Raw genomic sequence first — 42,775 nt, forward strand, 5'->3', positions numbered from 1 at the left:
AGATGTGTATAAGAGACAGGGAGATAAGGGGGGGAAGGGAGATAGGGAAAATAACCTGATCTCCTCACCTTCCCCATCCTCCTCATCTTCCTCACCTTCCTCACCTTCCCCATCCTCCCTACCTTCCCCACCCCCCCAACTAGGTTTAAACCGCCAACTCCTCCGCCTTCAGCCCCTGGCACTACAGCGTCGAGTCCTGCGGATAGCGCTACAGACTGTCCTACCTGTTGCACCGCAGTTTGAGCAGATTGAAAAGTTAGTGGCATTGCTCACTGCCCCGAACCGATCGCAGACAGATCCTTTCCCTGGAGGAACGATCGCCTGCGTGGTCGGTGATTGGATTTGGTTACAGTCCCTAGCTCGCGGCTAGTTCTGGGGTACTGGTAATGCTAACAATAATCTGCCGCATTTCCGCGATCGCTTGCAGTTGGTAATCGCTGGACTCTTGTGCTTGAGTCAGAGTGCCAGCAATGGTTTCCAGTTTTTGGCGCAAACCATCCACCCCATCTTGAATCGGTTGCAAAATTTCCTGGTAGGAGTTGACTTTACCCATCATTTCTGCCGTACTCACCCGCCGCGCTTGCAAGGTTTGTTCCTGAAGCTTGAGGTCGTTCTGCCGATTTTCTTGATCGACTGACTGGGTGGTGATCATGCCCTGAGCTTGCTGAATCGCGGATTGCATTTGTTCAAGCTGACTTTCCAGTTTTTGCAATTCTTCGGCTTGTTGTTGCCGCAGGGCATCAACCTGTCCCAAAATTGGTCCGAGATCAATCTCAACTTCCTGCCCTTCTTCTATCCCATGTCCCTGTCGCCGCCGCAGTACGGCTTGATGCTGATTTAAAACACCTTTACGCTCTTGCAGATTACGACGCTGCCCGACTAACGTTTCATTCAGCATCTGGTAGCCATCTTGAGCATCAGCCAAATCATTTTCCAGACTCAGGCGATCGAACTCGCTGACTGTCTGAATTTTGGCTTGTAACTCGTCGATTTCCTCTTGCTTAGAGGTGAGTTCCTCTTCCTGAATCTCGACAAACTGGGACAGCTTCTCTAAATCTCGCTCCAAGTCCTGCACGACACGTTGTAGTTCGTCGATCGGCATTTTTTCCAATGCTTCTAAATCGACTTGCTGCCCGCCAATCCTGACCTTGTCTGAGGTTTCTGCCAGTCGATAAATCTGCTGATGCAAGTCTTCATTATTTTGCAGTTGCACACTCAACATTCGGGCATATTCTTGTTTGGTGTTGAGGGCACTTTGTTGCGCTTTCAGTTCCGCCCGAGCTTGTTCTAGCGACTCCTGCGCCTGATGCCACTCCCGCCAGCGATTGTGAATTTCGTCGGCTTGCCGTTCCAGTTCATCCTGCTGTTGTTGAGCTTGCGATCGCTGCTGTTCCAGAGTTTGCCAATGTTGAGTCAGGATATTCTGCTGCTGCGTCAACACTTCAAAGGACCAATCTAACTGTTCCCGCACCGAGTTTGTGGGTGGCATAGAACCAGCTAACCGATTCAGCAGTTCTTGGATGGTGCGAGCTTGTTCTTCATCTAAACCGCTGGCCTGTTGAAACTCCGCCTGTCGCTCTTCCAGTTTCTGCATTTCGCCGCGCAGATGATCCCAGGCTCCTTCCAATTCCTGGCGTTTCCGCTCAAACTCGTCCCGCTGACGGTTCGCTTCCTCTTGCTGCATTTCAATCTCTTGGCGCTGTCGTTCCAGTTGCTCAAAATCCTCTTCCATTTGCTGCAACTGTTCGCGTCGAGATTCCATTTCCATTTCTCGACGATTAAGCTCTTGGCTCTGGTAGGTCAGAGATTGTTTCCACTGCTCAATCTCTTCTTCCTGAGTTTTGAATTTTTCTTGCAGACGAGAAAAATTTTGCAGAATACTGACCAAGGGACGACCTGCTTCCTGAATGCGCTGTACTTGGCGGCTGTTGGTCAAATCAACCAGGACTAATGCCCCCGGTACATAGTTCGCATCATCAAACGGGATCACCTCGTCACCCGTTACCGCCGTCCAGCTTTGCTCAGACCGTTGGCAGGCGAGTAATTTCAACTCTGCCTTACCGCCACCGAAGACCCCACCGCCTTTCTTTTGTACTTCCGCTAGATACAGCACGCCAATCGTCCCCTTCTATATCTGTGCCCAATGTAGAACAATTTGCTTAGTCGTGTTTTAGTACAGCCAACTCACCCTCAGTATATTTAAACCATCCCCACCACCGATCGCCGTTATAAATTCATTTCACGCCAACCAGTTCCAACTTAACCGTTGTTCTGCCATAACCTGAATCTTGGCTAGTGCTGCTATCCTAAGCATTGCCATGATTGTTTGCAAGATTTAACCCAAATTTGCCAGGTTATCTGTCGGCCGAGATCCGTTATCTCACGGTGGCAACCGGCAACGCCTCATGAGACTAGATTGCCCCCTCGGCGACTGAAGCTATCAGGATTCAGCAAATCCTGGCGAGTCCTAGCGATCGCCTCACCGTGAAGTCCCTTTTTCCAGAGGCAAAGACGAATTTTCCCCGATCGAGGAAAGATTTTTCTAGACAAGCTGGAACGATCTCATAGAGACTATGATGAAATCACTTGGAACACTGATTGAATTATATCCATATCCTTTATAGAAGCAGGCTTTGTCAAACCCAGGACTCCTCATGTTTTTCAACATGTTGTTACAAAACCTGCCTGTACACAGGCAAACTCAGGGGCTGACCTCCGTACTCCTGCTCTATCAGGTAGTCTACTTAACATTTTTTGAGCAGAACTACGTTCCGTCCGGGATGAATCTGAATTGAAATGACATCAGCGTGAGAATAAAGGGGTATTATCTACTGGCTTCAAGTGTTTAAGAGAGTTAAGCGTTTAGTGGGGATATTGTCAGCGCAGGAGATAGCTAAAGTGACATGCAGGGTAAGTTAAGCGAAATTGACATCCGTAGCATCTTACAACTCATTGAGTTAGGGCAGCGAACCGGGGAACTGTTCGTGGAAGCTTACCCGTTTCAGTCCACAGCGATGGGCGAGTTAAGTGCTATGCATCTGCCAGAGGCTCGGACTTCTAAGCTGTTGGCAGGTAAGTTTTGGTTCGTCTTTTTTGTCAATGGTCAAATTATCTATGCTGCTGATACCGATGCCAGTCTGTATCGTCTTTCTGATTACCTGCGGCGCTACAAGGTAGAGAAGACCCTGAGTAGCTTAACTGTGCCATCGATCTCTTCGATTAATGCCCCAGAATATGGCTACCTGTGGGCACTTTTGGAAAACCATATCCTGACTCCGGCGCAGGGACGAAGCATTATTCAAGGCATGGTGCATGAAACATTATTCGATCTTTTAAGTTTGCACCAGGGAGCATTTATTTTTGAGGTTAGTCCCCCCCTATCGCCCCAACTCACCACGCTAGAAATTGCTCCGTTGCTGGCAAAAATCATGAAGCAGGTGCAGGAGTGGAAACAACTCAATCCCTATCTGCAATCTCCTGACCAATGCCCAGTGTTAGCCGATATTGCAGCACTGCAAACCTCCCTTTCGCCCAAAACTCTGGTAGCACTAGAACACTACGCGGATGGCAAAACCTCGATTCGGCAAATTGCTCGTTACTTAAATCGCGATATTTTAACGGTCGGTAGGGCGATTTATCCCTATGTGCAACACGGTGCTATTCAACTCAATCATGTGGAAGAAGCGAAGGTTGGGACGAGTAGCCGCTTTCCGCGATCGCGCGAATTAGCCATGGCTCCAGAAGCTCGCAGTCCCCGGATTGTTTGTATCGATGATGGCGTGACGGTACGGGAAACGGTGGAATATATTTTGAATCAACATGGGTATGACGCGACGGGATTGGGCGATCCCTTAGAGGCATTAAGCCAGGTGTTTCGGTTGCAACCCGACTTAATTCTGTGTGATATTGCCATGCCCGAACTGGATGGGTACGAAGTTTGCGCCATGTTGCGAAAGTCAACAGCTTTTCGCCAAATTCCGATCGTCATGTTAACAGGGAAGGATGGATTTATCGATCGGGTGCGTGCCCGTATGGTTGGAGCAACAGATTATCTCACCAAACCGTTTGGAGAAAGCGAATTGTTAATGTTAGTTGAAAAATATGTCGGCTTAGGCTACCCCGAACGCTGTTCATCAGATCGCGGGATGGCAGAAACAGCAAAAGATGGGTTAGAAATTGAGATGTCCGATGTAACTTCTACACCGTCAGCGCCATTTAACTAAGAATTAAGGGTACTTTATTTATTAAGCGGTTCTCAGGTGAACAGCGTTCGGTTCTTCCCGTTACGTGAATCAGCCGACAGACAAATTAGGGTAGAGGGTTATGAGTACAGTTCTAGTCGTGGAAGACAGTGTGACCCAACGGGAAATGATCACAGACCTATTAAAAGGGAGTGGTCTGACCGTCACGATTGCCAGCGATGGGGTGGAAGCCTTAGAGCAAATTCAGGGAAGCTGCCCTGATCTGGTGGTTCTAGACATTGTCATGCCGCGTATGAATGGGTACGAGGTCTGCCGTCGCCTCAAAGCAGATCCCAAAACTCAAAATGTTCCAGTGGTGATGTGCTCTTCTAAGGGCGAAGAATTCGATCGCTATTGGGGGATGAAACAGGGAGCCGATGCCTATATTGCAAAACCGTTTCAACCTACAGAATTGGTCGGAACTGTCAAACAACTACTCCGAGGTTAGGTAATAGTGTCATGGTGGGAAATCCAGATTTTCTAACAGGTCGGGGACAGGATCAGGCACCGGAGTTTCAGGAATTAGAAAGCCCGGAAGGTGAGTTACATCTCCGCTTTTATGTCAGTTCCGGGAGCGAATTTGCCCTGCCTGCCACCGGGATTAAAGAAGTAATTGCCCCACCCCCCGATCGCATTACGCCAATTCCGAATGTTTCACCTCTATTATTGGGTACGCTAAATGTTAGAGGACGGGTGGTTTGGGTGGCTGACTTAGGACAGTTTTTGGGCGATCCCACCCCGCTCAATACCGATCGCTCAGAGATCCATGTCATCGCTGTCGAAGATCAGGATATCATGCTGGGGTTAGCCGTCGATCGCATCGCAGGCATGTACTGGTTTGATATTGAAGAAATTCAGATGCCAACCAATGTTCCAGATAGTGTGGCACCCTTTCTACGCGGGGAGTGGGTATTGGACGAGCAGGCAGGCAAATATTTACGGCTTCTGAATCAGGAGGCTATTCTGCGATCGGCACGATGGGCAGCATAGGGGGAAATGATGACAAGCCTAAGTCGGCATCCGGAAATTCACATGCTGGTTTCGAGGACTGAGGATAGGATAAATGCTATCCACTTGGCATTGAGTCAACCCTCCAGAACACCGAGGCAACCAGACTCAACACTTAACCGGGAGGTGGTCCATGGCATCCAGTACTGAGTACGCACAAGAATATCACCAGGCTCAAAAAGCCTACATGCAAGGCAATTATGAAGATGCTGCCCAGATCATCGATCGCTTGGTGCAACATTTTCCGAGTGACCCCAGTGCTTGTCTGCTGCGAGGGCACATTTATTGCTATGGCTTACAGCAATTTGATGTAGCGAGGGAACAGTATCAAACTGTGATGGGGCTAACCTCTGACCCCGAGTTTACTGGATATGCCAACCAGGGGTTGGAGTATATCGAAAGTTTGGGGGGTGGGGAGGAGAATGGCTTCAATGGTAGTGAAGTCAATGAAGGGAGTGAGGTCGTCGCTGATTTTGATGCCTTCGATGACCAGTTTGACGATTTTAACCAGCAAAACCTGGCAGACTTTTCCGCGTCTACCGTCTGGCAGTCAGAGGAAGAACTAACTCCAGACAGCGATCGCTTTGATGTCGGCAATCTCGATAGCCACGATAACGGCAGATATGGATTGGATGCAGATGATGCCTTCGCCAGTCCCTCCACATTTGATAATCCGTTTGCGGAAGATAACTCGTTTGGCGCGAGTGGTGATGTTGCTAGTCCGTTCTCGGATCCTTTTGCGGACGAGAATGCGGCTGCGTTTGCTGGGTTAGATAGTGAGTATCCGCCCTTTCCTGAAACTCCGGATTTCTCCACCCCTGACTTTGATAGCCCTAATTTTGAAACTCCGGATTTCTCCACGCCCGACTTTTCGACTCCTGATTTCGGCACATCGGTAGATTTCGGCAGTCATGAACCTGCCTTTGGCACACCTCTGGATGAGTTTGATGATGCCTTTGCACCGCTTGAAGAACCGTTGCATCCGGATCTAGGGGCTGAGGAGCCATCCTTGGGACGTTCTAGTAATTTTGGGTCGCCCCGAGGGGGGTTGCATTCGCCGACCGAGGAAGAAACTCTGTTCATGGGAGGAACGAATCTATACGACGAGGGTGAACAAACCTTTGTCAATCCTCCCAGTACCGAGCCGCTTGATTCCTCCTACGGTAGAAGCTCGTCCAGCTATGGTAGCTATGGCAGTTCCCTCTCGGATGGCGACTCGGGTGGGTCTAGTCAGGGGGTGGATTTCTTAGACGAGTTTGATGAGTTTGATGATCTAGGCAACTTGTCAGACTTCGATCTGTCTGAAAATTCGGCAGGTTTTACCAGTCCGGCGATGGGGGCTGATTTCGGTTCCAGTAGTGCCGCCTTAGCTTCAGATCCGATGGACTTCAACGGCTCTGCGGCACTAAGCGATCGCTCGATCATTCGGGACGAAGAAGTTTTTACCCTGTCTGGCACGTCGGATCAAGTTCCGGCGTTTACCCAATTAGATAGCCATGCGGCAGAACCAACTCCCTCGGTCGAGCAAGGGTGGTTATCCTTTTTAGAGAATTCTCCGCTTGCCTTCAAACAGGTGATTTTGGCAGGTGTCACCGGGATTACTTCAGCTATTCTGGTGGCATTAGTCAGCTTCTTTACGGCACAAGGTGCTGCCCAACAGGATGATGCGGCGAGTCGAGGTGTGATCGATCGGCTGAAGACGACTGGCTGGTTGATGGCATTAACGGCGGGTGTTGCCAGTGGCGGAGCAACGTTTGCCCTGGGGCAGATCACGGCCAAGCAGATGAAGCGATCGACCGATGATTTGCAATCCCAATTCAACTCAGTCTGCCAGGGCAACCTGAATGCGCGGGCGACGGTGTATTCCGAAGATGAATTTGGGCAATTGGCAACCAGTTTTAACCAGATGGCGCGGGTGATTTTGACCACCACCAGCGAAGCCCAACGTAAAGCGGAAGAACAAGAGCAAGCCAAAGAAGATCTGCAACGTCAGGTGATTCGGTTACTGGATGATGTAGAAGGTGCTGCCCGAGGCGACCTGACGGTACAGGCGGAAGTAACGGCAGACGTGCTGGGTGCGGTGGCTGACTCCTTTAACCTGACGATCCAAAACCTGCGGGAGATTGTGCAACAGGTGAAGATTGCGGCCCGTCAAGTCACGAAGGGCGCAACGGATAACGAAATGTTTGCCCGTGGCTTGTCTTCTGATGCCTTGCGACAGGCGGAAGAACTGGCGGTCACCCTCAACTCGGTTCAGGTCATGACGGAGTCGATTCAGCGGGTGGCAGAAAGCGCTCGGGAAGCGGAGGAAGTGGCACGATCGGCATCTGAAACCGCGCTGCGGGGGGGGGAAGCGGTAGAACGTACCGTAGCCGGGATTCTCCAAATTCGGGAGACGGTGGCAGAAACGACTCGTAAGGTGAAGCGGTTAGCCGAATCTTCCCAAGAGATTTCTAAGATCGTGGCATTGATTTCGCAAATTGCCTCCCGTACCAACCTGCTGGCATTAAACGCTAGTATTGAAGCCGCCCGAGCCGGGGAAGCAGGACGAGGCTTCGCGATCGTGGCCGATGAAGTGCGACAGTTAGCAGACCGCGCCGCTAAGAACTCGAAGGAAATTGAACAGATCGTACTTCAGATTCAAAGTGAGACGGGGTCTGTGATGACCGCGATGGAGGAAGGGACGCAGCAGGTGATCGAAGGGACACGCTTGGCAGAACAGGCGAAGCGATCGCTGGAAGACATTATTCAAGTGTCGAATCGGATTGATGTGTTGGTGCGATCGATTACCGCCGATACGGTCGAACAAACTGAAACATCCCGAGCGGTGGCGCAGGTGATGCAATCAGTAGAGTTAACCGCGCAAGAAACGTCCCAGGAGGCCCAGCGAGTGTCCGCTTCTCTACAAAATCTGGTGGGAGTTGCCCGTGACTTGTTAACTTCGGTGGAACGGTTCCGGGTAGAAACGGTGGAGCGTCAGTGATTTGCTGCTTGATGTCAATTTCTGACGAATCGGGTACATTAAAGCAATCCAGTGCATGAATGCGATCGTACTGCTTGTGCGAAATTTCTCGATCACTGGAATGCCTGTCTGGACAGAGAGCGAGGGTCTGTCCATCATCCGAGCAGAGCTGTGCTTGGAGTGCTCCCCGATTTCCAACCACGGGGGTGCCTGCATCTCACAGTTTCGGTAGAACCAATACTTTCCAGAGGGATGGAATACTGCCATGCAGTCTGAACACCAGCAGCGAATCATGGGCTACTTCATTGAGGAGGCGAAGGATCACCTCAATACGATCGAGCAGGGATTGCTGAACCTGCAAGAAACCCTGGCAGACCCGGAAATGGTGAATGAAGTGTTCCGGGCGGCTCACTCAGTGAAAGGGGGAGCTGCCATGCTGGGGTTAAATGCAATTCAGCGGGTCGCCCACCGGCTGGAAGACTTCTTCAAAATTCTTAAAGAAACTCCGATCAAAGTTGACGAAGAACTGAAAAGCCTGTTTCTGCGGACTTCGGATGCGTTAGAAGACCTCCTCGGACAACTGCAAGGACCCTTTGGACTGACTGAAGATGTCGCGAACGCTACAGTTGCTGAAGTTGAGCCTGTCTTTGTCCGGCTAGAACAACATTTGAGTAAGTTAGCGGGTAGTCCGATCGTCGCCAGTGAACCGATGACGGCAGGAGTGGGTGTAGCCGCGACTCCAGTGGTCGCAGCCGCATCTAATCAGGCATTGCAACAGGCGTTTAAAGCGGAAGTACCCGGTTGCTTACGGGATATGTTGCAATTGTTTAAGCAATCTGACACCGATCCAGCGACTCGGCAACAGTTGCAGGAATTGTGCCAACGCTTGATTCGGATTGGCGAACAATTTAACCTGTCCGACTGGAATCATTTGGTGGCAATGGCAGAACGGGCGATCGCGCATTCAGAGAATAGTTACCGCGCCCTTGCCCCTGTCATCATCAAAGATATTAAACAAGCCCAGGATCTGGTGCTAGTCGGCTGTGCCAATGAGATTGTGCCCTGTGCCCAATTGCAAGAACTGGCTCCACCTGCCCCCGTCGAGGCGATCGCAGAGGAACTGATTGGTTTTGAGGATGACTTTGCTGACTTGTTGGAAGTCACCGATAGTCAGGCTGAACTGCTCGCAGAATTAGACATGGGGGCAGATGTTGATCTGGGGTTAGTGGAAGAACCCGCGTTAGACTTATCGTTTGATGAATTAGAACCAATCTCGCCCCTGGATGCCCCTCCCTCGATCGCCGCTACTGATCTGGACAGCAGCTTTGTTAGCCTGTCAGCGCTAGATGCAGAACTGGATAGCCAGCATGGCCCCGAAGTTGGGATGGCAGAACTGAATACATTAGCCGATTTGTTTGAGGGAGAGGACTCGGAACTGGGATTAAATTGGCAGGAAGAAGAGGTGCTGGGAGACAATACAGAATTGTTAGCTGTCACCGCTACAGAGATAACAGTGGATGATTCCAGTGACTTTTCGGATTTGTTATTTGACGAACCTGAATCAACCTCCGCGTCATCTCAGAGCCAAGACCAGGATTTGAGTGATCTATTTGGCGATGAGTTTCTTGAGGACGACAGTTCAGATTTACTGGAGATTGAGCCGACCCCCGTTGCCCCGATCGCCGCTGATGACTCAGAGGAGTTAACGGATCTGTTTGATCTGTCGGAATCGGCTGAGAGTTCAGAATCAGAATTGGAGCTAGCCGACCTTGCCAATGGAGCGGAGGCGATCGCCTTTGGGGAGGATCTATTCGGGAATGGTGCCGGATCGGATTCGGTTACTGATTTCACGCCATTAGACGCGCCGTTAGACCTGGATGCCGCTGCTGATCTGGAAACTCCAGGTGAAGGAGCATTAGGCAATCTGGGTGAATTGTTTGCAGGACTCGATGAAGGCGATCTGACTCCCGCCGATGCCCTGCCTGAGTTTGGCTTTGATGACTTTAATCCGGCTGAGATGAGTATGGAGTCGGAGACGATCGCCGACAGCGATTGGTCAGATTTTGGTGATAGTCCGATCGATGCCACAGTACCTGATCTGTGGGGGGCTGGCGATGACTTGGCGTTTACCGAAGCTGCAACAGACCGTAGCGCAGCAGATTCCCCCTTAGACCTGACCGGACTATCGGTTGAGCAAACGGCAGATCTGGATGATTTATTGGCTGAGGACGATTCTGAAGGCGGAGTAGAGTTCAGCCTGGACGAAGATGCTGAACTGAGTGATTTATTTGGCTCTACCGATGATTTAGTCCTGGCAACATCCGATGATCTGGCGGATAGCGCGATCGATACCGATAGCGACTCCTGGCTCACCAATGCGATGGATGATACAGCAGGGGATGCCAGTTTAGACGCAGATTTAGCAGGTTTTGCTGGTCTAGATGTCAGTAGTGAACCACCAGACGAGCCATTCGAGCTATCCCTTGATGTCGATGGTTTGAATTTGAGTAGTACTTCACTAGATGATTTCTCGGAACCATCATTGTCTGAAGTGGCGGCTGAACCCTGGGTAATGGAGGCAACCACCGAGGATCTATCAGCTTTACCAGGGGATGCTTTCACTTCCCCTGAACCGTCAGAACCTGAACTATCAACCCCTGACGTAGAGGCGTTTGACTTCAGTGATCTGGAGCTAGATAGTCATGAGAGCGCTGCACCAGAGTTAACGACTGATGAGTTAGACCTCGATCTCAGTGATTTTGGGTTGGAGCCATCCGTTGAGACGACTGAATTAGCGGATGCACCGGAGCAGGATTTAGATGATCTATTCGGTGACCAGCCGTTAACTGAAGAGACAGCAGCGGAGCAGGACTTAGATGATCTGTTCGGTGACCAGCCGTTAACTGAAGAGACAGCAGCGGAGCAGGACTTAGATGATCTGTTCGGTGACCAGCCGTTAACTGAGGAAATGGCAGCGGAGCAGGACTTAGATGATCTATTCGGTGGCGAAGCTGTACTTGAAGAGACGGCAGCGGAGCAGGACTTAGATGATCTATTCAGTGATCAGCCGTTGACTGAAGGGGCAGATCTGGATGACAACTTCTTTAGTGATGGCGGCTTAGAGGCAGAATTGCCAGAGACAACGGAACCATTGACCCTGGATTTCGCTGACTGGGAGCAAGCTGAGCCAGGGATAGAAGTGGCATCCGCCCAAAACCTGAATGATCTGTTTGGTGAGACAACTGAAGCATCACCCGATCCCTGGTTAGAGCAGGAACCCACGGAACCGCCGATCGATCTAACCAGTGACCTGGTCGATCTGTCGCTGGAACCAACTACCGATGCTGGGGGCAATGACTTATTGGGTGATATCCCCTTCGATGAAGCGGCGACACCGGAATTACGGCTAGAGACAGAAGCAGCTGATCTGGCTCCAGATGCGTTGACATTAGAGCCATTGGATGGGGCGACGATCGGCGATGATTTGTTTGGCGATCTTACTCTGGATGAGGCGACACCGTCTGAGTTGGAGTTAAGTACAGGCGATGTTGACCTTGCTACCGATCTGTTTGCGGGTGACGAATCGGAACTGGGATTAGAGCCAGACAATGGGTTCATCGACTTCGCTGATCTCGAGCTATCGGTGTCTGAGTCTGAGCCATCAATAGCAGAAGCCGTGGACTTTAGGGATGATTTGAGTGGTGACGAGTTCGTAGCCCCCCAGCCCTTTGATCTAGAGCTAAACGCTGATTTAGCTGAGATGGCGGCTGAACCGGCGATCGACCTAGCTGAAGACCTGAGTTTTGCCGACTTAAACCTGGAGCAGGCAGAACTAGACAATATTCCTGCGGTCACGATTGAAGCGACGGATGACTTTCCAGCCGATCTGTTTGCGGATGCTGACGTAGGGGATGATACCGGAGCGATCGCGGATCTCGAACTGGGTGATCTGGCTCTAGATAGCGCTGGCTTGGACAACCTGGGTGATTTACTCGGTGATAGGGCAGAACCGTCATCTGAATTCTCTGCAAATTTAGAGAGTTTATCGACCGATGAGTTCACCCCTGATCTAACCGACACCTCAGCTGACCTGGATGATTTGTTTACCGATGTCACTGCCGAATCACCAGAGTCAACGGCTGAGGACACCTTTGAACAGTTCGCAGAACTAGATAATTTCCTGAGTGAGCCATTTACCAGTGAGCCAACAGATGACCTCTGGGCAACGGACTCCACACCGGAAATCACAGATAATTTTGCCGATCTGGATCACCTGTTGGGAGATGAACCCCTGGAAGCGGCCACGAGCGATCGTCCTGAAGCTATCTTCATACCTGAGGCGACGGATAGCTTTGCCGATCTGGATAATCTGTTAGAGCCAGAAGCGATCGCCGCCACAGCAGATAGTTTCACCGATCTAGACGCACTACTAGACGATGAAACAGCCACTCCTGGCACAGATGAGTTTTCTGAATTAGATCAACTGATAGGGGGTGAGGCACCGCCAGCGATCACGACAGACGAGTTTAGCGAGTTAGACAACTTGTTAGGGGATGATCAGGCAGGGGTAACGAATGAGTTTGCTGAGTTAGATGATTTGCTGGGGGATGATAGCGCCGCGCTACCGAATGAGTTTGCCGAGCTAGAGGACTTATTAGGTGAAGCTGAAGTCAACGTTGCTCCGAGTAGCGGCATGGTGGATGAATTTGCCGATCTAGAAGCCCTACTTGGTCAGGAGGCTGTCTCCCCCATTGCTAGTTCCACGGCCCAACCCAGTAGTGTGGCTCCGGCGATCGAGTCTGAGTTTGATGAGTTAGATAATCTGCTGAAAGATGCCGAAGAAAAAATGGGTGGATCGCCCACTATTAAAGGTCGGCAGAGAGTGGCACCCGTCACCACTCGGCGTTCTACCCGACCGGGGCATGGCTTTGTAGAGCAGACGATGCGGGTTCCGGTGAAGCACCTGGATAACCTCAGTAACCTGGTAGGGGAATTAGTCGTCAACCGCAATAGCTTAGAAGGCGATCAGGAGCGGCTACGCCAGTCGTTGGATAACCTGCTCTATCAGGTGCAGCAGTTGAGCGATGTCGGACAACGGATGCAAGACCTGTATGAACGATCGCTGCTGGAAAGTTCACTGTTAGCCAGTCGTCAGGGCTATCGGGTAGGGGCGCTCAGCCACACGCGAGAAACTCATCCTACCCATAGTTCCACGGGGATGGAATACGATCCCCTGGAAATGGATCGGTTCACGGGCTTCCACTCCCTCTCGCAGGAAATGATCGAATTGATCGTGCGAGTACGGGAATCCTCCTCTGACATTGAGTTCATTGTGGATGAAACAGAGCAAGTGACCCGCATGTTCCGGCAGGTGACGACCCAGTTGCAGGAAGGTCTGACCCGCTCCCGCATGGTGCCCTTTGCCCAAACCGCCGATCGCTTGCCTCGGGCAGTGCGTGACATTTCGTTGAAGGTAGGTAAGCAAGCTGAACTGAATGTGGAAGGGCGGGAAACCTTAATTGACAAAATGATCCTGGAGCAGCTTTATGATCCCATGACCCACCTGGTCAACAATGCCATTACCCACGGGATTGAATCCCCCGAGGTACGACGGGCGGCGGGTAAGCCTCCAGCCGGACGCATTACGATCCGGGCATTCCACCAGGGAAACCAGACCATTATTTCGGTTTCAGATGATGGTGCCGGGATTGATGTGGAACGGGTGAAGAAAAAAGCGATTGAAAAAGGGTTATTGACTCCCAGCGAAGCGAAAGGGCTATCGCGGCTGGATATATATGACATTCTGTTCCATCCCGGCTTTAGTACCAAGGATCAAGCCGATGACTTCTCGGGTCGGGGTGTGGGCATGGATGTGGTGCGCACCAGTTTAAGTGAAATTCGCGGGGTAATTAACACCGACTCGAATCCCGGTAAGGGGACAACGTTCACCATCCGTCTCCCCCTCACCCTGAGTATTTCTAAAGCCCTGTGTTGTGTCAGCGATCGGGCGCGGATTGCCTTCCCGATGGACGGGGTAGAGGACATGCTGGATGTGCCCAGAGAACGGATTCAAACCAATGCGGAAGGGCAACCCTGTATTCCCTGGCGCGATACATTGTTGCCGGTGCGACCCTTAACCGAACTGCTGTCCTACAATCGCCATCTCAGCCGGGGGAACGTCTATGGCGGTAATCAGGAAGACGATATTGTGTCGATCGTCGTGTTACGCAGTGCGGGGAATTTCCTTGCCTTACAAGTCGATCAAGTCCTGGGTGAACAGGAGATTGTAATCAAGCAGTTAGAAGGTCCAGTGCCGAAGCCGGTGGGGGTTGCCGGGGCAACGGTGTTAGGGGATGGGCGAATTATGCCGATCGCCGACGTACTGGAACTGATTGATCTGTCGATGGGTCGGCTGCGGAAGGATGTCAATACCTCCCTGTGGGGCGAACAAACGGGTGGCGATTTGCTGCAAGAAGCGCCTGCTGCCAAGAGCGAACCAATGGTACTGATTGTGGACGACTCCATCACCGTTCGCGAACTATTGTCGATGACCTTCAACAAGGTGGGCTACCGGGTGGAACAGGCTCGCGATGGTCAAGAAGCCTGGGAAAAACTGCGGTCGGGGTTACCCTGCGATATTGTATTCTGCGATATCGAAATGCCGCGGATGGATGGGCTGGAATTGCTCTCCCGGATTCAAAAAGATCCCAACCTGAAGCAACTCCCGATCGCGATGCTGACCTCCCGGGGAGCCGATCGTCACCGCCAGATGGCAGCGTCCCTGGGAGCCAGTGGTTACTTTACCAAGCCTTACCTGGAAGAAGCGCTCTTAGATGCTGCCCAACGGATGTTAAAAGGAGAGGTGTTATTGAGCAGCAGCTAATCTAGCTCGACGATCGTCCTTTCTCCTTCCCTGTTGAATCCAGCCGGATCATCGAGCTTCTGGTGGGTCAACTCAGTGTTGAGGAAGGGGAATTACAGCCCTTCTCAAATGAATGCACCACACCTGTCAATTCGGTCAGCCCCCTAAATCCCCCAATTCTAGGGGACTTTGGCTCCTGTTCCCCCCAGAATTGGGGGGTTAGGGGGGCAAAAACTGCTGTCAATCAGTTCGATATTAGGTAGGGGCGGGTTTTGTCGTCAAATCCATTGCAGAGCGCAGATTGGTCTGCTCAACCCACCCGTACAGTTGGCGGATTGATTTAATCCACCATCCTGAGTTTGGGCAATTGCCCAAAAAGTTGCCGCTGAATGCAACCAATGGGTGAATTTATTCGTATTAAATCTATAACTGGTTCACTCCAATCTTCATTCCCTGTTATGGCGATTGATCTGAAGTGCGAGTTTTCGCATGGCTACAACAAGGAATTCCTTCGATGGCACGTTATCGACCGATTCTTCGGATGCATGATTTGCAATATTACCCCAGTGAAAGTCAGCGGTTAAAGGCGCAAGCCAAACAGGATGAGGCGATCGGGCAATATTCGACCTATTCCAGAGTTTGGACACCGACTACTTATTTGGGGTTGTTCGTGGTCAGGGTGCCGCGATCGGTGACCCGCTTAAGTGAAGAGGTGTACTTTGTCCTGATGCAACAGCGAGTTAACTGGATGATTCAGCGCTGGATGGAGGATGTCAATGACAGCCGGGAGAAAACGCAAGCCCTGCTGGTGAGCTACTACCAACGGCTGAGTTCACCGAATGACGCTGCCCCGATTGATTTCGATCCCGATGGAGAAGAGGACTATACGCTGATGCAATGGCGAGAAGCCTGGTCAGAATTGTTGATTACTGGCAATGAGCAGTTTGGCAATACTTTGTCTCAGCAAGGTAGCCGCTTTCCGGTGGAGACGTTAGGCAAGAACCATCCTGGCTATGCGGATTGCTTCGATCGCCATCAAGATCTTTATCTGGAAGAATGGCTTACCCTTTTAACGGATAGTGCTCAGTTGGGATAGGCAGCGGGGGTATCGGTCTTGTCAGCCACATTTTTGGGACTATTGGGCGGAATCACGTTAATTGTTTCAAAGCCGGGATAGGGAACCAGGGCTGCAAATAAGCCAACGATCGCGAGACAAATTAAGGTAGGGAGCAGTTTCGGTTGGGTTGGTTTCATGGAGTTAGAAATCAGACAAACGAAATAGGGGCAGTTGCAGCCGGATCGCGAGGCGATATAAAGCCAATCTAGTCTGCGCGATCGCAGGAGCGATCGGTGTGATCTCTCCCACAGGGCTTAGATTCAGTGAACAAAACCAAAATTCCTGAATGCGCTCAATGGAGACAAAGAGCTTGTAATCCTGTAACTAAGCGGTCAATTCCGGTGATTGCCGTCTCTTTGGGTAATGCGCCGTAGGCAACTCGTAAGTAACATCCCTCTCGCAAGCCAAATGTTGTTCCGGGAAGGGCGGCAACCCGATACTCCTGAATTAACTGTTTGACTAAATCCAGCGCATCCATTGGACTGGGGAGGTTGAGCAGAAAATAGAATGCCCCTTTAGCGGGTGGAATGGTGCAGCGTTCGTAGATCGGCTGGAGTTGATTGAGCAAAAGCTGACGGACTTCAGCGATCGCGTGAATTTGCGTTCGACAATAGTTAGCACCGGTTTGTAACGCTCCTATAGCCGCATATTGGGCAATCACTGATGGACAAATCAGATTGGTATCCTGAATCTTCATTATTGCAGTCAGCAACGCACTGGGAATCGCCATGTAGCCAATTCTCCAACTGGCAAACCCATAGGCTTTCGAGAGACTGTAGAGAGAAATCGTATATTCAGCACTGCCCGCGATCGCCCCAGGCGAAAAATGTTGGGCATCGTCGTAAATGAAGTATTCATAGGCTTCGTCATGAATGTGATAGATGCCATGATCGCGACAAAGTTGATTCACCTGCCGCAGGCTGGCTTCTGAGTAGACGACCCCCGTAGGATTATTGGGAGAAATGGTGACAATCGCCCGAGTCCGATCGGTAATTGCCTGCTGAATCGCCTCGGGTTGCAACTGGTAATAGGCATCCGTCGCCACTAAGACGGCTCGGCACCCCGCGATCGCGATCGCCATTTCATGATTAAAGTAGTACGGCGTTTGCAGAATAATCTCATCACCAGGCTGGGTAATGGCTAACACCGCATTCAGGAACCCCATATTGCTCCCTGCCATTACCACAATTTCCCGCCCAGACAGATCCATGCCATTCTCTGTCTGAAGTTTCTCGGCAATCACCTCCAGTAAGGCTGGAATTCCTTGGACGGCTTGATATTTATGGTTATCCGGCTGACTGAGAAAGGCGGGAATTTGCGCGATCGCGGCAGGGGGCGGCGGATAGGAAACCACTCCCTGCCCGAGGGAAATTGTGCCAGGGTGTTGCCGAATTAGTTCTCCCACCACCGGGATAATCGGAGATTGAACGGTGTGCATCCGGGAGATAGTCATAACAGGTACAAGCGCAGAGTTCGACGATTACTATACGCGATCGCCTGAGATTACAACTCCCCCCCTAGAATCTCTCCTGCCTGGGTGTCAAAATGAGCAATAGTGATCCGAATCGGGATGCTCAAAGCAGAAAAGAACTGGCGTTCATGATCTGACTCTGAATTTCCTGATCTATTAGAGGACACGCTATCCGAACTTTTAGCGAGATCTAGACATGATGAATCTCTCCACGCTCCACGCCGCTTTGCAACAAGGTCATGCACTTAAGGTCATTAGTGGTTTAAACAACTTCGATCACGATCGCGTTGCCATGGTCGTTCGAGCCGCCGATCGGGGTGGTGCCACCTTTGTGGATATTGCTGCCAATGCTGACTTAGTCCGGATGGCAAAACAACTGACTCAACTGCCGGTCTGTGTCTCTGCGGTGGAACCGGAACAATTTGTGGTTGCCGTTGAGGCGGGAGCAGATTTAATCGAAATTGGTAACTTCGATAGCTTCTATGCTCAGGGACGACGGTTTGAGGCTGAGGAAGTCTTGGCACTGACCCAGGCTACCCGACAACTCCTGCCTGCAATCACGCTGTCTGTCACCGTTCCCCATATTCTGCCCCTGGATCAACAGGTGCAACTGGCAGAAGACTTGGTCAAAGCAGGTGCAGATATCATCCAAACGGAAGGGGGCACCAGCAGCCAACCGACTCACCCCGGAACCCTCGGCTTGATTGAAAAAGCCGCTCCTACGCTAGCTGCCGCGTCGGAAATCTCTCGGGCTGTGTCTGTACCCGTTTTATGCGCTTCCGGTCTATCCAGCGTTACTGTTCCTATGGCGATCGCCGCTGGGGCATCGGGTGTCGGTGTCGGTTCGGCGATTAACAAACTTCAGAGCGAAGTGGAAATGATCGCTGTAGTTCGCAGCTTAATGGAAGCTTTAGTGATTGTGAATCGCTCTACTGCGATTGTGTAATGCGTTTAGCTGAAAATTAACCTTGATCGAATGTCACTGAAATAACAATCCGAACCGCCCCCCAACCCCCAAATTTGGGGGAGCCGAACCTCAAAGTCCCCCAAATTTGGGGGATTTAGGGGGCGAGCAGAGTTAAGCGTGTCCTTAAGTCAGTGCCATTCAACGAATAGTTGATTCGTAATCGTGAATAAATCGCCAGGAACCTTACAGCCCAATTAGCGTCGTCCTGAGCAAACCTAATGGCTAGCCGAGGTGACTCCGATGAAACAGCGAAATTTAGCGATCGTCACTCTCGCTGTGGCGGTGGGTGTTGTAATGGGCAACTACGGCTTGCAATGGTTGAATCAATGGCGAGTCCACCAACTTCTGCAAACCCGAGCCTGTCCTGGGTGTGATTTACGCTATACCAATCTAGTCGGCGCTGATCTAACCTTCGTTAACCTAGCCGGAGCTAACCTGGAAGGGGCAAATTTAGAACGCGCTGATTTACGTCATGCCAATCTCAGCCGCACGAATCTCCGCCATGCCAACCTCAGCCAAACCAGCCTGAAGGATGCCAATCTGCAACAGGCAAATCTGGAGCGGGCAACCCTGGAAGGGGCAAATTTGGGCTGTATGGCATTCAACTTTAACCTGAGGGCAGATGACGATTCCGCCAGCTTCAGCTTTAACCTCGATCGCCAACCCTCCGCCAGCGATCGTAGCGATGCTTCAATCCGCTTCAACCTGAACGCCGATCAAGCTGGGGCGAGCTTCCGATTAAATGCCTTTGGTTGTGCCAAGTTAGACGGTGCTAATCTCCGCCAAACCCGGATGCCGGATGGCAACATTAATTCTTAGCCAAAGCTCAATGGATCCACCTACGACCTGGGCAAGCGCTGGACACGTTGAGCGAACACCAGTGCCATATAAACCAGAAACAGATAAATAGCCGCAAAAACCGGGATTGTGAGAGCAATAGTGGGGGAAGTCATGGCAACACGGAAGCTGTTAGGGAAGCAGTAATTTGTTAAGCTTGAATAAAAACAGCCGTAGTTAGCCAACCTGATGACAGACGGCTAGAACGGGGCGATCGCGCTTGCCTGCGTCTCAGGAGATTGATGCAGGAGTCAGCGATGTAATCTACCGACAGCCTGATGAACTGCAAGAAGAGTGATTTCTACATCAGATCGCAAATCGAGCTACAACCAGCCGATTTATCAATCTGAATCATCAGAAACCGCCCATCTAACCAGCCATTACCGACTGCTAGACGATCGCTCCAGCATGACCCGCTACTTCAACCTGAGTCAGTCGCCGCTCCACTTGGTCAAAACTACTGGATTCGAGATCTCACCCCCTGCCAAACATCTGAAACAAGTTCAGAACACTTGAACTCCAGGGAGAGATCAACCGATGTCGGTAGCCACTTTACAACCCGTGGAAAACGCTAACGTTGAGTTGCCCTTAATGCGCTAATTTTTATAATGCTTACCTTCAAAGTAACACAAGATCCTGGGGGGTTACCACTGTTTTTCTCAAGTCGGTTGATGTTCTGTAATGAATAGTTAAACAGATGACAAGACAATTTTTTGCCTGCCAGACTGGTTTTTAGAGGTTTGATCACTCTAAAATCTAATTCCTCTGTTCGACAAAGGGGTGGTTAGCTTAAAATGGAGAGAGAATACTTAAAGTTTCGTAACCTTTATCCTGTCTGAGTCGGATATCCATGACTTCAGCTACCTCCCTCTTTTCCCCTGTCGAGGCTGACTTAGATCTGCTAACCGAAAATCTCAAAAATTTAATTGGTGCGCGTCATCCGGTATTGTATGCGGCGGCAGAGCATCTGTTTGGGGCAAAAGGGAAGCGAGTTAGACCCGCGATCGTGCTGCTGGTTTCCAAAGCCACGATGTTGGACGAAGAAATTACGTCGCGCCATCGCCGACTGGCTGAGATTACCGAAATGATTCATACGGCCAGCCTGGTGCATGATGATGTCGTAGATGAATCGGAACTGCGGCGTGGGGTGCCCACCGTACACAGTAGTTTTGGCAATCGCATTGCAGTACTGGCAGGGGATTTTCTGTTTGCCCAATCCTCCTGGTATCTAGCCAATTTAGATAATCTAGAAGTCGTGAAGCTGCTGTCGCAGGTAATTATGGATCTGGCAGAGGGGGAGATCCAGCAGGGGTTGAGCCGATTTGCTACCGATCTATCGATCGAGGCGTATCTGGAAAAAAGTTATTACAAGACCGCCAGCCTGATTGCCAACAGTTCCAAAGCAGCGGCGGTACTGAGTGAAACCTCCGAGCCATTGGCGACGGCGCTCTATGGCTATGGACGCAATCTCGGTCTGGCATTCCAGATTGTTGATGATATTCTCGATTTCACGGGTTCGACGGAAGAACTGGGTAAACCGGCTGGCTCAGATTTGAAAAGCGGCAATCTGACTGCCCCCGTGTTATATGCCTTAGAGGAACAACCTTACCTGGAAAAGTTAATTGAGCGGGAGTTTGCCCAGCCTGGTGACTTGGAACAAGCCTTATCATTAATTTGTGATAGTCAGGGCATTGAACGATCGCGGCAACTGGCGCGGGATCATGCTCGGATGGCGATCGAGTGTTTGGCAGAGTTACCGCCGTCTTCCTACCGTCAGGTTCTGATTAAACTGACGGACTATGTGCTGAGACGGTTATATTAGACCCTGGTTGGGGCTGTCGAGCAATTTGATCATTGAGGGTGGGGGAGAGCGATCGTCTACCGTCCTTCGCCAATCAGCGGGGCGTTACCGTTTTGGCATCCAGGCAAACTTCTTGGGCGCGATACAATAAATTCAGCAAAATTAACACTAGAGTATTGCTCAAGGCAGCATACGGGAGATTGAGACACGCATGGGCAGAGTCGTTGGCATAGACCTGGGTACAACTAACTCCGTCGTCGCCGTGATGGAAGGCGGAAAACCCGTCGTCATCGCAAATGCAGAAGGAATGCGAACGACTTCTTCCGTAGTGGGCTTTAGTAAAGAAGGAGAACGCCTGGTCGGGCAGATGGCGCGGCGGCAAGCCGTATTAGATCCCCAAAATACCTTTTATGCCGTCAAGCGATTTATGGGTCGCAAGTACACCGAACTGGTAGCTGATTCCAAGCGAGTGCCCTACACGATTCGCAAAGACGAAGTCGGCAATATTCGGATTAAATGTCCCCGCTTGCAGAAGGAATTTGCGCCGGAAGAAGTTTCGGCAATGATTCTGAAAAAGCTAGCGGAGGAAGCCAGTCGTTACCTGGGTGAACCGATTACCGGCGCTGTGATTACCGTTCCTGCCTACTTCAATGACTCCCAACGCCAAGCGACCCGTGATGCCGGACGGATTGCCGGACTAGAAGTAAAGCGGATTCTGAATGAACCGACGGCCGCCTCCCTTGCCTATGGCCTCGATCGCCGCAGTAACCAAACTATTCTGGTATTTGACCTGGGAGGTGGCACATTCGACGTTTCCGTTCTGGAGGTCGGTGATGGTGTGTTTCAGGTCAAATCCACCAGTGGCGATACTCAGTTAGGGGGAAATGATTTTGACCAACGAATTGTCGATTGGTTAGCCGAGCAATTTCTGGAACAGGAAGGGGTTGATCTACGCAAAGATCGGCAAGCCCTCCAGCGATTAACCGAAGCCGCCGAGAAAGCCAAGATTGAACTATCGGGAGTCACGACAACTGAGATCAATCTTCCCTTCATTACAGCAACGGCTGATGGGCCCAAGCATTTAGAAACTCGTCTGACCCGATCGCAGTTTGAAGGGTTGTGCAACGATCTCCTCACCCGCTTACGCGCCCCTGTCAGACAGGCGTTACGGGATGCCGCCCTGGGTCCAGGAGAAATTGATGAAGTGGTATTGGTGGGAGGTTCCAGCCGGATTCCGGTGGTGCAGGAGTTAGTTCGTAGTTTCATCGATCGCGAACCGAATCAGAACGTCAATCCCGATGAAGTCGTCGCGGTGGGTGCTGCCATTCAAGCCGGGATTCTGGCGGGTGAAGTCAAAGACATTTTGTTGCTAGATGTCACTCCCCTATCCCTGGGACTGGAAACGATCGGGGGGGTGATGAAAAAGCTGATTCCCCGCAACACCACGATTCCGGTGCGGCGATCGGATATTTTCTCGACGGGGGAAGACAACCAGACGATGGTGGAAGTCCATGTCCTCCAGGGCGAACGAGAGATGGCTGTAGGCAACAAATCCCTGGGGCGGTTTAAGTTAGTCGGGATTCCCCCGGCTCCCAGAGGCATTCCGCAGGTACAGGTATCGTTTGATATTGATGCCAACGGGATTCTGCAAGTCACGGCGATGGATCGGACGACCGGGCGGGAGCAGAGCGTCACGATTCAGGAAGCCTCAACCCTATCGCAGGATGAAGTCAATCGAATGATTCGGGAAGCCGAAGAGTATGCCGATGCTGATCGCCAGCGCAAAGCCAAAGTCGAGAAACGTAATCGCGCTGAAGCTCTGACCTTCCAGGCAGAACGGCAACTTCGGGAAGCCACCCTGGACTTTGGGATGCAGTTTGTCAGTCCCTATCGCACCCGCATCGATCGGGCGGTGCAACAAGTCCGAGAGGCGCTAAACCAAAACGACGATCGCGGGATTGATCAAGCCCAGGCAGACTTGCAAGATGCTCTGTATGACCTGAATCGGGAGGTTTATCAACGTAACAAAGAAGAGGAGGAACAAGACAGCTTCTTTGGCGCGATCAAGAGTTTCTTCACCGATGATGATGAAGATTACTACTACGACGATCGGCGCTACGGGGAATCGCGCTACGGTACGAGTGGTAGTTCCTGGAATGACTCACCTCGCTATGGCAGCGATCGCTATGGTGCAGGCAGCAACTCCTGGAACGATAACCGCTACGAGCGGCGAGACTATAGTTCTAGTAGTTCCCCTAGCAATTCATGGAACGATAATCGCTACGATCGCCGCGATTACAATTCCACTAGCGGTAGCAGTACGCCTCGCAATGACGATCGGTATGGGTATGGTAGCGGCGCGAACGCTGATCGCTATGACCGTCGCGATTATGGCAGCAGTAGCAGCACTCCTCGCAATCCTGATCGCTATGGTGCGGGTAGCGGTGATTCCTGGTATAGCGATCGCCCGGCGACTCCCAGCCCGCGCTATGACGATGCGTATAGCTCGAATCGGAGTAATCCCCGAAATGACGATCGCTCCCCTAGAGATCGCGGTTGGGATCAGCCAGAACCTTCCCGTTCCGATAGTCGTCCCAGTTATTCCAGCCCCAGCGATTACCGTCCGTCTACTTCCCGTCCCCCCGAACGCGATCGATCTGAACGTCGTCCCCCGGCTCGCCCACCCCGCAACGATCGCCCTAATCTGTATGAAGACAACTGGGATGATGATGATGATTGGTTGTAAGTTTGTCATTCCAGATCAGCGTTTTGCTTTAATGGTTGAATTACCCCTGACTGATTCTGTATAACGATCAAGGCTTGCCCACTCGCGATCGTGTTTCTTCCCATACCACCTGCTTACTGATCCGTTCTTCCATGCAAAACTTTCGGAACTATTACGACATTCTGGGAGTGTCCAGAGATGTCAGTGCAGAGGAGATTAAAAAGTCTTTCCGACGCTTGGCACGGCAGTATCACCCGGACTTAAATCCGGGGAATAAGGAGGCGGAAGAAAAGTTCAAAGATATCAATGAAGCCTACGAAGTCCTGTCTGATTCCGTCAAACGAGCGCAGTATGATCAATTTGGTCGCTATTGGCAACAACGGGGATTCCAAAGTGGCGGCAAAGCTTCGGGGTTCCGAGGTTGGAATGGGCGGGGCAGCGATCGTCCGGGTGGTGAGGTTGATTACGGCGAATTCCGGGACTTCAATAGTTTCGTCGAGCAACTGCTGAATCGGCGCGAAAATGCCACAGCCGCTAATATGGCGCAGGATGTGTTTCGTCCAGGTACGACTAAAAAAACGCGAACTATTTCCCGCCCTAGCCCGCGTGATGCCGAAGCTCGCTTGACGGTGCCCTTAGAAAAGGCGTATCTCGGTGGTCGGGAACGCATTCGCTTAGAAGATGGACGATCGCTGGAAGTGAATATGCCCCCGGCAATGGTCACGGGGCAACGGGTGCGGCTGAAAGGACAGGGTGTGAATGGCGGTGATCTATATCTGAAGATTACCGTGGCTCCCCATGCCTTCTTTAAGTTGGAAGATAATGATGTTGCCTGTCAGGTGCCGATTACTCCGGCGGAAGCGGTGTTAGGGGGAGCGATCGAAATTCCTACCTTAGATGGTTTGGTGAAAATGACGATTCCACCAGGGGTGCGATCGGGGCAACGCTTGCGGCTGGCAAACAAAGGCTATCCTGGGATTAGCGGCAAACGAGGGGATCAGATTGTCGAAGTGCAAATCGTTACGCCCAAGGAATTGAGTGAGCCGGAACGGGAATTGTACGAAAAACTGCGGGAACTGGAAACCTTCAATCCCCGCGCTGATTTACCTGTGTAGTTAGATGGCAGAGTTGGCTTCTGGGGAGCGATTCGGTCGCCAGTGAGCGCCGAGATACCGCTTGCAGCTACTCTCAATCTCGACTTGCCAATCGATCGTGTCGATCGGAAATTCCTTTAATAAATTCGCCAGATCATCCACAATCGGGACGGCATATTGATCGCGGTGGAAGCCGTTTCCGAGTAAATCTAGTTCCTCGGAATAAATCATATTAGTGTTATACGTGCCATCTTTGCTGATGAAGCGAGAAGCCTCAAATACACAAATTCGGTGGCTTTTCGCATTTAACTGACGGGTGCGCTGAGATCGGGGAGTGCTCGGTTTGGCGGCGGGCTGTTTGCCTTTCTCAGAATCGAGTGCCCATAGGTGATCGAGACAAAGATGGATGTCTTTTTGAAAGGACGACACCACATTCGTCTGGTTGCCCGGAAAGGGTGAAAAGATATAGGTACGAACGGCTCTCGGCATATCCCGCGTCACCAGTTTAAGAATGCCGCGCCGCCCGCGAATTAATTTCAGGACTTCATAGGGTTTCCGAACGACTTCCTCCCCTTTTTTCCAGGTTAGGACTCGCTTAATCCAATCAAACAGATCGCCAAATATCCGCATAGGAGGTTTTATCCATTTGATGCCTCTACCTCCAGAATGCCCAGACCCTCCGAGGAAATCACTACTGCGGTCTGATATTCCATGCGTAAAAAGTTAGGCTATTAAACGGTAGACAGTTCGGATGCCTTTAGGTGAAAAGAATAGAAACAATGTGATGGTGCGAATGGATGATGCCAGATTGCCAGCATGATCCATTCTCCATGATTAGATTTCGCGCACGATCGGTTTGCCGTCTACCACTTCACCAACCAGCACCAGATCGGTGACACCAACAAACAAACCATTCTCCAGTACACCCGGAATATTGTTAAGTTCCTGTTCCAGACCCGCCGGATCATCAATGCCATTAGCAAATTTGACATCAATCACGAAGTTACCCTGGTCGGTAATCACTGGACCCGCTTTCTTCACGCCCATCCGGAGTTGCGGTTTGCCACCCAGTTTCTCGATCGCCTGCATCACCGGAGTCATTGCCATCGGCACAACTTCCACCGGCAGTAGAAAGGTGGTGCCCAGCTTATCGACTAACTTGCCGCTATCAACCACCACAATAAATTGTTCGGCAAAACCATCAACGATTTTTTCGCGGGTATGCGCTGCCCCACCGCCTTTGATCAGGTTTTTGTTGGGGTCAACTTCATCTGCGCCATCGATCGCAATATCAATGCGATCGACTTCATTCAGGGTAATCAGTGGAATTCCGTATTCCCGCGCCAGGACATCTCCTTGAAATGACGTAGTCACTCCTTTAATGTCCTGTAATTCCCCGGACTTTAAGCGTTCTCCTAATGATTCGATCATGTAGGCAGCCGTTGATCCAGTGCCTAAGCCAACGATGGAGCCAGATTTGACCCTAGCGGCAGCCGCCTGCCCAACCATCTGTTTCATCAATTTCACGGGATCGGCTTCTGTACTCATGACACTATTTCCTTAAGCTTACGTAGGTCAACAGCCGCAGCTCTGAAGTATGTTGACAATATTTACTAGGCTGCAACAGTCAGTCTACTACTAGTCGCGATCGTTCCTTGCACTACACCCGTGGATTACACCAAACTCCGATTCCAACGCGTCTTTCTGTATAGCAAAGTTCTTCTGAATGTCCTGAAATATCCATTGTTATTTCTAGCGACCTTTCTGTTGATTACCCATTACGGACAGGGGGTATGGGTCGAAGTATTTAAAGCCCTCGTGTCGATCGCCTTTTCTGGCATCATGGTCTGGTTAATTGGGCGAGAGGTCTGGAACAACAAACATCGGTTGGATTTAGTTTGGTGGGTCTATTTCCGGAGTGGACCGCTGACCTATGTACGAGCAATCCTAATTCTGACCTGTACCTTGCTTACTGCCGGAGTCATTGGCACCTTGTCCCCCGACTTTATGCATACGGGCTGGGCAAATTGGCTATTCGGTTACTCTACTAATGTGACGTTTCAGCCTCTAATCACCATTCAACAAGCGGATGAGGTCGCCGCCTCGACTGGGTTCATTCGGTTTGACGCAGGAACCATTCTGACGATCGGCTTTTGGCTCTTGATGATTCTGGCAGTGCCATTTCTGGCAGAAATCGAGGAGAAAATCTTTCGGCAGGGGATTCATACCTGGAAAGGCATGGTCAAACGATCGCTCGCCTTTGGTTTGGCGCACCTGATTATGGGCATTCCTCTATTCATGGGGCTGACGTTATTTGTCCCTGGTTTTCTGTTTGCCTGCCGCTATAAATATGGCTATCATCGGCACTTCCGGCAATTTCAGGATGAGATGAAGGCTCAGGAGGCTGGAGTTCGGGCTAGTACGGCTGACCATGCGGTTTATAATGCGATTTTACTCACCAGTTTGACCGCTATGCTGCTTTTGCTTTAGAACAGGGGGTATAGATTCAGCCCCTCGTATCTGGTAAGTGTTAGTGTTATGAGCCAGGGTCATGATGCTTCGGTAGACTATCAACACTATGCGGCGCTATCCCCTCAAGAACGCCAGGTGTTGATTACGGATGAGCAGACCTCACCAGAATTGAAAACGGTATTGCTCTATCAACAGGGGCAACACTGGACAGAACAACACGCCTTTGAAGAAGCGATCGCGTGTTATAACGCGGCAATTGAGCTAACCCCCCATGACTTGCCTGCGCTCCAGAGTCGGGCGGATGTCTTGCTGAAAAAACAACGCTATCGAGAGGCGATCGCCAGTTATGACCAGGCTCTAGCCCTACGTCCGGAGCAGGCTGACCTGTGGCAGGGTCGGGGCAAGGCGTTGCGGCGGCTATATGACTATGAAGCGGCGTTAGAGAGTTACGATCGCGCCCTATCCCTGGATTTACATAACGCCCAACTTTGGTACGATCGCGCCCTAGTCTTGTTTGACTTAGAACGCTATCCCGAGAGTTTGGACACGCTCGATCGCGGCATGGAACTGGAACCAGAGCATCCCGATCTCTGGCAACTCCGGGCAAAGGTATTAGCTAAACTTGACCAACGAGAAGCCGCGATCGCCTGTTGTGATCAAGCAATTACGGCTAAATCTGATGATGAGCAATCCTGGCGGATGCGGGCTTCTCTGCTGCAAGGACTCGATCGCTATGAAGACGAACTCAGGAGTTATGATCAGGCGTTAGCACTCAATCCAACCGATGCCGAGCTCTGGCGGTTACGAGCAAGAACGCTGAAACAATTGGGGGATTACGAGGCGGCGATCGCTAGCTACGATCGCGCGATCGCGCTGAAACCGAACGATCATCACCTCTGGTATCAACGCGGTTTGTTGTTACGACGATTGCAGCATTATGAAGGCGCTGTCTCCAATTTCGATCGAGCGTTAACCCTACGACCGACGTTTTATCCTGCGACTCGCAGCAAGGTATTTACCTTGATTAAAAGCGGTCAATTCCTCAGTTATTTCAGCGATCGGCGCACATTAGCGGAACGCCAAGCCCTGAATAGCGACCTCCGCCAAGTCTTAGAAACCTTCGTCAAAACCAAATTACCAACCTTGATCATTCTGGCATTAATGGCACTTGCCACGACTCACAGCCGCACGATCGGTCTGACGGTAGCTGGGGTGTTTTTAGCGATCGTTTTAATTAGCGACCTAATCACCGAGTCCCAACAATAGCCTTATCGATACAAACCAAATAGTCTAAACAATTAACTAATAGTTATAGCTATTTCTAAACATGGGTTCAGAGGAGAATTTTCAGCAGCACCTTAAAGCTGTTCGGGAAAATGTATTTACACCAGAAACCTTTTCACCTCAATGGGATAGTAACCCAGTTGATTTTCTAGATCTTCCACTTGACTTCCCATATAGCTCGAAGGAGTGGGATGCAATCTTTGAGACATTGATCAATTTACTTGCTCATCCAGAATATTGGGTGCGAGATAGGGCAATTGATCAGCTGATTCGTGCCTTAAAAATGGAGGAGTCACAACGCTCTAATTGTGATGATTACCAGCCATGTCCGACTGAGCAACGAATCAAGAGTATTTTTGCCGCCATTGCCACTCAAACGCTACATATTCCCGGCATTTTTGAGTTGTTTTGCTCGAAGTTAGAGTTTCTAGAGAAAGAGACTTTTTTTCACCGCTTAATCATCAACTGGTTAAACGAATTAGCCGCTTTAGAAGATCATCATGCCCTGACAAAAGAAGCGATCGTCGCCGCACAACTTTTTTTGGGTGCTTATGATTCAACTTGGCAAGAAGTTGGAACAGATTTGTTAGAAATGCTAGACCATCTTGATCTAAATCTTCGAGCCTGTGCCGCCTATCAGATTGGCAAGTTTTGTAGCAAGGCTGTTTCTAGGAAAGACAAAGCTTGGGAGTTGGACGAGGAGGAAAAGTATGAGCAGGATCAGCAATCAATTGTTGGAATGCCACCTTTCGATGATTTGATATCACTGATTCGAGTTAAAGAACTGGAGCGTCCAGGAGTAGCTGGAGCATTTTGGAGTGTGATTCCTAAAGCAGGGTTTGATGCTAAAGAATGGCTACTGAATATCTTAGAGAATTCGCCAGAACCAGAACCTTATATTCCCTACTTTCCGTGTAATTTAGGGTTTGATGCCCATGAACGATTTAGCCGAGATCCGAATGCGGTGCGTCGTTTAATCAATGCAGGACGGGTTGATATTGCGATCGCGGCAGCAACGGATGAAAATTACAAAATTGATGATCTTGAACCTTTATTAATTGAGTTAGGTGATGATAATGACCCTGAAATAGTTCGGGTGGCATCCTGGCATCTAGCTTACTACTACCATTATCAACATCCACGCGGCGCAGAACTGGGATTTGTTGAGTTGGTTAACAAGTCATCAGAGGTTGATTTATTCCTACTATTTTCTGAGGAAAAAGATACACAGATTCCCTATGCAGTTGTGATCTATCCCAAAGGAACGAACCAAAAGTTCAGCCAAGCGATCGCTCAAAAATGGGTAGATCAGATGTTTCCAAAAGAAATTAGAGGGGAACCTAGAGATGATTTGCCATCCATAACCTCACGTTGGTATCGACGAGGCTATATTAGCTATCATCTTTCTACCCAAAGTACGGATTCTGACTTAATTGACAACGTGATCATTGGGTATCGCTCTAAACTACCCTGGAATCCAAAACATTTCTTGTAGCACTAGTACACCACCTAATATTAGAGGTAATTATTTAAAGTGTTTCGTCTAACTGGTAATCCTCGGTATAATTGCCCAGGTTAAAATAAAAAAGCAACCATTGCCGTAATTACAAGCTCATGACAGTTCGACAACCCCGCTACAGCAAAGAGGAGTTTGCCCAACGCGGCAATGAGATTTATGAATCTCAGGTGCGCTCCCAGGTTGAGGCAGGTAATGACGGCAAGATAGTCGCGATCGATATTGAAACGGGTGCTTTTGAAATGGCTGATACAGCGATTGCGGCAACCGATCGCCTGTATCAGCGCTATCCTGATGCTCAACCGTGGGTTATTCGGATTGGGTATCGAGCAGTCTATCGCTTTGGCTCCCGGAGTCGGAAGCATTCCGGATGATGCAAGGCTTTGTGAATCAGAGATGCGAAGCCATCATTCGGGTTGCCGTCGGTTTTGCTAATTCACCAAAGCAAATGATTGAGGCTGTGATTGACACAGGTTTCACCGGGTTTTTGGCGCTTCCACCATCCACTATCACGGCCCTTGGGTTACCTTGGCAGTTTCGTGACGTTGGTACCTTAGGCGATGGCAGTGAGGTGATCTTTGATATGTATAAAGCGATCGTGATTTGGGATGGTCAACCCCAGGTGATTGATGTAGCAGCATCAGAGGCAGATCCGCTGGTTGGGATGAGCTTACTATATGGGTTTAAGATCCAGATTGAAGCAGTTGAGGGCGGCACTGTGACGATTACAACTTTGGAGTAGCGCAAGGCGATCAGTGAGGTTGGGGCATCACACGGTTCTAACGCAATAAAAAAGGGGTAGTGAATGGCTACCCCTGAACTTAAGTTAGCGATCGCTTAGTCGATGCCTTCGATGCGGTCTTCGACTTCCTGGTACAACTGGCGCAGGCGATCGAGGTTTTCCTCGGTGGTTTCCCAATAGCCACGACCGTTAGCTTCCAGTAGGGTTGTCACCATCTTGCGGAAGGAGTTGGGGTTGAGGTCAAGCAGGCGCTTACACATCTCATCGTCCTTGAAGAAGGTAGTATTGGCATCTTCGTAGACCCAGTTATCCACGGCTCCTGCTGTTGCCGACCAGCCCATCGTGTTGACCAGCCGCTTCGAGAGTTCCCGCACACCTTCGTAGCCGTGGGACAACATGCCTTCGTACCACTTGGGATTCAAGAGTTTGGTACGGGCATCCAGTCGGACAGTTTCGGAGAGAGTTCTCACCTGGGCGTTAGCCGTGGTCGTATCGGCAATGAAGGAGGTGGGAGACGTGCCATCATTCCGGAGGCGGGCGACGACCTTCGTCGGATCGGAGTCGTAGTAGTGAGATACATCGGTGAGCGAGATCTCGGACGAATCGAGGTTCTGGAAGGTGACTTCTGCCGTCTTCAGCGCCGATTCAAAGATCTCCCGACTTTGATCCATGTTGCCGGGGTTATCCGAGGAGAAGGCAAACGACTTGCGAGACAGGTACATATCCTGCAACTCGGCTTCACTTTCCCAGGTGCTATTCTCGATCGCCAGGTTGACGTTGGAGGAATAGGAGCCGGAGGCATTAGAGAAGATCCGAGTTGCCGCTTGCCGCAGTTCCACCCCTAATTCCTTAGCTTGCTGGATCGCGTGTTTGCGAACAAAGTTCATTTCCAGGGGTTCGTCGGCTTCGGCAGCCATTTTCACAGCGCGATCGAGCAATGCCATCTGGTTAATGAACAGGTCACGGAACACGCCGGAGCAGTTGACAACCACGTCGATCCGAGGACGACCCAGTTCCTCTAGGGGAATTAACTCCAGCTTATTCACCCGTCCCAGTGAATCCGGTAAGGGACGCACACCGACCATCCACATGATCTGCGCTAGCGATTCGCCGTAGGTCTTGATGTTGTCCGTTCCCCACAGCACACAGGCGATCGTTTCGGGGTACTTGCCACCGTTATCGGCATATTGACGGGCAAGCAAGCGATCGACGACCACTTTGGCCGACTTGACTGCCGCCGCTGTGGGGATGGATTGGGGATCGAGGGCATGAATATTCTTACCCGTGGGCAATACATCCGGGTTACGGATTGGATCACCACCGGGTCCCGGCATGATGTATTCGCCTTCCAAAGCCGTTAGCAGCGCACCCAGTTCGTTATCCGCCACAACTTGCTTGAGACAGAACTCTAGATACTCGAACAGCGGTTTAATCTGCTCAGTATCGACTTTGGTGTAGCCCGCTTCGTGCAGTGCCTCAACCCAGGGTTCCTTCTTACCCATGTTGAAGAAGTTGAGCTTGGTGACACGGGACACCCGCCCATCGGCATCGGTCTGAGCTTGCACCATTGCGGTGACGGCGGCTCGGACTGCCTGATTGATGTCGTTTAACAACTGCACATCATCCAGCACACCCCGATCGCTGTTTTGATAGATTTCATCAATGTTGCGACTGAGGCTATTGGCGATAATTCGTTGCAGACTGAGAATGCCTTCTTCCTCGCGATCGAGTCCAGCGATATTCACCAGAGTCGCGATCGCTTCTTCAGCAGAAGGTGGCTTCCCAATCACATGCAGACCACAGGGCAGCAAGCGCGATTCGATCTCCATCAGTTTGATGTAGACCTTGCCAACGATCGCATCCCGTTCCTCCAGAGACATGTCCTTGGCATCCTGGTCGGGCAGGTGAATGTCTTTGTCCAGGTTCACCATGCGGCACTTGTCCATGATGGTGTTGGTGATCGACTCGCCCCGTCCGGTGTCCTTCAAGGTCTGGTAGGAGGCGATCAGTTCGCTTAGTTCCTTCAAGCCTTTGTAGAGTCCGGCATTTTCAGCAGGAGGCGTCAGGTAGCTGATCGTTTCTGCGTAGGAGCGGCGCTTGGCGATCGTCGCTTCACTGGGGTTATTCGCTGCGTAGTAATACAGGTTGGGAATCGTGCCGATCAGGCTGTCGGGGAAGCACTCGCCCGACATACCAATCTGCTTACCGGGCATGAATTCTAGTGAACCGTGAGTCCCAAAGTGGAGGACGGCATCGGCTTGCCAGATTTGCTCCAGGTAGGTGTAGTAGGCAGCAAAGCCGTGGTGAGGACTGGCAGAACGAGAGAACAGGAGCCGCATCGGATCGCCTTCATAGCCGAAGGTCGGTTGTACCCCAATGAACACGTTGCCAAAAGATTTCCCGTAAACCAACAGATTTTGACCGTCGGTGTTTAAGTGACCGGGAGGCGGACCCCAGGAGGGAATCAAGCGATCGTAGTAGGGAGTCAGCCGCTCGTATTCCTCGACCGACATGCGGTAGGCAATATTCAGTTCGGGGCTGTTGTACTGGGCTTTGGCATCATGTAGCACTTCCAGCATCAAGGCTTCGGCGGTATCCGGTAAGCCTTCGACGTCGTAGCCATTGTGTTTCAGCGATTCCATCACTTTATAAATGGAACCAAACACATCCAGGTAAGCGGCAGTTCCCACATTCCCTTTATCTGGCGGGAAGCTGAACACTGTAATCGCGACTTTCTTGGTCAGCTTCGGCTTACGACGCAAGTTCGCCCACTTCATGGCCCGTTGGGCGATCGCTTCCACCCGATCTTGCAGGGCGATCGCTTTGCCAGTGGTGCCATCCCGACCCGAGAGGATAATCGGTTCGATCGCGCCATCCAATTCTGGTAAGGCAATTTGCAACGCCACTTGAATCGGGTGTAGACCCAGATCGCTATCCTGCCATTCTTCCGTGGTTTGGAAGACCAAGGGTAGTGCCACCATGTAGGGACGATTCAGCCGCTTCAGGGATTCGATCGCCTTGGGATGATCTTGCCGAGCGGGACCCCCGACCAGAGCGAATCCGGTTAAGGAGATAACGACATCGACGATCGGATTTTTGGTAATTGGATCGTAGAAGAAGGCATCGACGGGCTTGGAGAAGTCCAAACCACCCGCGAACACGGGCACCACCCGCGCTCCCATTGCCTCTAACTCCGACACCATCGCCACATAGTGGGCATCATCCCCCGTGACTAAGTGCGTCCGTTGCAGCACTAAACCGACACTGGGAGCCAAGGGATCTTTGACATCGCTGGAAATATCCGATCGGGAGTTAAACCAGTTGAGATATTCTTTGACATCCTCATACATGCAGGGAGCCAGAGGATGCCAGATGCCTAAATCGGGGTAGGTAACGGGTTCTTGATATTGCAGGGAGTTGCCATCGTTGGCGTTTTTATACACATACTTATCCGCCAGCATCAGTAGGAAGTTTTCCAGGTTTTCCTGGTTGCCGCCTAACCAATACTGAAAACTCAACATGAAGTTGCGAGCATCCTGCGCTTTATCCATCGGCAGGTACTTCAGCACCTTCGGCAGGGTGTTGAGCAGTTTCAACATGGCATCTTGGAAGCTAGAGCCAGACTGCTCTTTCCGCTTCTTCATAAACTGGGCGATCGCGCTCTTGGATTGACCCAGTTGTGCCATCGAGAAGCTACCCATCTTATTCAGGCGCATCACCTGGGGCATGGATGGGAAGACGACCGCGACATCTAACCGATCGCGGTGAGGTTCTACAGCCGCCACCACTTTATCAGCCAGGTCTTCCAGGAAAATCAGCGAGGCAATGAAGATATTCGCCTCTGCCACATCGCGTTGAAAGGCTTCGTAATTTTCGGCACTGCGCAGTTCCTCAATCAAATAGCCACTAATTTCGACAGCCAGATGGGGATGGTTCTGGTTAATTGAGCGTACCGCTGCCGACAGTGAACTTTGGTATTGAGGCTCTAGCACGACGTAGACCACCTTAAGCAGCGATCGTCCGCGCAGGTCATCGGGCGCAACGTGCCGAATGGTGGGCTTGACGTGAGTGAACATGCGGTTAAGCTCCTTAGATGGTCCGAGAGAGTGGCGTGGTGCTAAATAGCTACCATGAATGTTTGTATCAGAAAACCGTTACCACATGGGCATTTCAGCCCCTATCCGACACAATTTGATAAAAATATCGCAAAGAGCTTTTACATTTATTTGTCAAGATCGGCATTTTTACTCAATTTTTGTTGCAGAAAATTAACTTTTCCTTTAAAAAGCGATCGTTTTCAGCCGAATATGGCAGTCACATCGATTTACGCCGTTTGCGGGACAGCTTTTCACCCCGAATTGATTGCCCTCAGTCCCCCTTGATAAGGCTATCGGGTACACATAAGTCGCGCCGGACTTCGTTTCAGTTCTCTGCGCCCCCTAAATCCCCCAATTCTGGGGGACTTTGAATCCTGAGTTCCCCCCAGAATTGGGGGGCTAGGGGGGCAAAATGCAGGATCTTAAGGCGGTTGAGGAGATGTGTGTACACCGTAGCTTGATAAGGGGGATGCTGGAGGCAGGGGGATCTGAGCTGTCACATTCACACACTAAATTGATAGCAATAAAAAAGCGGCTTGGATCGCTTAATCCAATACCGCCCTGGATGGGAAATAGATTGTGGCTGTTGATGCTTAGTCGATCGAAACTGCATTCACATCAACCGTATCTGTGCCGGAGGACGTACTAGCCGTTGTGGTATCGGTCGCAGTTTCCTTGCTGCCTTTCACTTTCAAGCGATCGAGCAGGATTTGTGAAACTTCTGCCACTAACAGTGTTGCGATTACCCCATCATCAATCCAACCGACGATCGGGAGAAAGTCAGGGGAAATATCCAGGGGGCTGATCAAATAGAGTAATGAGCCTAAAATGATCCACCAACGATATTTCGGATTGCGAATGGTGTTGCGATACCAGCTATAAATGGCTTCGATAGAGAATGTCTTCATGGGGTGTCCTCCGACCTACATCATTGATCGTGGCAAATCCCGATGGAAACTTAGAGTGTGGATAACCCGTGGTTTGGTAGTGAGAATCCCACTGTTTGGCGATGGGGAGGTGGGGAGAGTGGGGGAGATAGGGAGATGGGGGAGATAGGGAGGTGCTACTGGATTAGGTGCAGTGAGCCGGATTGCTTGAGATCCGGGAGGGTGGCGTTGCCAGTACAGAACATGGCTGTCCTCAGTTCGGCGGTGAGGAAGCTGACTAACGTATGGAGGGCGGCTTCGGAGTCGTGGGCGGCTTGCAGAAAGGGCAGTGCCATGCCGACTAAATTGGCTCCCAGGGCGATCGCTTTGGCGGCTTCTAAGCCGTTGCGGAGTCCACCGGAGGCAATTAGGGGAATATGGGGGGCGATCGCTCTGACGGAGGTAATACATTCTGCTGTGGGAATACCCCAGTCTGCAAAGGTCGTGGCTAACCGCCGTTGTAAGGGATCTTGAGCGCGTTCTCCTTCCACCTTTGCCCAGGATGTGCCTCCGGCTCCCGCTACATCGATCGCGGCGACTCCAGCTTGAATCAATTGCTTTGCCATCGTGCCAGAAATACCATTACCGACTTCTTTGGCAATGACTGGGACAGGTAATTTTTCACATAATCCGGCAATTTTATCGAGTAGTCCAGAGAAATTAGTATCACCTTTGGTTTGCACACATTCCTGCAATGGATTGAGATGCAAAATTAACGCATCGGCTTCTAACATCTCGATCACTCGACGGCATTCGTCTAAGCCATACTGATAATTCAATTGCACTGCACCGAGATTAGCGAATAGCAGGATATCAGGAGCCACCGATCTCACGGCAAAGGTAGAAACCACCTGAGGATCTTCGACTGCTACTCTTTGGGAACCGACTCCCATCGCGAGCTTGTACTCTTGAGCGATCGTGGCTAGACGATAATTAATCGTTTTTGCCAGGTCAGTGCCTCCAGTCATGGAGGAAATCAGCAATGGAGCCGTTAGGGATTTGCCGAGAAAGGTGGTGCTGAGATCAATTTGATCGAGATCGAGTTCGGGTAAGCAACAATGCTGGAAGCGATAGCGTTCTAAGCCATTGGTTGTCTCTCGACATTGCACATCTTCATCTAAGCAAATGCGAAGATGATCGGCTTTGCGAAGTTGAGTTTCTGCCACGGAACTGTACCAAGGAAATAGGGTTACAGTTACAGCCTAAAGCTAAACGGCAAAGGGATGCAGCGACTTAACCTCGCCATAACTCCACACCGTCTCGCCCATCTAAATCCTGAATGTAGACTTTCACGGTTTCTTCTCTCGCTGTTGGCAGTTGCTTACCGATGAAGTCTGGATGAATGGGGAGTTCGCGATGTCCCCGATCGACCAACACGGCTAACCGAATCACCTGGGGTCTGCCATGATCTTTCACCGCTTCCAATGCGGCTCGGACGGTTCGACCTTTGAAGATGACATCATCGACCAGAATCACGGTTTTTCCAGTCAGATCAAAGGGAATTTCAGTTTTGGCGGGAGTCCTTAGCCCGATCGTGTCCAAATCATCCCGGTAAAAGGTAATGTCGATCGCGCCCACGGGTACAGCGATCTGTTCCAAAATTTCGATCTGTCGGGCTAGAATCTGCGCCAAACTGACACCGCGAGTGTAAATTCCCAGTAACACCAACTGGGATAAATCACCCGATCGTTCAATCATCTGAGAGGCAAGTCGGTTTACAGTTCGACGCACCTCGTCCGCAGTCAGAATTTCGACAACTTCACCTGGCATGATTTCACTACAGGTAGCATGGCTGGGCAGGACTATCCGATCACCATATCACGCAGTCGTCTCCTGCACCCATTGCCGGAAGTTGCGTAAGGCAGACATTAATCCTAAAGCATCACTTTCATCAATAAACTGAAGAATTTTTCCGGCAGGGAGGAAGGGAAACGCTAATCCTGTATTCGATTCAACGTAGCCCTGGTCTTGCAAACGATAAATCAGCAATTGGCCTTTGAGGAAGTTATCTCCTGGCTGACTCAAATAGCGCCAGACTTCTGGGATGCCTAACCGGGCATAGATCGGCAACTTATCGATCGCGCTTTTCGATAACGCCACTTCCAGAATTAAATCGGGCGGCGGATCAGTCTCTAAATTAATCTCCGACTGACCTCGCATCTCTGGTTCATGCTGGATGTAGTAGGCGCTTTCCGGTTCTGTCCCCAGTTGCAAGTCAGTCCGTTTTAAGGTTGGCGCTTTGTAGCCTTCCAGCCGTAACCTCAGTTCATCAGCTAACACCAGCAACAGCGACTCAATCAGCTTGTGGCAGCGTTCATGTTCATCCAGGGGATGCATCATTTCTAAGCGTCCGCGATCGTAGGTAAACCGTGCGGTACGCTGGGAGCGACTGTCTGCCAGGATCGCTTCGTACTTCTGCCACTTGATTTGATCCAGAATCAAGCGTTGTTCGCTGGGAGGGGGTCCTTTTGCCATAAATCACTGCCGAAGTTGACTGCCCTATTTCCTATTAACGCATGGAACTCGCCCTACAATGCCATGTAGGTGAACAGTGCTGAAATAACGATGCATTGCCCCCCAACCCCCAATGCTGGGGGAGCTAAACCTCTTCAAAGTCCCCCAGCATTGGGGGATTTAGGGGGCTAGTTCGGCAAGCGCTTCTTACGTCAGTGATCTTCCCATATAGGTGATTCAGAGGCAGAGTGAGCTATGGTAAATCAGCCAATTCCCGTGCTGGTAAATGGTGCCGCCGGAAAAATGGGGCGCGAAGTGATTAAAGCCGTTGCCCAGGCAGACGATCTAGTGTTAATGGGAGCCGTCGATCGCAATCCCGATGTGTTGGGTCAAGATGCCGGAGAAGTAGCAGGCTGTGGCCCGTTGGAAGTGCCCATTACTAATGATTTTCAGCCGATGCTGGCATTTGTTTCCCAGGAAAAACAACTGGGAGTGATGGTCGATTTCACCCATCCCGATTCGGTCTACGACAATGTGCGATCGGCGATTGCCTATGGAGTGCGTCCCGTGATTGGCACAACTGGACTCAGCCCGGAGCAACTGCAAGACCTGGCAGAATTTGCCGATAAAGCCAGTACCGGATGTTTGATTATTCCCAACTTCTCGATCGGCATGGTGCTGCTGCAACAGGCGGCAATTCGAGCGTCCCAATACTTCGACCATGTGGAAATTATTGAACTGCACCACAACCAGAAAGCCGATGCGCCCAGTGGGACAGCGATTCAAACGGCGCAAATGTTGGCAGAACTCGGTAAGACCTTCAATCCTGCCCAAGTTGAGGAAACCGAAAAAATCCCCGGTGCTAGAGGTAGCCTCGCCGATGAAGGTATCCGTATCCACAGCATTCGCCTCCCCGGATTAATCGCCCACCAGGAAGTGATCTTCGGCGCTCCCGGTCAGATTTACACCCTGCGCCATGACACCAGCGATCGGGCTTGTTACATGCCAGGGGTATTACTCTCGATCCGCAAAGTCATCCAACTCAAAACCCTGGTGTATGGACTAGAGAAAATTCTGTAAGCCATGAACGTGTCCCGAATGAACTGATTAGAGTGTTGATTCGTCACCTGAATCGTTCGATCCTCCCTAACCCTCCTTAGTTAAGGAGGGAACCAAGCCAAGCTCCCCCTAATCCCCCTTAAAAAGGGGGATTAGGGGGAGCACTTACAGGTCGTCACTAATCATAGAACTCTTTAACAGTCCATCGGCGGCTATATCATAGATGCAGGGCGGCTGTCAGCCAACGAACTTTCTGCCAAGGCGTTAATTATGAGCCAAACCATCCCGGAACAATTGCGCTGGACAACGGCTGATCTGGAGCTATTGTCTAACGATGAGTGGAAACGCTACGAAATCATCAATGGAGAACTGTTTGTGACCCGGGCACCGCATATCAAACATCAAGCAGTGATCCGAAATATTTGCTCACAACTGCAAGCATGGTCAGATATCAGCCAACTCGGTGAAGCCTTTCCAACTCCCGGAGTGATTTTTAGCGAAGCAGACAATGTGATTCCTGACGTGATTTGGATTAGTCACGATCGCCTGACGCAGCTCATTGACGAAGCAGGGCATCTCACCGGGGCACCCGAACTGATTGTGGAAATTCTGTCCCCCGGTAGCCTGAATGAACGCCGCGATCGCGAAGCCAAGCTCAAACTTTATTCGGCTCAGGGTGTGCAGGAATATTGGATTGTCAGCCGAGAGCTACAACAGGTCGAAGTTTACCGCCGCGAAACGACCGTGTTGAAACGGGTCGCCACAGTCCTGGCTGAGGATGAAATTACTTCACCGCTATTGCCGAACTTTCACTGTGTAGTCAAGCAGTTGTTCAGTTAGACTAATTCCCTCACTGCCAGCAGCGACCCTCCCGCCTAAGGCGACTGACCTGATTCCGGTTTGCAGCAGTCCACGATCGGCTTGTCTGCCAGGTCACCTAATCCCACCTCTTTCAGTAGGGTTCGCCAGTTTGTTGCGGCTTGAGGATCCTGCTGTCGTAATTCTGCCAGAATTGTCAGGGCATCGTACCAAACTCCGGCTTTGGCATATAAAGCAGCTTGCTCTAGGGCGGAGGTATTGGTGAGCGATCGGCTTAAATCAGGATTGACTGCCACTCGTTGGATCACCCCTTCCACCGAGACGGGAGTAGCATCACTCAAGGGTTGACAGTCCACCGTCAGGAACCAGCGATAGCGTTGATTCACCTCCAAACTTACAGTGTCGGGTAACTGCAATCTGACAATGCCTGGTTGGTTCGGTAACGTCAGACTGGTTCGATACATCGAATTACTGGCACCATCCCGCCGCAGTTCAAACCGCACCGAGTAGTCTGCCGCTTGTGGGTAGGGGGTGTAGAACCAGAAGGTGGGTTGGGCTTGGGTCGTATTGCCCCACACTTGACCCGGCTTTTCAGCGGCATCAGCCGTTGGTTCCCCGATCGCAGGGACTAACGCGGTTAGCGCGATCGGTAACTTTGGACATACTCCTTGATTTACGGTTCCCCGAGTTGCTCCACCCCGACGACGACCCTCTGGCGGATCACCAGGGGGGGGATCAGGCAATTGAAAATACGTGTTGCCCCGGCTTCCACCTCCTATGCTTCTAATCGGCACACTTCGCAATAGTGGATCAAAATACGTCCCACCGCCGCGATTCGGTCTACTGGGGGAGCCTGTATCTGGTGGGGTAGGGAGTTGCTGGGCGAACTGGCGGAGAGTCCGTTGTGATTGGTCTGGAGGAACTGAAAATTCCCTGGCAATCCCAGGAAGTGGTACTGCGATCGCCAAACTCCAGATCAGGGGAGAAATAAATAATTTCATATACCAACTAACTCCTAAATGATGGATCAAGACGGGTGGATAGCGATCGAGCGGGTTGAGTATTGAGGCAGATCGTGACACTCCCGCCGGTCAGGAATAGTCCCAGTGTGGCGGGAACGAGCGGTATCCATCCCCCTTGCAACAGGAGATAAAAGCATCCACCCACCAGACAACTCGTAGCCAGCCCCATTGCCCCCAACCATCGCAGGGATGAGCGCCGATCGCGAGATGGGTTAAAGCGCCATGCCAGTAAGCCACCCATCAGCGACCAGCCACCAATCCACAGCATCTCTTGCCACGGCAACCAAACCCACAATAACGGACGTTGATCTAAGACAGCACTGAGAACCTGGCTGACCATCTGTGCCTGCAAAAACACCCCTGGCATTTGCGCTTCGGGTTGCTTGCCATAGGGAGTTAGCCACCGATCTTCACTATCCTTTGCCGTCACCCCAATTAGCACAATCCGATCGCGAATCGCTTCTTCTAACACGGTCGGATCAAGTTCGCCAGATAGCAACGTGGTGAGGGCAACCTGTTCCGCGATCGTGGCAGTCGCCCGATAGTTTAGCAAGATCTGCCCCCCTCTAGCATCCAGATCTTGATAGCCGCCAGTGCGGGATTGGAGCCGCTGTAATTCCTGCTGACCTAATTGGAGATTACCATCGCCGGTGAAGTTCGGTTGAATGCCTTTTGCCTGGAGATAGCGATATGCCAGATGGAAACTAAAGGCATACTTAGCTTGACACCGGGAGGACGGCGGCGGATTCATAAACACCAACTGTCGCCGCACCACGCCATCGGCATCATCCACAAAGTCGCTGAATCCCACGCGATCGCTGGCTACTCCCGTGGGTGGTCGAATCCCTGGATCTAGCCGGGTAAAGTTTACCTTACAAATGCCCACCAGATTTTGCAGTCGTTGTAGACGAGACAGGAGTTCCGGCGGAGTGTGCTCAGGGGCAAAGTCGCGGTAGAGATCTAACCCAATTACCCTGGGTTGATAGGTTGCCAACAGTGCCAACAGGCGGTTGAGGGAGTGATCCGATAGGGATATAGCCTTGCCTTCTTTCACCAGCGATTCCTGCCGTCGGCGTTGGGTGGCAATATCGTTTTCATCGATCGTCACTACCAGTAAGCGAGGATCTGCCCCTTCCGAGGGTCGCCACTGCATCATCTGGTCAAATGCCTGCAATTCGGCATTCTGGAACCAACCAAGCCAGCGAGTTCCACTAATTAAGGTTGTGGTGAGGAGCGTGATGGCGAGGGCGATCGTGAGTTTATGGCGGTGGGTGGTGGGACTGTCTCTTATACACATCT

General features: G+C 51.1%; 32 protein-coding genes. 20 read left to right on the forward strand and 12 right to left on the reverse strand.

All coding sequences use genetic code 11. The features are described 5' to 3' along the window. Positions 1–370 (forward strand): TilS substrate-binding domain-containing protein (locus ACN4EK_RS25685; RefSeq protein WP_431661131.1); only part of this gene is annotated, 370 nt, incomplete at its 5' end. On the opposite strand, the gene hmpF is transcribed toward ACN4EK_RS25685, so the two are convergent. After that, positions 356–2,113 carry a pilus motility taxis protein HmpF gene (gene hmpF / locus ACN4EK_RS25690; RefSeq protein ID WP_431661132.1) on the reverse strand — a complete coding sequence of 586 codons (1,758 nt, stop codon included), beginning with the start codon at positions 2,111–2,113 and terminating at the stop codon, positions 356–358. The two genes, ACN4EK_RS25685 and hmpF, sit on opposite strands and share 15 nt — an antisense overlap. 790 nt (positions 2,114–2,903) lie before the next feature. On the opposite strand from hmpF, the gene ACN4EK_RS25695 reads away from it, so the two are divergent. From ACN4EK_RS25695 to ACN4EK_RS25720, 6 genes are all read left to right on the forward strand, one after another. Further along, positions 2,904–4,223, forward strand: a complete 1,320-nt coding sequence (locus ACN4EK_RS25695; RefSeq protein WP_431661133.1) for a response regulator — start codon at positions 2,904–2,906, stop codon at positions 4,221–4,223. A 100-nt stretch (positions 4,224–4,323) separates the two neighbouring features. After that, complete coding sequence (locus ACN4EK_RS25700; RefSeq protein ID WP_431661134.1) at positions 4,324–4,689, forward strand: response regulator transcription factor; 366 nt, start codon at positions 4,324–4,326, stop codon at positions 4,687–4,689. 11 nt (positions 4,690–4,700) lie between these two features. Then, positions 4,701–5,231: a chemotaxis protein CheW gene (locus ACN4EK_RS25705; protein ID WP_431661135.1), complete on the forward strand. Its 531-nt coding sequence runs from the start codon at positions 4,701–4,703 to the stop codon at positions 5,229–5,231. A gap of 151 nt (positions 5,232–5,382) precedes the next feature. Continuing rightward, complete coding sequence (locus ACN4EK_RS25710) at positions 5,383–8,232, forward strand: methyl-accepting chemotaxis protein (RefSeq protein ID WP_431661136.1); 2,850 nt, start codon at positions 5,383–5,385, stop codon at positions 8,230–8,232. Between the two features lie 244 nt (positions 8,233–8,476). Further along, positions 8,477–15,094, forward strand: coding sequence for a response regulator (locus ACN4EK_RS25715; protein WP_431661137.1), 6,618 nt, complete (start codon positions 8,477–8,479; stop codon positions 15,092–15,094). A gap of 493 nt (positions 15,095–15,587) precedes the next feature. Next, on the forward strand, positions 15,588–16,169 hold the full coding sequence (locus ACN4EK_RS25720) for a hypothetical protein (RefSeq protein ID WP_431661138.1): 582 nt from the start codon (positions 15,588–15,590) through the stop codon (positions 16,167–16,169). Here ACN4EK_RS25720 and ACN4EK_RS25725 read toward each other — a convergent pair. Together ACN4EK_RS25725 and ACN4EK_RS25730 are read right to left on the reverse strand one after the other, a co-directional pair. After that, positions 16,157–16,327 carry a hypothetical protein gene (locus tag ACN4EK_RS25725; protein ID WP_431661139.1) on the reverse strand — a complete coding sequence of 57 codons (171 nt, stop codon included), beginning with the start codon at positions 16,325–16,327 and terminating at the stop codon, positions 16,157–16,159. The two genes, ACN4EK_RS25720 and ACN4EK_RS25725, sit on opposite strands and share 13 nt — an antisense overlap. A gap of 155 nt (positions 16,328–16,482) precedes the next feature. Continuing rightward, positions 16,483–17,643, reverse strand: coding sequence for a pyridoxal phosphate-dependent aminotransferase (locus tag ACN4EK_RS25730; RefSeq protein ID WP_431661140.1), 1,161 nt, complete (start codon positions 17,641–17,643; stop codon positions 16,483–16,485). A gap of 214 nt (positions 17,644–17,857) precedes the next feature. On the opposite strand from ACN4EK_RS25730, the gene ACN4EK_RS25735 reads away from it, so the two are divergent. The 6 genes from ACN4EK_RS25735 to ACN4EK_RS25760 all read left to right on the forward strand — a co-directional run bounded on the left by ACN4EK_RS25735 (position 17,858) and on the right by ACN4EK_RS25760 (position 25,106). Further along, positions 17,858–18,607, forward strand: a complete 750-nt coding sequence (locus ACN4EK_RS25735) for a DUF561 domain-containing protein (RefSeq protein WP_431661141.1) — start codon at positions 17,858–17,860, stop codon at positions 18,605–18,607. Positions 18,608–18,868: 261 nt separating this feature from the next. After that, positions 18,869–19,447, forward strand: a complete 579-nt coding sequence (locus ACN4EK_RS25740) for a pentapeptide repeat-containing protein (RefSeq protein WP_431661142.1) — start codon at positions 18,869–18,871, stop codon at positions 19,445–19,447. A 312-nt stretch (positions 19,448–19,759) separates the two neighbouring features. After that, complete coding sequence (locus ACN4EK_RS25745) at positions 19,760–19,981, forward strand: hypothetical protein (RefSeq protein ID WP_431661143.1); 222 nt, start codon at positions 19,760–19,762, stop codon at positions 19,979–19,981. A 334-nt stretch (positions 19,982–20,315) separates the two neighbouring features. Continuing rightward, a complete protein-coding gene (gene sds, locus ACN4EK_RS25750) occupies positions 20,316–21,287 on the forward strand; it encodes a solanesyl diphosphate synthase (RefSeq protein WP_431661144.1) in 972 nt (323 codons plus the stop codon). A gap of 190 nt (positions 21,288–21,477) precedes the next feature. Beyond that, the gene (dnaK, locus tag ACN4EK_RS25755) at positions 21,478–24,012 is read left to right on the forward strand and encodes a molecular chaperone DnaK (protein WP_431661145.1); all 2,535 of its coding nucleotides are present in this window, start codon (positions 21,478–21,480) and stop codon (positions 24,010–24,012) included. Between the two features lie 131 nt (positions 24,013–24,143). Then, the gene (locus ACN4EK_RS25760) at positions 24,144–25,106 is read left to right on the forward strand and encodes a DnaJ C-terminal domain-containing protein (protein WP_431661146.1); all 963 of its coding nucleotides are present in this window, start codon (positions 24,144–24,146) and stop codon (positions 25,104–25,106) included. On the opposite strand, the gene ACN4EK_RS25765 is transcribed toward ACN4EK_RS25760, so the two are convergent. Both ACN4EK_RS25765 and rpiA read right to left on the reverse strand, forming a co-directional pair. After that, positions 25,107–25,715: a hypothetical protein gene (locus tag ACN4EK_RS25765; RefSeq protein WP_431661147.1), complete on the reverse strand. Its 609-nt coding sequence runs from the start codon at positions 25,713–25,715 to the stop codon at positions 25,107–25,109. It lies immediately after the preceding gene. Positions 25,716–25,919: 204 nt separating this feature from the next. Then, positions 25,920–26,633 carry a ribose-5-phosphate isomerase RpiA gene (gene rpiA / locus ACN4EK_RS25770; protein ID WP_431661148.1) on the reverse strand — a complete coding sequence of 238 codons (714 nt, stop codon included), beginning with the start codon at positions 26,631–26,633 and terminating at the stop codon, positions 25,920–25,922. A gap of 120 nt (positions 26,634–26,753) precedes the next feature. On the opposite strand from rpiA, the gene ACN4EK_RS25775 reads away from it, so the two are divergent. The 5 genes from ACN4EK_RS25775 to ACN4EK_RS25795 all read left to right on the forward strand — a co-directional run bounded on the left by ACN4EK_RS25775 (position 26,754) and on the right by ACN4EK_RS25795 (position 31,099). Further along, positions 26,754–27,575, forward strand: coding sequence for a hypothetical protein (locus ACN4EK_RS25775; protein WP_431661149.1), 822 nt, complete (start codon positions 26,754–26,756; stop codon positions 27,573–27,575). A gap of 48 nt (positions 27,576–27,623) precedes the next feature. Beyond that, positions 27,624–28,823: a tetratricopeptide repeat protein gene (locus ACN4EK_RS25780; RefSeq protein WP_431661150.1), complete on the forward strand. Its 1,200-nt coding sequence runs from the start codon at positions 27,624–27,626 to the stop codon at positions 28,821–28,823. A gap of 61 nt (positions 28,824–28,884) precedes the next feature. Beyond that, positions 28,885–30,336: a hypothetical protein gene (locus tag ACN4EK_RS25785; protein ID WP_431661151.1), complete on the forward strand. Its 1,452-nt coding sequence runs from the start codon at positions 28,885–28,887 to the stop codon at positions 30,334–30,336. Between the two features lie 119 nt (positions 30,337–30,455). Beyond that, entirely contained in the window at positions 30,456–30,731 is a 276-nt protein-coding gene (locus ACN4EK_RS25790; RefSeq protein WP_431661152.1) for a hypothetical protein, read from the forward strand. Positions 30,732–30,742: 11 nt separating this feature from the next. Beyond that, positions 30,743–31,099, forward strand: coding sequence for a clan AA aspartic protease (locus tag ACN4EK_RS25795; protein WP_431661154.1), 357 nt, complete (start codon positions 30,743–30,745; stop codon positions 31,097–31,099). A 95-nt stretch (positions 31,100–31,194) separates the two neighbouring features. Here ACN4EK_RS25795 and ACN4EK_RS25800 read toward each other — a convergent pair whose 3' ends face one another. From ACN4EK_RS25800 to ACN4EK_RS25820, 5 genes are all read right to left on the reverse strand, one after another. Then, entirely contained in the window at positions 31,195–35,175 is a 3,981-nt protein-coding gene (locus tag ACN4EK_RS25800) for a magnesium chelatase subunit H (protein WP_431661155.1), read from the reverse strand. Positions 35,176–35,789: 614 nt separating this feature from the next. Further along, entirely contained in the window at positions 35,790–36,104 is a 315-nt protein-coding gene (locus ACN4EK_RS25805) for a YkvA family protein (protein WP_431661156.1), read from the reverse strand. A gap of 155 nt (positions 36,105–36,259) precedes the next feature. Further along, a complete protein-coding gene (fni, locus tag ACN4EK_RS25810) occupies positions 36,260–37,288 on the reverse strand; it encodes a type 2 isopentenyl-diphosphate Delta-isomerase (protein ID WP_431661157.1) in 1,029 nt (342 codons plus the stop codon). Between the two features lie 67 nt (positions 37,289–37,355). Then, complete coding sequence (gene pyrR / locus ACN4EK_RS25815; protein WP_431661158.1) at positions 37,356–37,892, reverse strand: bifunctional pyr operon transcriptional regulator/uracil phosphoribosyltransferase PyrR; 537 nt, start codon at positions 37,890–37,892, stop codon at positions 37,356–37,358. A gap of 48 nt (positions 37,893–37,940) precedes the next feature. Beyond that, positions 37,941–38,597 (reverse strand): Uma2 family endonuclease, encoded by a 657-nt coding sequence (locus tag ACN4EK_RS25820; RefSeq protein WP_431661159.1) that lies wholly within the window; start codon positions 38,595–38,597, stop codon positions 37,941–37,943. Between the two features lie 234 nt (positions 38,598–38,831). On the opposite strand from ACN4EK_RS25820, the gene dapB reads away from it, so the two are divergent. Both dapB and ACN4EK_RS25830 read left to right on the forward strand, forming a co-directional pair. After that, complete coding sequence (gene dapB / locus ACN4EK_RS25825; RefSeq protein ID WP_431661160.1) at positions 38,832–39,656, forward strand: 4-hydroxy-tetrahydrodipicolinate reductase; 825 nt, start codon at positions 38,832–38,834, stop codon at positions 39,654–39,656. Between the two features lie 249 nt (positions 39,657–39,905). Beyond that, positions 39,906–40,475 (forward strand): Uma2 family endonuclease, encoded by a 570-nt coding sequence (locus ACN4EK_RS25830; RefSeq protein WP_431661161.1) that lies wholly within the window; start codon positions 39,906–39,908, stop codon positions 40,473–40,475. Positions 40,476–40,510: 35 nt separating this feature from the next. On the opposite strand, the gene ACN4EK_RS25835 is transcribed toward ACN4EK_RS25830, so the two are convergent. After that, on the reverse strand, positions 40,511–41,455 hold the full coding sequence (locus ACN4EK_RS25835; protein ID WP_431661162.1) for a DUF928 domain-containing protein: 945 nt from the start codon (positions 41,453–41,455) through the stop codon (positions 40,511–40,513). A 7-nt stretch (positions 41,456–41,462) separates the two neighbouring features. Further along, positions 41,463–42,775, reverse strand: a 1,313-nt coding sequence (locus tag ACN4EK_RS25840) for a CHASE2 domain-containing protein (protein ID WP_431661163.1), incomplete at its 5' end; no start/stop codon positions are given.

The organism is Pantanalinema rosaneae CENA516, assembly GCF_050753385.1.
In the GTDB taxonomy this organism is placed as follows: Bacteria; Cyanobacteriota; Cyanobacteriia; order Leptolyngbyales; family Leptolyngbyaceae; genus Pantanalinema; species Pantanalinema rosaneae.

Coding starts and splice junctions, on each gene's coding strand:
- ACN4EK_RS25695 (WP_431661133.1), top strand. CDS start 2,904: ATGCAGGGTAAGTTAAGCGAAATTGACATCCGTAGCATCTTACAACTC.
- ACN4EK_RS25700 (WP_431661134.1), top strand. CDS start 4,324: ATGAGTACAGTTCTAGTCGTGGAAGACAGTGTGACCCAACGGGAAATG.
- ACN4EK_RS25705 (WP_431661135.1), top strand. CDS start 4,701: ATGGTGGGAAATCCAGATTTTCTAACAGGTCGGGGACAGGATCAGGCA.
- ACN4EK_RS25710 (WP_431661136.1), top strand. CDS start 5,383: ATGGCATCCAGTACTGAGTACGCACAAGAATATCACCAGGCTCAAAAA.
- ACN4EK_RS25715 (WP_431661137.1), top strand. CDS start 8,477: ATGCAGTCTGAACACCAGCAGCGAATCATGGGCTACTTCATTGAGGAG.
- ACN4EK_RS25720 (WP_431661138.1), top strand. CDS start 15,588: ATGGCACGTTATCGACCGATTCTTCGGATGCATGATTTGCAATATTAC.
- ACN4EK_RS25725 (WP_431661139.1), bottom strand. CDS start 16,327: ATGAAACCAACCCAACCGAAACTGCTCCCTACCTTAATTTGTCTCGCG.
- ACN4EK_RS25730 (WP_431661140.1), bottom strand. CDS start 17,643: ATGACTATCTCCCGGATGCACACCGTTCAATCTCCGATTATCCCGGTG.
- ACN4EK_RS25735 (WP_431661141.1), top strand. CDS start 17,858: ATGATGAATCTCTCCACGCTCCACGCCGCTTTGCAACAAGGTCATGCA.
- ACN4EK_RS25740 (WP_431661142.1), top strand. CDS start 18,869: ATGAAACAGCGAAATTTAGCGATCGTCACTCTCGCTGTGGCGGTGGGT.
- sds (WP_431661144.1), top strand. CDS start 20,316: ATGACTTCAGCTACCTCCCTCTTTTCCCCTGTCGAGGCTGACTTAGAT.
- dnaK (WP_431661145.1), top strand. CDS start 21,478: ATGGGCAGAGTCGTTGGCATAGACCTGGGTACAACTAACTCCGTCGTC.
- ACN4EK_RS25760 (WP_431661146.1), top strand. CDS start 24,144: ATGCAAAACTTTCGGAACTATTACGACATTCTGGGAGTGTCCAGAGAT.
- ACN4EK_RS25765 (WP_431661147.1), bottom strand. CDS start 25,715: ATGCGGATATTTGGCGATCTGTTTGATTGGATTAAGCGAGTCCTAACC.
- rpiA (WP_431661148.1), bottom strand. CDS start 26,633: ATGAGTACAGAAGCCGATCCCGTGAAATTGATGAAACAGATGGTTGGG.
- ACN4EK_RS25780 (WP_431661150.1), top strand. CDS start 27,624: ATGAGCCAGGGTCATGATGCTTCGGTAGACTATCAACACTATGCGGCG.
- ACN4EK_RS25785 (WP_431661151.1), top strand. CDS start 28,885: ATGGGTTCAGAGGAGAATTTTCAGCAGCACCTTAAAGCTGTTCGGGAA.
- ACN4EK_RS25790 (WP_431661152.1), top strand. CDS start 30,456: ATGACAGTTCGACAACCCCGCTACAGCAAAGAGGAGTTTGCCCAACGC.
- ACN4EK_RS25800 (WP_431661155.1), bottom strand. CDS start 35,175: ATGTTCACTCACGTCAAGCCCACCATTCGGCACGTTGCGCCCGATGAC.
- ACN4EK_RS25805 (WP_431661156.1), bottom strand. CDS start 36,104: ATGAAGACATTCTCTATCGAAGCCATTTATAGCTGGTATCGCAACACC.
- pyrR (WP_431661158.1), bottom strand. CDS start 37,892: ATGCCAGGTGAAGTTGTCGAAATTCTGACTGCGGACGAGGTGCGTCGA.
- ACN4EK_RS25820 (WP_431661159.1), bottom strand. CDS start 38,597: ATGGCAAAAGGACCCCCTCCCAGCGAACAACGCTTGATTCTGGATCAA.
- dapB (WP_431661160.1), top strand. CDS start 38,832: ATGGTAAATCAGCCAATTCCCGTGCTGGTAAATGGTGCCGCCGGAAAA.
- ACN4EK_RS25830 (WP_431661161.1), top strand. CDS start 39,906: ATGAGCCAAACCATCCCGGAACAATTGCGCTGGACAACGGCTGATCTG.
- ACN4EK_RS25835 (WP_431661162.1), bottom strand. CDS start 41,455: ATGAAATTATTTATTTCTCCCCTGATCTGGAGTTTGGCGATCGCAGTA.